General features: G+C 64.3%; 44 protein-coding genes, 1 tRNA gene and 1 other RNA gene. 38 read left to right on the top strand and 8 right to left on the bottom strand.

The features are described from left to right. The 23 genes from EYQ35_00520 to truA form a co-directional block, all read left to right on the top strand. Nucleotides 1-615 (top strand): TonB family protein (locus tag EYQ35_00520; protein ID HIF62630.1); only part of this gene is annotated, 615 nt, incomplete at its 5' end. Beyond that, on the top strand, nucleotides 612-1,904 hold the full coding sequence (gene tolB, locus EYQ35_00515; GenBank protein ID HIF62629.1) for a Tol-Pal system beta propeller repeat protein TolB: 1,293 nt from the start codon (nucleotides 612-614) through the stop codon (nucleotides 1,902-1,904). The genes EYQ35_00520 and tolB, both read left to right, overlap by 4 nt. 176 nt (nucleotides 1,905-2,080) lie before the next feature. Continuing rightward, nucleotides 2,081-2,563, top strand: a complete 483-nt coding sequence (pal, locus tag EYQ35_00510) for a peptidoglycan-associated lipoprotein Pal (GenBank protein HIF62628.1) — start codon at nucleotides 2,081-2,083, stop codon at nucleotides 2,561-2,563. 2 nt (nucleotides 2,564-2,565) lie between these two features. Continuing rightward, the gene (locus tag EYQ35_00505; protein ID HIF62627.1) at nucleotides 2,566-3,633 is read left to right on the top strand and encodes a tetratricopeptide repeat protein; all 1,068 of its coding nucleotides are present in this window, start codon (nucleotides 2,566-2,568) and stop codon (nucleotides 3,631-3,633) included. Between the two features lie 15 nt (nucleotides 3,634-3,648). Then, entirely contained in the window at nucleotides 3,649-4,578 is a 930-nt protein-coding gene (locus EYQ35_00500) for a bifunctional riboflavin kinase/FAD synthetase (GenBank protein HIF62626.1), read from the top strand. Between the two features lie 33 nt (nucleotides 4,579-4,611). Next, on the top strand, nucleotides 4,612-5,559 hold the full coding sequence (locus tag EYQ35_00495; GenBank protein HIF62625.1) for an RluA family pseudouridine synthase: 948 nt from the start codon (nucleotides 4,612-4,614) through the stop codon (nucleotides 5,557-5,559). 270 nt (nucleotides 5,560-5,829) lie between these two features. Continuing rightward, nucleotides 5,830-7,311, top strand: a complete 1,482-nt coding sequence (gene rho, locus EYQ35_00490) for a transcription termination factor Rho (protein ID HIF62624.1) — start codon at nucleotides 5,830-5,832, stop codon at nucleotides 7,309-7,311. Between the two features lie 115 nt (nucleotides 7,312-7,426). Next, on the top strand, nucleotides 7,427-8,365 hold the full coding sequence (gene rpsB / locus EYQ35_00485; GenBank protein HIF62623.1) for a 30S ribosomal protein S2: 939 nt from the start codon (nucleotides 7,427-7,429) through the stop codon (nucleotides 8,363-8,365). Then, nucleotides 8,362-9,285: an elongation factor Ts gene (locus EYQ35_00480; protein HIF62622.1), complete on the top strand. Its 924-nt coding sequence runs from the start codon at nucleotides 8,362-8,364 to the stop codon at nucleotides 9,283-9,285. Before rpsB ends, EYQ35_00480 begins: the two co-directional genes overlap by 4 nt. Nucleotides 9,286-9,312: 27 nt before the next feature. Beyond that, nucleotides 9,313-10,044, top strand: a complete 732-nt coding sequence (locus EYQ35_00475; GenBank protein ID HIF62621.1) for a UMP kinase — start codon at nucleotides 9,313-9,315, stop codon at nucleotides 10,042-10,044. Beyond that, on the top strand, nucleotides 10,041-10,598 hold the full coding sequence (locus EYQ35_00470; GenBank protein HIF62620.1) for a ribosome recycling factor: 558 nt from the start codon (nucleotides 10,041-10,043) through the stop codon (nucleotides 10,596-10,598). Before EYQ35_00475 ends, EYQ35_00470 begins: the two co-directional genes overlap by 4 nt. A gap of 5 nt (nucleotides 10,599-10,603) precedes the next feature. Then, nucleotides 10,604-11,353, top strand: a complete 750-nt coding sequence (locus EYQ35_00465; protein ID HIF62619.1) for an isoprenyl transferase — start codon at nucleotides 10,604-10,606, stop codon at nucleotides 11,351-11,353. Continuing rightward, the gene (locus EYQ35_00460; GenBank protein HIF62618.1) at nucleotides 11,277-12,176 is read left to right on the top strand and encodes a phosphatidate cytidylyltransferase; all 900 of its coding nucleotides are present in this window, start codon (nucleotides 11,277-11,279) and stop codon (nucleotides 12,174-12,176) included. The genes EYQ35_00465 and EYQ35_00460 overlap by 77 nt, the downstream gene beginning before the upstream one ends. 21 nt (nucleotides 12,177-12,197) lie before the next feature. Next, nucleotides 12,198-13,268 (top strand): RIP metalloprotease RseP, encoded by a 1,071-nt coding sequence (gene rseP, locus EYQ35_00455; GenBank protein ID HIF62617.1) that lies wholly within the window; start codon nucleotides 12,198-12,200, stop codon nucleotides 13,266-13,268. Next, nucleotides 13,265-14,026 carry a tRNA (adenosine(37)-N6)-threonylcarbamoyltransferase complex dimerization subunit type 1 TsaB gene (tsaB, locus tag EYQ35_00450; GenBank protein ID HIF62616.1) on the top strand — a complete coding sequence of 254 codons (762 nt, stop codon included), beginning with the start codon at nucleotides 13,265-13,267 and terminating at the stop codon, nucleotides 14,024-14,026. The genes rseP and tsaB overlap by 4 nt, the downstream gene beginning before the upstream one ends. Before the next feature lie 59 nt (nucleotides 14,027-14,085). Continuing rightward, nucleotides 14,086-14,337, top strand: coding sequence for a DUF465 domain-containing protein (locus EYQ35_00445; GenBank protein HIF62615.1), 252 nt, complete (start codon nucleotides 14,086-14,088; stop codon nucleotides 14,335-14,337). A 233-nt stretch (nucleotides 14,338-14,570) separates the two neighbouring features. Then, on the top strand, nucleotides 14,571-16,262 hold the full coding sequence (gene ilvD / locus EYQ35_00440) for a dihydroxy-acid dehydratase (protein HIF62614.1): 1,692 nt from the start codon (nucleotides 14,571-14,573) through the stop codon (nucleotides 16,260-16,262). Between the two features lie 17 nt (nucleotides 16,263-16,279). After that, nucleotides 16,280-16,828 carry an acetolactate synthase small subunit gene (ilvN, locus tag EYQ35_00435; GenBank protein ID HIF62613.1) on the top strand — a complete coding sequence of 183 codons (549 nt, stop codon included), beginning with the start codon at nucleotides 16,280-16,282 and terminating at the stop codon, nucleotides 16,826-16,828. Further along, nucleotides 16,825-17,841 carry a ketol-acid reductoisomerase gene (gene ilvC, locus EYQ35_00430; protein ID HIF62612.1) on the top strand — a complete coding sequence of 339 codons (1,017 nt, stop codon included), beginning with the start codon at nucleotides 16,825-16,827 and terminating at the stop codon, nucleotides 17,839-17,841. Before ilvN ends, ilvC begins: the two co-directional genes overlap by 4 nt. A gap of 24 nt (nucleotides 17,842-17,865) precedes the next feature. Then, complete coding sequence (locus EYQ35_00425) at nucleotides 17,866-18,558, top strand: phosphatidylserine decarboxylase family protein (protein HIF62611.1); 693 nt, start codon at nucleotides 17,866-17,868, stop codon at nucleotides 18,556-18,558. Beyond that, on the top strand, nucleotides 18,555-19,406 hold the full coding sequence (pssA, locus tag EYQ35_00420; GenBank protein ID HIF62610.1) for a CDP-diacylglycerol--serine O-phosphatidyltransferase: 852 nt from the start codon (nucleotides 18,555-18,557) through the stop codon (nucleotides 19,404-19,406). The genes EYQ35_00425 and pssA overlap by 4 nt, the downstream gene beginning before the upstream one ends. Before the next feature lie 302 nt (nucleotides 19,407-19,708). Beyond that, nucleotides 19,709-21,259: a 2-isopropylmalate synthase gene (locus EYQ35_00415; GenBank protein ID HIF62609.1), complete on the top strand. Its 1,551-nt coding sequence runs from the start codon at nucleotides 19,709-19,711 to the stop codon at nucleotides 21,257-21,259. Further along, a complete protein-coding gene (gene truA / locus EYQ35_00410) occupies nucleotides 21,256-22,074 on the top strand; it encodes a tRNA pseudouridine(38-40) synthase TruA (GenBank protein HIF62608.1) in 819 nt (272 codons plus the stop codon). Before EYQ35_00415 ends, truA begins: the two co-directional genes overlap by 4 nt. Nucleotides 22,075-22,077: 3 nt before the next feature. Here truA and EYQ35_00405 read toward each other — a convergent pair whose 3' ends face one another. Next, entirely contained in the window at nucleotides 22,078-23,319 is a 1,242-nt protein-coding gene (locus EYQ35_00405; protein ID HIF62607.1) for a replication-associated recombination protein A, read from the bottom strand. A gap of 29 nt (nucleotides 23,320-23,348) precedes the next feature. Here EYQ35_00405 and EYQ35_00400 point away from each other — a divergent pair, with 29 nt between their 5' ends. Further along, the gene (locus EYQ35_00400; GenBank protein ID HIF62606.1) at nucleotides 23,349-24,227 is read left to right on the top strand and encodes an NAD(+)/NADH kinase; all 879 of its coding nucleotides are present in this window, start codon (nucleotides 23,349-23,351) and stop codon (nucleotides 24,225-24,227) included. A gap of 7 nt (nucleotides 24,228-24,234) precedes the next feature. Here the strand turns inward: EYQ35_00400 and EYQ35_00395 are convergent, their stop codons facing one another. Together EYQ35_00395 and EYQ35_00390 are read right to left on the bottom strand one after the other, a co-directional pair. Continuing rightward, nucleotides 24,235-25,239, bottom strand: a complete 1,005-nt coding sequence (locus EYQ35_00395; GenBank protein HIF62605.1) for a flippase-like domain-containing protein — start codon at nucleotides 25,237-25,239, stop codon at nucleotides 24,235-24,237. Beyond that, nucleotides 25,236-25,859, bottom strand: a complete 624-nt coding sequence (locus tag EYQ35_00390) for a 2,3-diphosphoglycerate-dependent phosphoglycerate mutase (protein ID HIF62604.1) — start codon at nucleotides 25,857-25,859, stop codon at nucleotides 25,236-25,238. The genes EYQ35_00395 and EYQ35_00390 overlap by 4 nt, the downstream gene beginning before the upstream one ends. A gap of 165 nt (nucleotides 25,860-26,024) precedes the next feature. On the opposite strand from EYQ35_00390, the gene EYQ35_00385 reads away from it, so the two are divergent. Then, nucleotides 26,025-26,097: transfer RNA gene (locus EYQ35_00385), tRNA-Ala, on the top strand. A 168-nt stretch (nucleotides 26,098-26,265) separates the two neighbouring features. Further along, complete coding sequence (locus EYQ35_00380; GenBank protein ID HIF62603.1) at nucleotides 26,266-30,180, top strand: hypothetical protein; 3,915 nt, start codon at nucleotides 26,266-26,268, stop codon at nucleotides 30,178-30,180. 3 nt (nucleotides 30,181-30,183) lie between these two features. On the opposite strand, the gene EYQ35_00375 is transcribed toward EYQ35_00380, so the two are convergent. Further along, nucleotides 30,184-30,621, bottom strand: a complete 438-nt coding sequence (locus EYQ35_00375) for a hypothetical protein (GenBank protein HIF62602.1) — start codon at nucleotides 30,619-30,621, stop codon at nucleotides 30,184-30,186. A gap of 132 nt (nucleotides 30,622-30,753) precedes the next feature. Between EYQ35_00375 and mtnA the strand changes: the two genes are divergently transcribed. Further along, complete coding sequence (gene mtnA / locus EYQ35_00370; protein HIF62601.1) at nucleotides 30,754-31,839, top strand: S-methyl-5-thioribose-1-phosphate isomerase; 1,086 nt, start codon at nucleotides 30,754-30,756, stop codon at nucleotides 31,837-31,839. Here mtnA and EYQ35_00365 read toward each other — a convergent pair. Beyond that, complete coding sequence (locus EYQ35_00365) at nucleotides 31,829-32,635, bottom strand: SPOR domain-containing protein (protein ID HIF62600.1); 807 nt, start codon at nucleotides 32,633-32,635, stop codon at nucleotides 31,829-31,831. The two genes, mtnA and EYQ35_00365, sit on opposite strands and share 11 nt — an antisense overlap. A gap of 29 nt (nucleotides 32,636-32,664) precedes the next feature. After that, the gene (nagZ, locus tag EYQ35_00360; protein HIF62599.1) at nucleotides 32,665-33,747 is read right to left on the bottom strand and encodes a beta-N-acetylhexosaminidase; all 1,083 of its coding nucleotides are present in this window, start codon (nucleotides 33,745-33,747) and stop codon (nucleotides 32,665-32,667) included. Nucleotides 33,748-33,843: 96 nt separating this feature from the next. Here nagZ and EYQ35_00355 point away from each other — a divergent pair, with 96 nt between their 5' ends. From EYQ35_00355 to smpB, 5 genes are all read left to right on the top strand, one after another. Beyond that, on the top strand, nucleotides 33,844-34,476 hold the full coding sequence (locus EYQ35_00355; GenBank protein HIF62598.1) for a deoxynucleoside kinase: 633 nt from the start codon (nucleotides 33,844-33,846) through the stop codon (nucleotides 34,474-34,476). 107 nt (nucleotides 34,477-34,583) lie between these two features. Further along, nucleotides 34,584-35,486 (top strand): 3-methyl-2-oxobutanoate hydroxymethyltransferase, encoded by a 903-nt coding sequence (gene panB, locus EYQ35_00350; protein ID HIF62597.1) that lies wholly within the window; start codon nucleotides 34,584-34,586, stop codon nucleotides 35,484-35,486. A gap of 53 nt (nucleotides 35,487-35,539) precedes the next feature. Further along, complete coding sequence (locus tag EYQ35_00345; protein ID HIF62596.1) at nucleotides 35,540-36,436, top strand: pantoate--beta-alanine ligase; 897 nt, start codon at nucleotides 35,540-35,542, stop codon at nucleotides 36,434-36,436. After that, complete coding sequence (locus EYQ35_00340) at nucleotides 36,429-36,812, top strand: aspartate 1-decarboxylase (protein HIF62595.1); 384 nt, start codon at nucleotides 36,429-36,431, stop codon at nucleotides 36,810-36,812. Before EYQ35_00345 ends, EYQ35_00340 begins: the two co-directional genes overlap by 8 nt. 388 nt (nucleotides 36,813-37,200) lie before the next feature. After that, on the top strand, nucleotides 37,201-37,674 hold the full coding sequence (gene smpB / locus EYQ35_00335; protein ID HIF62594.1) for an SsrA-binding protein SmpB: 474 nt from the start codon (nucleotides 37,201-37,203) through the stop codon (nucleotides 37,672-37,674). A gap of 31 nt (nucleotides 37,675-37,705) precedes the next feature. Here the strand turns inward: smpB and EYQ35_00330 are convergent, their stop codons facing one another. Together EYQ35_00330 and EYQ35_00325 are read right to left on the bottom strand one after the other, a co-directional pair. Beyond that, the gene (locus EYQ35_00330) at nucleotides 37,706-39,262 is read right to left on the bottom strand and encodes a malonyl-CoA synthase (protein HIF62593.1); all 1,557 of its coding nucleotides are present in this window, start codon (nucleotides 39,260-39,262) and stop codon (nucleotides 37,706-37,708) included. 52 nt (nucleotides 39,263-39,314) lie between these two features. Continuing rightward, on the bottom strand, nucleotides 39,315-39,914 hold the full coding sequence (locus EYQ35_00325; protein HIF62592.1) for a hypothetical protein: 600 nt from the start codon (nucleotides 39,912-39,914) through the stop codon (nucleotides 39,315-39,317). A gap of 180 nt (nucleotides 39,915-40,094) precedes the next feature. Between EYQ35_00325 and EYQ35_00320 the strand changes: the two genes are divergently transcribed. The 6 genes from EYQ35_00320 to ssrA all read left to right on the top strand — a co-directional run bounded on the left by EYQ35_00320 (nucleotide 40,095) and on the right by ssrA (nucleotide 45,590). Further along, nucleotides 40,095-41,579, top strand: a complete 1,485-nt coding sequence (locus EYQ35_00320) for an aldehyde dehydrogenase (protein HIF62591.1) — start codon at nucleotides 40,095-40,097, stop codon at nucleotides 41,577-41,579. 33 nt (nucleotides 41,580-41,612) lie between these two features. Continuing rightward, nucleotides 41,613-42,707, top strand: a complete 1,095-nt coding sequence (locus EYQ35_00315; GenBank protein ID HIF62590.1) for an alcohol dehydrogenase — start codon at nucleotides 41,613-41,615, stop codon at nucleotides 42,705-42,707. Between the two features lie 28 nt (nucleotides 42,708-42,735). Next, nucleotides 42,736-43,587, top strand: coding sequence for a hotdog fold thioesterase (locus EYQ35_00310; protein HIF62589.1), 852 nt, complete (start codon nucleotides 42,736-42,738; stop codon nucleotides 43,585-43,587). A gap of 7 nt (nucleotides 43,588-43,594) precedes the next feature. Then, complete coding sequence (locus EYQ35_00305; protein ID HIF62588.1) at nucleotides 43,595-43,927, top strand: DUF779 domain-containing protein; 333 nt, start codon at nucleotides 43,595-43,597, stop codon at nucleotides 43,925-43,927. Between the two features lie 111 nt (nucleotides 43,928-44,038). After that, the gene (locus EYQ35_00300) at nucleotides 44,039-45,136 is read left to right on the top strand and encodes an amidohydrolase (protein HIF62587.1); all 1,098 of its coding nucleotides are present in this window, start codon (nucleotides 44,039-44,041) and stop codon (nucleotides 45,134-45,136) included. A 97-nt stretch (nucleotides 45,137-45,233) separates the two neighbouring features. Then, nucleotides 45,234-45,590, top strand: a transfer-messenger RNA (tmRNA) gene (gene ssrA / locus EYQ35_00295). Nucleotides 45,591-45,775 lie beyond the last annotated feature (185 nt).

Below are 45,775 nucleotides of genomic sequence, written 5' to 3'. Positions count from 1 at the left end.
GTACCTGTGAAGAAACCTGAGCCGGTGGCGAAGAAGCCAGTACCTGTGAAGAAACCTGAGCCGGTGGCGAAGAAGCCGGTACCCGTGAAGAAGCCTGAGCCGGTGGCCAAGAAGCCAGCGCCCGTGGAGAAGGCCGCGCCCGTGGAGAAGGCCGCGCCCGTGGCAGCTGTGCTGGAGAACATCCCCGCGTCTGAGCCTGCGCCGAAAACCACGCCGCCTGCCGTACAGAGTGAAGACGGCAGCAAGCTAGCCACTTTGAGCGGGTCTGCCGGGGACGCCCCTGCCACTGGCGACTTGCTGCAGGGGGTTGAGTTTCTTCGCTACTACAACACGCTCATCGATACCCTGCGCCGCAACTGGATCTGGGCCGGAGATGCCGGTACCGGGTTGTCGGTATCGGTGAGTTTCAGCGTAAGGCCAGATGGAAGCCTGGCTGCGGTCCGACTGCTGTCTGAGTCGGGCAACGCGGGCTTCGACAGGTCGGTCGAGAACGCGGTCAGGAGCGCGGGCATGATAGAGCCTCCCCCGGATCGTTACAGGAAGGAGTTCAGCGAGGTGATCATACAGTTCAATTCAGACGACCTGGCCAACGCCGCGGGGGCTCGAAAGAGATGATCACCTGCCGGGGCAAGGCCCTGATCCTGATGGTCTGCAGTGTCTTGCTGCTTATTAACGCGCGGGCCGAGGCCCAGGTCAGGGGCGAGATTTCGCGGCCCGGGTCGGTGCTCGTGCCCGTGTCGGTACCCGGCCTGGAGTGGGGTGGTGGCGAGACCAGGCCGGCCGCGGCCGCACGCTTTAATGAGCTGCTGGCCGAAGATCTTCGCAGGTCGGGCATTTTTAACGTAGTCGATCCGCCGCGGGGCCTGGGCTTGCCGTCCAGCGATGGCTATGGAGGCTGGTCAACGGCGGGAGTGCTCGGGGTCGTGGGTGGTAGTTACACGGGTACGCCCGGGGGCATCACTGTCGAAGTCAGGTTTTTTGACGTAGCCGCGGGACGCAGCCTGGGCGGACGTCGTCTCAACGGATCGGTGGACGCGGTGTCGGCAATGGCGCACCAGGTCGCCGACGGTGTCATGGAGATCGTGACGGGTCGCGAAGGGCCCTTTCATTCCTGGATAGGTTTTGTCTCCGACCGAGAGGAACACTTCAGGGAGCTTTACGTGTACAGCTTTGACGGCGCGGTGTCGCGCTTGACGGCGCACAGGTCTATCACCATGGCGCCGGCCTGGAACCGTGACGCTACGCGAATAGCCTTTACCTCGTTCAAGAGCGGCAAGCCGGTACTCTACGGCTACGACCTCTCGAGCGGTAACGATAGTCGCCTTGCCCACCGCCACGGCGTCAACGTGGGCGCTGCCTGGGCGCCGCAGGGACTCTCGTTGCTTTTCTCGCGCGAGGTCGAGGGCAATTCCGACCTTTATCTCCTCGATCTTGGCAGCGAGCGCACGCGCAGGCTCACCCGGCACTGGGGCATCGACGTCGATCCGGCCTGGTCTCCCGACGGCCACTCGGTGGCGTTCTGCTCGTCGAGAGGGGGTACGCCACAGGTATATGTCATGAAGAAGGACGGTAGCGACATGAGGCGGGTGACCTTCGAGGGCAGCTACAACTGCTCGCCCGCCTGGTCCCCCGATGGTCGTCACCTGGCCTGGACGGGCCGCGTGGGCCGATATTTCCAGATCCTGACAATGCCCGCCGCGGGCGGTAAGCCCCGGCAGCTGACTTTTGAGGGTGAAAACGAAGATCCGTCCTGGTCGCCCGACTCACGCTTCCTCGTTTTTTCGAGCAAGCGCGCTGGCGATCGCGACCTCTACATGGTGCACGCTGCCCGTGGCATAATAACCCGACTCACGTCGGGCCCCGGAGATGATGCGGCCCCCACGTGGTCTGGCCGCCTGCAATGAGATAGTAAACACCTGGAGTGGGAACCGACGATACGGTGTTGGACTGGATACGGTTCTGAAAGGGATATTGTGCTGAAAGGAGTGAAAAAGTGGTGACGAAGATGGGTGTAACAACGAGGCGAGAAAATATGCGGGTAGCAGCTACGATGGCGGTAACGACCCTGTGCGTACTGGTCATGGCTGGCTGTTCGACCCAGGGCGAAAGCGTGTTCGGCGGATGGGGCGGCGGAACCCGCGACCAGGGGCTCGTGGCCAGCGAAGAGCTCGCGGCCGAGCCAAGCATAAACCAGTTTGAAGAGATGGGCGCCGTGGCCTCGGGTGGCCCCCTGGAAAACGTATCCTTTGAGTTTGATTCTGTGCAGTTGAGCGAAGATGCGATGGCAGTTCTCGAGCGCAACGCCGCCTGGGCTGCCACTCACCCGGGCAACAGGATCGAAGTTGAAGGGCACTGCGACGAGCGCGGCACCTCGGAGTACAACCTGGCGCTGGGCGCTCGCCGAGCGCGAGCCGTTGTTGACGGACTGGTCGCCCTCGGGGTAGATTCCGACAGGCTGTCGACTGTGAGCTACGGAGAAGAGCTCCCCCTTTGCAAGGATGCCAACCCGGATTGCTGGCGACGCAACCGGCGCGCACGACTGGTTGACCTGGGAAAAGACTGAATATGAAGAACGCCCGCTTGTTGTTGATGCCCTGCTTTCTGACAGCGACCCTGTTGGTTTCGGCCTGTGGGCCCCAGTACGGCGTCGTGTCGGGCGACCGGGGCACCCGTGAACTGCAGCGGGTACAGGTGCGGCAACGCCGCGCTATAGAAGAGCTGCGAATTGAGCAGGAGCGCCTGCGGGCCATGCTCGAAGAGCTGGGCTACCAAGCCGAGTCGTCGGCCGATCGCGTGGCGCCGGTCGTTTCGCCGGTCCCCGGCGTCGAAGGTCCCGGCCGAGTTGAGTTGCTTCCTGGCCAGGCTGTGCCGGGGCAGGAAGGTGCCGTGGTGGTAGAAGGGCCTGCTGCCGTGGCAGGAGTAGGAGCGACCGCGACGGCGGGCGCAGCAACCTCGGCGGGTAATGGTCGAGAAGGGTTGCTCGAGTGGCCCGGCCTTTCGGCTCCGGACGGATGGGTTGAGGTCGGGGCGGATAAACAGAAAGCCGGTGAAGTTCCTTTCGGCCGGATTCCCAGCCCGTCTGATGCCGAGGCAGCCGAGGCAGATACCGCGCAAGCCACAGCGCCGCCGGCAGACCGCACGGCCGGCGAAGCCCGGGCACCGGCCGCTGGCGCCTGGGGCGACGATGAAGCCGACTCCGGTGGGCCTGGTTTCGGCATGTCGGAGAGTTCCTGGGAAAAACCGAAGGTGCCGTCGTCTCTCCGAGGGAGTGACTACGGCAAGGGCGTCGAGCTGTTCGAGGCTGGCGACAACGATGGCGCGATCCAGGCATTTCGTAATTTTATCCACGACCATAGCGACTCGTCTTACCGCGATGACGCTCAGTTCATGATCGGCGAGGCCTGCCTTCGCCAGGGCCAGTACTCGCGCGCCATACTCGAGTACAACCGGGTCGTCGTGTCATACCGTTCAGGCGATCGCACGGCGGCAGCCCTGCTGCGCCTGGCCGACGCGTTTGCAGCTATCGGCGACGAGATAGACGCCAAGCTCAGCCTCCAGAAAGTCGTAAATGGCTACCCGGGATCAGGCGAGGCCAACGAGGCGTGGCGCAGGCTCAGGGGGCAGGGCAGCTGACCCTGGCTTTTCACGATGAGGGTTTTCAGGGGGCTCGAACGGGCCCGGGGATCATTTTGCCGCCCGGTCCTGACTATAGGTAATTTTGACGGCGTTCACCGCGGTCACCAGGTCATACTCGACCAGGTCAGGGCCGACGCCGACCACCACGGCACCGATGCCGTGGCACTCACGTTCTTTCCGCACCCGCTACAGGTATTGAGACCGGACAACGCACCCAGGCAGTTGATGACCCTCGGTGACCGGCTGCGTGCCCTGGCCAACTGCGGCATGGACGCCGTGGTGGTGCAGCGGTTCTCGCCCGCCTTTGCCGACATAGAGGCCGAGGTCTTCGTGCGCGACCTGCTCGTGGGAGCTCTCGACGTACACAAGCTGGTGGTGGGGCATGACATCAACTTCGGCAAGGGGCGCAGCGGTTCGGCCGAGACCCTGCTTGAGGCCGGCGAGAGCTGTGGGTTTTCGGTCGAAGTCATACAGCCGGTTGCTGTGGGGGGCGAGGTGGTTCACTCCAGCGTCGTGCGCCGGGCGGTTGCAGACGGCGACGTGGCCAGGGCGGCGGGGCTGCTCGGCAGGCCGTGGACCCTGCGCGGTCGCACAGTAAGAGGCGACGGGCGCGGCGGCGAGCTGGGCTTTGCCACGGCTAACCTTCTGCCGGCTACCGACCTTGTTCCGGCCGACGGCGTCTATGCCACCCGCGCGCTGCTCGCGGGTCAGACGCTCGATGGGGTGACCTCGGTGGGCAACAAGCCCACCTTTGACGGTTCTGCTACGGTGGTCGAATCACATCTTTTCGAACCCCAGGGCGAACTTTACGATCTGCCCATGGGGGTTCAGTTCATAGAGCGCCTGCGTGGCCAGGTGCGCTTTTCTTCGGCCGAAGAGCTCCAGCAGCAGGTCGCCCGGGACATCGAGGACGCCCGGCGAGCGCTGGCAGAGGCTGGCTGAAGCGTGCACGCAAGCGGCGATGGCCCCCGCGTATTGAAGGTTCACGAGCGGCACAACGGCGAGCGGCTTGACCGCTGGCTGGCGTCCTCCGGTCAGCTGGGCAGTCGCTCCCAGCTGCAAGCAGCCATTCGCGAAGGCCGGGTCGATGTCGATGGCCGTCGCGCCCGCGCCTCGTTGCGCCTGGCCGGCGGCGAGACGGTGACGGTGGCCCCGGGCAAGCCCGTAGATGCAGAAGGCCTGCCAACGGCCGAAGACCTGCCACTGCGTATCCTCCACGAAGACGAGTGCATGCTGGCCGTAGACAAGGCCGCGGGCATGGTCGTTCATCCCGGAGCGGGCAACAGGCAGGGCACCCTGGTCAACGCCTTGTTGCATCGTTACCCCGACGAGCGCTGGCCGGGTGACAGGGGTCGCCCGGGCATCGTGCATCGACTGGACAAGGAGACCTCGGGGGTGGTGCTGGTGGCCAGGACGGTGGAAGCCCATGAACATTTATCGGCCCAGTTCCGTGGTCGCAGCGTACGTAAGCAGTACCTGGCCCTGGTCAGGGGCGTGGTCACGTCGCCCGGGGTCATCGACGCGGCCCTCGGCCGACACCCGCGCGATCGCAAGAAGATGTCCCAGGCAGCCAGGCACTCGCGGCCGGCCAGTACTCGCTACGAGCCGCTCGAAAGCTTTGACGGGCTTACCCTGCTCAAGGTCATGCCCGAAACCGGCAGGACCCACCAGATAAGGGTGCACATGGCGGCCAGTGGCTGGCCGGTGGTCCGGGACCCCTTGTACGGGGGGCGATCGCGGGGTGACCAGGCCTCGCTTTGTTTGTCGGCCCGCACCCGCGAATTGCTTTCGGCCATGCCCAGGCAGGCGCTTCACGCTGCAAAAATAGGCTTTGCCCATCCCCTGACCGGATCTATGCTGTCGATCGAGGCGCCGCTGCCCGACGATTTTGAGTCGCTTCTACGCGGGTTGCGCGGCGGGTAGCTGCTTGAGGGCAGCCCCTCCGTGACGGAGGATTTGACTGTCGTCGGGGGATTATCTAGCCTTAAGTTGTCCACCGGCACTTTACTGTCGCAGCCCTGAAGGGGGGAGCGTCGTAATTGCAGGTCGGAATCCTTGGTTCTTCGAGGGCGCCCCTTGGCCCCCGGTATCTTTAGTAGCAGGGAATATTCAGGTAAGGGGCGGCCCGCTCCGACCAGGCACTTGGGCCAGGTCGATTGCACGTCGCCGGTTTTTCAACAAACACCGGAGTCTATGAGTCCACGAGAGAACAGCAGCAATGGAGGTTCGACCTCACGGTCGGGCAGGGGAAAACGAGGATCGGGCAGGCCGCGTGCCCAGTCGGGTCGCGGCCACAGGGCTGAGCCCCGGCAGGAAGAGGCGGACCTCAGGGAAGGCGCGAGAGCGGCGCAGGTTGAGGCTGTGCGCGAAGCGGCGGCCCAGGCCGATCCCGAGACCGACCCCTTTAACGGCGTCGACGGCGCCATCCTCAATCTCAAGAGCCTCAAAGAAAAAACGGCCAAGGAGCTGGGCGACATCGCCCGCAACATGGGCGTTGAAAGTCCGTCCATCATGCGCAAGCAGGAGCTTGTTTTTGCCATACTGGGTGCGCGCTCGGAGAAAGCCGGCAACGTGTACGGCGAGGGTGTGCTGGAAATACTTCCCGACGGTTTCGGTTTCCTGCGGGCTCCCGACGCCAACTATTTTCCTGGGCCCGATGATATCTACATATCGCCCAGCCAGGTGCGCAAGTTCGGCTTGCGCACTGGCGACGTCGTGGCCGGCCCCATTCGTTCGCCCAAGGAGGGTGAGCGCTACTTTGCCTTGCTCAAGGTTGAGGCCATCAACTTTGAAGAGCCGGAAATGGCCCGCAAGAGGGTGTTGTTCGACAACCTGACGCCGCTCTACCCCGACGAGCAGATGGTGCTGTCGCACGAATCGAAAGAGTTCATTTCGCGGGTCATCGACCTTCTCGTTCCCATAGGCAAGGGCCAGCGCGCGCTCATCGTGGCCGCGCCGCGTACCGGCAAAACCGTGATGTTGCAGAACATCGCCCACGGCATAGCCGAAAATAATCCCGACGTGATGCTCATCGTGCTGCTCATCGACGAGCGTCCCGAGGAAGTGACCGACATGCAGCGCACGGTGAAGGGAGAGGTGGTTGCCTCGACCTTTGACGAGCCGCCCACACGCCACGTCCAGGTCGCCGAGATGGTGATCGAAAAAGCGCGTCGCCTGGTCGAGCACGGCAAAGACGTCGTCATACTGCTCGATTCGTTGACCCGGCTGGCCCGTGCCTACAACGCAACGGTTCCGTCGAGCGGCAAGATCCTGTCGGGTGGTGTGGATTCAAACGCGCTCAGGGGACCCAAGAAGTTCTTTGGCGCCGCCCGCAATATCGAGGACGGGGGCAGCCTCACCATCATAGCCACCGCGCTGATCGATACCGGCAGTCGCATGGACGAGGTCATATTCGAAGAGTTCAAGGGCACCGGTAACTGCGAGATCCACCTCGACCGGCGGCTCATGGACCGCAGGGTGTTTCCGACCATAGACATCATGAAGTCGGGCACCAGGAAGGAAGACCTGCTGCACGATCGCGCGGTGATCAACAAGGTGTACGTGCTGCGCAAGCTGCTGAGCCAGCTCAATACAGTCGAAGCCATGGAGTTCCTGCTCGACAAGATGAAAGACACCAAGGACAACGAGGATTTTCTGTCCTCGATGAATTCCTGATGACGACCCTTTGCAAGGGTTGCCCTGATTTGTTAGACAGACCGATTGATTTGCCCGTAATAGCAGGCGCCCCGGCGTTATCCGGCGCAGCCTGCGGAGGACAGCTGAGTTACTGATGACCCAGGTTAGCATGAAGCAATTACTCGAGGCGGGGGTGCACTTCGGGCACCAGACCAGCCGTTGGAATCCGAAGATGAAGCCTTTCATCTTCGGCGCCCGCAATGGGATTCACATAATAGACCTGCAGCAGACCGTTGTGTTGTTCGCCGAGGCCTGCGATTTCGTTCGTAAGACCGCGGCCGAGGGTGGGTCGGTGCTGTTCGTGGGCACCAAGAAGCAGGCGCGCGCCGTCATAGAGGCCGAGGCACGCCGTTGTGGTCAACACTGGGTTAACACCCGCTGGCTGGGTGGTGCGCTGACCAACTTTGCGACCATCAGGCAGTCTATTGATCGCATGCGCAAGCTCGAAGAGATGTTGGGCGACGAAGTCCAGACCACGGGCCTGAAGAAGAAAGAGATGCTCATGATGAGCCGCGAGCTGGCGAAGCTCAAGCTCAACCTTGAGGGCATGCAGAACCTGAAGAAGCAGCCGGACGTCATGTTCGTGATCGACCCCGACTGCGAAGAAATTGCTATCGCCGAGGCCAACCGCCTGGAGATACCGGTGGTCGCGGTGGTCGACTCCAACTGCGACCCCGGGAACATCACCATGTGTATTCCGGGCAACGATGACGCCATCAGGGCGATCAGGTTGTTCTGCGGAGCGATTGCCGACGCCGTGATCGAAGGCGAGCGCGAACGGCAGGAACGTCTTGCCGCTGCCAGCGAAGGTGAGGGCGTGCCCGGTGGCGATCTCGCGGGAATGTTCTCCAGCGTGGCCGGCGAAGAAGCCACTGCGCCCGATACAGCCCCGGTAGCAGAGGCAGCCCCGGTAGCAGAGGCAGCCCCGGTAGCAGAGGCAGCTCCCGCAGCAGATGTCGCGCCCGCCGCAGATGCCGCACCCGCCGAGGAGGCTACTTCCACCACCCCGGTGCCCCAGGGAAGCAGCGAGTGAGCGTCAGTGCCACCCAGGTAAAGGACCTGCGCGAGCGCACGGGTGCCGGAATGATGGACTGCAAGCGAGCCCTGGCCGAGGTCGACGGAGACATGGAAGCGGCCATCAAGGCCCTGCGTGAGCAGGGGCTGGCCAGCGCGTCAAAGAAGGGCGGAAGGGTGGCGGCCGAGGGGCTGGTCGGACTGTTCGTGTCCGACTGTGGCAGCCGTGCGGTGGCCATGGAACTCAACTGCGAGACCGATTTCGTGGCCAAGACAGATGATTTTGCGGCACTGGTCGACGAGCTGGGGCAGGCCCTGCTCGCGGTCGAAGGCGCTGCCGAGGGCGAGGGTGCCGACGTCAACGACGTGGCCCTGGCCAACGGCTCTACCCTGGCTGCCCGTGTTACCGAAGCCGTAACGACGATGGGCGAAAAGATCTCCCTGCGGCGTTGGACGCGCATCGAATCTGCCGGCGGCAGGGTCGGGGCCTACGTGCACGCGGGTGGAAAGATCGGTGTGCTGGTCGAGATAGAGGGTGCCGGCAATTCGCAGCAGGAGCTGTGCCGTTCGGTGGCCATGCAGGTGGCCGCGGCGGCTCCGCGCTACGTGGATCGCGACTCCGTGGATCCGGACGAGATTGAGCGCGAGAAAGAAATCTTCCGCAACGAGGCCCTGGCCTCGGGTAAGCCCGAAAAAATTCTCGACCGTATAGCCGAGGGACGCATCAACAAGTACTTCCGCGAGATCTGCCTCCTGGAGCAGGAATACGTGCGCGATACCGAACTCACGATCTCGGAACTGCTCGAAAAAGAATCAAGCTCGGCTGGTGAACCCCTTGCGGTCAGTCGCTTTGTGCGTTACCAGCTTGGCGAGGGCATCGAGCGTCGGGTGGCGAACCTGGCCCAGGAAGTGGCCGAGCAGATCAGCCAGACTACCTGACCGTTCGACAGTGCCGGTGCGGTCACGATGGCGGGCGATAAACCACAATTTCCAAGAGTGCTGCTCAAACTGAGCGGAGAAGCGCTGGCCGGTGAAGCCGGCAGCGGCATCGACCCTCGTGTTCTTCTTTCGTTGGCCGCCGAGGTGCGCGACGTCTGTGAGGCTGGCTGCGAGCTGGCCATCGTGGTGGGTGGCGGCAATATCTTTCGCGGCATGAAGGCTGCCGAGATGGGCATCGACCGCGCGACGGCCGACTACATGGGCATGCTCGCGACCATACTCAACAGCCTTGCCTTGCAGGACGCGCTCGAGAAAGCCGGCGTGGCCACGCGGGTGATGTCGGCCATCGACGTTCAGCAGGTGGCCGAGCCCTACATCCGTCGCCGCGCGCAGCGCCACGTCGAGAAAGGCCGCGTGGTTATTTTTGCTGCCGGCACTGGCAACCCTTTTTTCACCACCGACACGGCCGCCAGCCTGCGGGCCATAGAGATGGGAGCGGCTGTGATCATGAAGGGCACCCGCGTTGACGGCATCTACGACGCCGACCCCGAAGAAAACAAGGACGCCAGGCGTTATGACCGCCTGTCTTACCTCGACGTTCTCAACGGCAGGCTGACCGTGATGGACTCCACGGCGGTGACCCTGTGCATGGAAAACGAGATGCCTATAATAGTCTTTGACGCGACTACTCCCGGCAATATCCTCAGGGCCGTGATGGGCGAGCAGATAGGTACGCTGGTAGGGGAGGAAACGGATTGATCGACGAAGTAATTGAAGCCCTCGAGGCCGAGCTCGAGTCCACGGTGGGCTCTTTTGTCCACGATCTCGCGCGCATTCGCACGGGACGGGCCAACGCGGCTCTGCTCGACGCCGTGATGGTTGACTACTACGGGGCCGCTACTCACCTGAACCAGTTGGCATCTATCAACGTCCCCGAGTCCCGGCTGCTGGTAGTTCAACCCTTTGACCAGGCCACGATCCCGGCCATCGAAAAGGCAATCGCCGTCGCTGATCTCGGGCTCAACCCGTCGAACGATGGCAGGCTCATCAGGCTTTCCATCCCCGAGCTCACCGAGGAGCGCAGGCGGGATCTCGTCAAGCAGGTGGGCCGCGAGGCCGAGAAGCACCGCGTGTCGCTGCGAAACCACCGGCGCGACGCTAACGACATGCTCAAGCAGCTCAACTCGGACAAGGACATAAGCGACGACGAGCTGCGCGGGGCCCAGGGCCGGGTGCAGGAACTCACCGACAAGTTCGTCAAGAAGGTCGACGAAATTGCCAAGGTGAAAGACGAAGAGGTAATGGCCGTTTGACGGTCTTGTCGCGGGTGTCGCCTGATTGGGAAGGTCGGGTGCCCCGGCACGTCGCCGTCATAATGGACGGTAACGGCCGCTGGGCAGGCGCGCGTGGTCTGAGCCGCTTGCAGGGTCACCGCAAGGGGAAGGACTCGGTTCGCGAGGTGGTCGAAACCGCGCGCGAGATCGGCGTCGAGGTGCTCACGCTGTTCGCTTTCTCTACCGAGAACTGGAGCCGCCCTCCGTCGGAGGTCAAGGCCCTGATGAAACTGCTGCGGCGTTACTGCCGTACCGAGCTCAGTCGCATGATGCGTTACGGTATCCGCCTGAAGGCGGTGGGTAACCTGCGCCGACTTCCGCCCGAGGTGCTCTCGGACCTTCGCTCGGTGGAGGCCGAGACGCGCGACAACGATCGCATGACCGTGGTGCTGGCCGTGAGCTACGGGGGCAGGCAGGACATCGTTGGCGCGGCCAGGCAACTGGCCCGGCAGGTGCGCGACGGCGAGCTGAAGCCCGAGCAGATAAACGAGTCGCGCCTGGCCGGGTCGTTGATGACCGCCGGGCTACCCGACCCCGACCTGCTCATACGCACCAGCGGCGAGCTGCGCATATCTAACTTCCTGCTGTGGCAGTGTGCCTACAGTGAACTGTACTTCACCGACGTCGCCTGGCCGGACTTCCGGCGCGACCAGTTTCTTGAGGCCATCAACTGGTACGCGCAAAGGGACCGCCGCTTCGGCCGTGCCACGGGCGAGTTGGCGGTGGAGGCCTGAACGCTTGTTGAGATCCCGCCTGTTTACGGCCGCGGTGGCCATTCCCCTGCTGGCGTGGCTGTTTTTCCTCGCGCCGGCCTGGATCTTCAACGGCGTGGTGTTGTTTTCCACCTGGGTCGCGTTGAGAGAGTTTTCGCTCATGGCCCTGTCGAGTGTGCCCGGGGCCGCCACGTTGACGACCCTCGGTGGCATGATGATCGCGGCTTCGATGGTGCTGGTGCCAGGTGGTCTGGCCGGGGGCGCTGCCCTGTCGGCCGGTATTGTGGCCTGCCTTATCCTTACCCTGGTGGCCACCCTCGCGACTGCTCGCGACATGGGCCAGAGCGTCAACAGCGCCGGCCAGGTGCTGCTGGGCGCGCTCTATGGCGGTGCCCTGCTTCCGCACTTGATCTGGCTCAGGGGCCTGCCCGGTGGCGACGGCCCCTCCTGGGTGTTCTTTGTCTTCGCGGTGGTCATGGCCGGTGACGTGGGCGGCTATTTCGGCGGCAAAATGCTGGGCACGCGAAAGCTTTGGCCCAGTGTGAGCCCGAACAAAACAGTCGAAGGCTCGCTGGTCAGTTTTGGCGGCAGCCTGGTGGCCGGTATCCTCGTCAATTCGCTGATCCTGCACAGGTTGGGTCTTTTCGAAACACTGTTCGTGGCCGGGGTCATGTCAGTGCTGGCCCAGCTCGGTGACCTGCTGGAGTCGATGATCAAAAGGGCCTACCGGACCAAGGATTCCGGCTGGATACTGCCGGGCCACGGGGGGGTACTCGATAGGACCGACAGCCTCGTTTTGCCGATAGTCTTCGTCTATTACTATGCTATCCTTGTCACTGGCTGACCGTTACGGACGCCGCCTTTTATGACACCGACTGGAATTTTAGCAGCGATCGCCGTTCTCGGGGTGGTCATCATGGTCCACGAGTGGGGCCACTTCATTGTCGCACGCAAGTGCAACACCGAGGTCCAGGTGTTTTCTTTCGGCTTCGGGCCCAAGCTGTTCTCGATACAGCGAGGGGAAACCGAGTACCGCTTTTCGCTGATACCGCTTGGTGGTTACGTGCGCATGGCGGGCGAAATCGATGAATTTGCTCCCAAGGTGGCGGGCCGGGGGTTTCCTGATAGGCCGCTCTACCAGCGGGCCATGATCGTGGTGGCCGGCCCCGCAATAAACATGGTTTTCGCCTTCCTCTTGTTCACGGTCATCATGATGACCTGGGGCAACCAGGTCACCAGCGACAAGGCCCTGGTGGGCGGGGTCGTGGCTGACTCTCCGGCCCAGGCTGCGGGCCTGGCGGCCGGTGACCTCGTGACGGCCATAGACGGGCAGTCCCTGGGCAACTGGGACGGCCTGCACGCGGCTGTAACGGCCAGCGAAGGCCGCGAAATACAGCTCTCGGTGCTTTCCGAGCAGGGCGAAGAACGCGTGCTCACGGTAACGCCCGAGTCGAGGGTGCGCAGGGACTACCTGGGCGAAGAAATCGGCACGGCCTGGGTTATAGGCGTGCACCGCGCGTCTGAGCACCAGGACGTTGGCCCGGTGGAGTCGGTGGTACTGGGCGCCCGCTACACCTGGACCTGGTCGGTGGTGATACTCGAAACACTTTCACGGCTCGGACAGGGACGGCTCTCCATGTCGGACCTCGCCGGCCCCATAGGCATAGCCCAGGAAGCGGGCCGCCGCGCCAATCGCGGTATGGAGCCGCTGCTGCACTTCATGGCCCTGCTGAGCGTTAACCTGGGCATCATCAACCTGCTACCCATACCGGGGCTCGACGGTGGTCACCTGGCCTTCTTTTCCTACGAAGCCATTCGAGGGCGTCCGTTGCCCGACAGGGCTCGCGACCTCGTGCAGCAGTTCGGTGTGCTGGTGCTGGTGGCGCTCATGGTCCTGGTCGTTTTTAACGACATTTCCCGAATAGTTGGCGGGTGAGCTCCCGCGATACAGGCCTGCTGCTCGGCATAGACAGCAGTGGCCGCGTACCGTCGATAGCCCTGCTGGCCCCCGATCGGGATCCCTGGCTTGCAACCTGCGAACCCCCTGTGCGGGGTGAGGGCCTGGCCGACTTACTGCGGCTGGGGCTCAAGGGTATCTCGGCGACGGTGGCTGATATTTCGGCGGTCGGTGTTTCTACCGGCCCTGGTTCATGGACGGGCGTTCGTATTGGCCTGGCGCTGGCAGCCGGCCTTGTCCTGCCCCATAAACTACCGGTGACGGGTATGTCGTCGCTGCGCTTGCAGTTGGCTTGTTGCGACCAGCCAGCCGAAGGCGACAGAAGCCCGGTCCTGGCAACGCTGGACGCGGGTTCGGGGAATATTTACGTGGCCGCCTGGTCGGGTGACGGTGGCGAGCAACTGCTCGATTATAAACGCTGTACGGCCGAAGAATTGCTTGTTGACATTCGGGCGCTGCCCGCCGGGCTGCGGATTGCCGGAAACGCCGCCCTGGCTGTACTCGGGGCCTGTTCGGAGGCGGGGCTGCGGGTGCCTGGACTGGCCAGCGAAGTGCTTGATCCGGCAGTTGCACTTGCCAAGGCAGCGGGGAGAGAGTTAGATTCAATCAGTAGCACGACCGGTGACCGGGTGACCCCGGGGCAGGCGCTGCCCACTTACATAGGACCTACCGGGGCCAGGCCTAACAAGAACCGCGTGGCGGCTGCATGGTCGGCGGCACCGGGGCCAGCGAGATAAGGCGCCGGGCGTGTAAGAGAGAGATAACTGACGAAACAAAACAACACAGGGAGGCTTGGATGGAAACACAAGACGAGGAGCTCATAGAGAGCCTGACACCTGGAGACGCGGATCTGAAAAGTGCTTACGAAAAGCACTTGAGTTTGAAAGCCAGGGTAGACGAGCTTGAGAGACTTGAATACCTCAGCGACTTGCAGGAATTGGAATGCGCTGAGCTGAAGAAGAAGAAACTTGCCGAGAAAGACAGGGTCATGCGCATCCTGTCCGACCACCGGCGCGAACGCGAAGTGGGTCAGAGCCAATCGGCCTGACTGCCTGAAGCGGGGCTGACCGGTCGAGGCCACTGCGCCCATCGACCGGTAGCCCCCGTCCAGACGTATTTTCCGGGGCGCAGCCACGCGGCGCTTGTCGCCCGGGTGCACGACAGCCCCACCTCCGTGCCCTTGGTGGTGCTGCCTTGGTATTCCTGACAGGTAACGACTAGTATGCCCGGCGGCGAGCGGTCGGGCCCAGGCCCCTGTGAGTTGCACCCGGAAGTAATACGATGACAAGCAACGACAAAAAGGCCCCCAACCGGCACAGTCGAGCGGTCACCGAGGGGGACAACCGCGCGCCCAACCGAGCCATGCTGCGGGCGGTGGGCTTCGGCGACGGCGATTTCAGTAAGTCCATAGTCGCTATCGCCAACGGCCAGAGCGACATAACGCCCTGCAATGCCGGGCTGGGCGACCTCTCGCTGGCCGCGGCGGGGGCGGTTCGCGAAGAAGGCGGCATGCCCCAGACCTTTGGCACCATCACCGTCAGCGACGGCATTTCCATGGGTACCGAGGGCATGAAGTGCTCGTTGGTCAGTCGCGAGGTCATCGCCGACTCGATCGAGACCGTTTGTCGGGCCCAGAGCATGGACGGCCTGCTGGCCGTGGGTGGCTGTGACAAGAACATGCCCGGCGCCATGATAGCCATGGCAAGGCTCAACCTGCCATCGGTTTTTGTCTACGGCGGCACCATCAAGGCCGGCCACTACGACGGCAAGGATCTCACCATCGTGAGCGCTTTCGAGGCGGTGGGTGAGCTGGGCGCGGGCCGAATAAGCCGCGAGGCTTTCTGCGAGATCGAGAAGCGCGCCTGTCCCGGTCGCGGCGCCTGCGGCGGCATGTACACGGCCAACACGATGAGCTCCGCCTTCGAGGCGCTGGGCATGAGCCTGCCCGGCTCCTCTACCATGGCAGCCGAGGACGACGAGAAGCGCGACAGTGCCGCCGAAAGCGGCAGGGTGCTTATGCGCCTGGTCGCCGACGACCTGAAGCCCCGCGACATACTCACCCGAGCCGCGTTTAACAACGCCATCGCCGTTGTCATGGCCGTGGGCGGTTCGACCAACGCCGTCCTGCACCTGCTCGCCATCGCCCACGCGGCCGAGGTAGAGCTGACGATGGAAGACTTCGAAGACATACGCGTGCGCGTGCCCGTGCTGGCCGACATGAAGCCGTCGGGGCCTTATGTTGCCACCGATCTGCACGACGTTGGCGGCATACCCCTGGTCATGAAGATGCTGCTCGTGCAGGGCTTGTTAGACGGAGACTGTATGACCATCACCGGTGGTACGGTGGCCGACAACCTCAAGCTCGTGGCCGACCAGCCGCCGGCGGGGCAGGAAGTCGTGCGCCCCTTCGACTCACCGGTCTACACGCAGGGCCACCTCGCTATGCTCAAGGGCAATCTTGCCCCCGAGGGCTGCGTGGCCAAGATCAGCGGGCTCAAGAATCGCGCGATAACCGGCCCAGCGCGCGTGTTCAACTCCGAAGAGGACTGCATGGACGCTATAATGGGCGACCGCATCGCCGAGGGCGACGTGCTCGTCATTCGCTACGAGGGCCCCAGCGGCGGTCCCGGCATGCGCGAAATGCTCTCGCCCACCAGCGCCATCATCGGTAAGGGGCTGGGTGACAGCGTGGGCTTTATAACCGACGGACGCTTCTCGGGCGGCACCTACGGCATGGTCGTGGGGCACGTGGCGCCCGAGGCCCAGGTCGGCGGCCCCATCGCGCTGGTCGAAGAGGGCGATACTATCACCATAGACGCCGACCGCCTGCTGCTCGAACTGGCAGTGGACGACGGCGAGCTCAAACGGCGAAAGGCCGCCTGGACGGAACCGGCGCCTAAGTACACGAGCGGCGTTCTGTGGAAGTACTCGAGGCTGGTTTCGAGTGCCGCGCGGGGCGCGGTCACAGGTTAAGGAGTGGAGGTGTGAGCATGGCAACGAAGGGAAGCTACATAATATCCATACTGGTCGAGAACGAGTTCGGCGTGTTATCGCGCGTGGCGGGCTTGTTCAGTGGCCGTGGTTACAACATATCGAGCCTGGCGGTGGCCGAAACGTTGGATCCGTCGGTGTCGCGCATTACGCTCACCACCACCGGCGACGCCGAGATCGTGGAGCAGATCAACAAGCAGCTCAACAAGCTGGTGTCGGTCATCAAGGTTGTCGACTACAGCGAGGCGGAGCACGTTGAACGCGAGCTCGCGCTGATCAAGGTGGCCGTCGATGCCCGCTCGCGCTTGGAACTGGTGGGCATAGCCGACATATTCAGGGCCCGCATCGTGGACGTCGGGCCTACCGAGTGCATGGTCGAGGTCACCGGCGACGACGAGAAGATAGCCGCCATCATGACGATGCTCGCTCCCCTTGGAATCAAGGAAGTGGCGCGCACCGGCAAGGCGGCGCTGTTCAGGGGAGGGCGCCTGCTTACCGTGGGAGCCCCTAAGGCTAAGAAAAATAAGAGTACGGAGAAAGCTGCATGAAGATTTACACCCGCGAAGAGGCCGACGCTGGCCTTTTGAAAAACAAGACCGTGGCCGTACTGGGCTACGGCAGCCAGGGGCACGCGCACGCGCTCAACCTCAAGGAGAGCGGCGTCAACGTCGTCGTGGGCCTGAGAGAAGGCAGCTCGTCGGTGGCCAAGGCCGAGGGAGCGGGCCTCGAGGTGGCCTCGATAGCTGACGCCGTTGGTCGTGCCGACGTGGTAATGATGCTGCTGCCCGATGAGCTGGCTGCCGAAGTTTATTACGAAGACGTCGAACCCAATCTCAAGCCGGGCAGCTACCTCGCCTTTGCGCACGGTTTTAACGTTCACTTCGGCAAGATAAAGCCGTTGGCCGGGACCGGCGTGTTCATGGTAGCTCCCAAGGGCCCCGGGCACCTGGTGAGAAGCATGTACGTCAAGGGTATGGGCGTGCCCTGCCTGCTGGCAGTGGCCCAGGACCCGTCGGGTGACACCGAGGCGGTGGGCCTGGCCTACGCCGACGGCATAGGCGGAACACGCGCGGCTGTTATCGGCACCTCCTTCAGGGAGGAGACCGAGACCGATCTCTTCGGCGAGCAGGCGGTGTTGTGCGGTGGACTCACCGAGCTCATCCGCGCGGGCTTTGAGACCCTGGTAGAAGCGGGTTACGCGCCCGAGATGGCCTACTTCGAGTGCGTGCACGAGGTCAAGCTCATCGTAGACCTGATCTACGAAGGCGGCATTGCCAACATGCGCTACTCGATCAGCAATACGGCTGAGTATGGCGATCTCACCCGCGGCACCCGCGTGGTGGGCGACGGCACGCGCGCCGCGATGAAGAAGATACTCGAAGAAATACAGTCGGGCGACTTCGCCGACGAGTGGATCACCGAGTACAAGTGCGGTCTGCCCCACTTCAAGGAGCTGCGCCGGGAAGGAGAGAACCACCCTGTCGAAAAGGTTGGCGAGGAGTTGAGGTCTCTCATGCCCTGGCTGACCGACGAACGCCTCGTGGACAAGTCGGTCAACTGACCGACGTCGAGCCGTCCACGGGTCGTGAAGTTTGCGAGTGAAGGATACCGGGTAGCTGGCGTACCCGCCGCTGCTGGGCTAGCGCTGCTCGGACTGTCTTTGTACTGGCCGTCCTGGCAGGCTGTGGGCTGGGTGTTCCTGTTATTGGCAACGGGCACGCTGCTTTTCTTTCGCGACCCTGAACGCACGCCCGAGGGAGACGAATCGACCCTTCTCGCACCGGCAGACGGTCGCGTGGTTTTTGTGGGCGAGGTCGAAGGAGGCCACCGGCTTGTGCCCGGGGCCACCCGCCGCGTTTCGATCTTCATGTCGCCGTTGGACGTCCACATAAATCGCAGCCCCATGCCGGGCACGGTTAGTGAAGTGGAGCACAAGGCCGGGAGTTTCAGGGCCGCTTTTCGCGAAGACGCTTCCGACGGCAACGAAAACAACACCATCGTGCTGGATGCTTCAGCGACCGGCGCCGCATCAACCGCGGCTGTCGGTTCCGGGGAAAGCGGGCTGCGCATAGCCGTGGTGCAAGTGGCCGGTTGGCTGGCGCGTCGCATCATCTGCCGCGTGAAAGAGGGAGAGACCCTGGGGCGTGGCGAGCGCTACGGCCTGATCATGTTCAGCTCGCGGGTCGACGTCTACCTTCCGCCCGGGATCGAGGTGCTGGTGAGCGCAGGACAGAGAGTCCAGGCTGGTGCCACGGCCCTGGCGAGGCTGAGCGCGTGAGCCGGCGCGAGACCGGGGGACGCGGCGACGGGCGCATGTCGCTGCTCAAGGGCCGTGGCGAACCCCGCCGGGGCGTTTACCTTTTACCCAACCTGGCCACCTCGGCCGGCCTGTTCTGCGGAATATTTTCCATAGTACAGACCATGGAGGGCCAGTACGTGAACGCGGCCCTGGCCATTGTCGTGGCTGCGGTGTTCGACGTACTCGACGGGCGCATCGCCCGCCTGACCAACACCGCGAGCCGTTTCGGCGTGGAGTACGACTCGCTTTGCGACCTCGTGTCTTTCGGCGTCGCCTCCGGCCTGCTCATCTACCGCTGGGCCTTGATGCCCTGGGGGGCCTGGGGCTGGCTGGCCATCGCGCTTTTTATAATCTGCGCGGCCATCAGGCTTGCGCGCTTCAATATCTCCACCGACGAGTCGTCGCCCGCTGCCTTTACCGGCCTGCCGGTGCCCGCCGCTGCGCTGACACTGGTCTCGGTGGTGCTGATGTACAAGTACCTCGGGCGCTCGGGTCTGCCCGACAAGCAGGTTGCCCTGTTGCTGCTCACCTACATGCTGGCCCTGCTCATGGTGAGCAACGTGGCCTACGCCAGTTTCAAGCAACTGCGCTTTGACCGCCGGCAGCCGCTGTGGCTGCTGGTGGCTACCATACTCGCGTTGCAGTTGGTGATCGCGCGCTATGAGCTCGTGATATTCCTGTTCATGACGGTTTACGTGCTCTCGGGGCCTGCCACCTGGGCGTGGAAAAAGGCCAGGGGACTTCCGCCGCCGGCCGTGGACGACGACGATGACGCAGATCGTGACGTTGGCGACGAGGACGCCGCCTGGCCGAGCGAGGGCGGCTGATGGTGCCTACGCCTGGCAGTGCTTCTGCTTGACAGTGCTGGCGCGGGGGCGCTACAGTTAGTGAGTCATGTGGAGCAGCGTAAAAAATACGTTTCTAGCCGAGCTACTGCTTAGAAGCCCGTCCGTGGGTTCGGCGGTGGTGTAGGTATACACCGCGATGACCGGGCCACGGGCGGGACGTAACGCTCGTGGCGCCAATGAAAGGGCCGTGGGCATAACCCGCGGCCCTTTTTGTTTATGGCGGGTATATAGGCTGCCGCGGCTCGATAGTATCCCGTCGATGACGAACAGGAAGCAAGACGATGGAAAAAGATAAGGACTGGGTAAGAGTATTCGACACCACGCTGAGGGACGGTGAGCAATCGCCCGGCTGCACCATGAACACCGAGGAAAAGGTGGCCATAGCGCTGCAACTCGAGGCCCTGGGGGTCGATGTCATCGAGGCCGGTTTCGCGGCCGCGTCGCCTGGCGATTTCGAGGCAGTAAAAAAAGTATCGGCGACGGTGAGAGAGCCCGTGGTGCTCAGCCTGTCCCGTCCCGCCGAGAAAGACCTGGACGATGCCCTCCGCTCTGTAGAGGGAGCCGCGCGCCCGGGGATACATATTTTTATCGCCACATCCGACCTGCACCTGGAGTACAAGCTGGGCATGAGCCGCGCAGAGGTGGTGGACGCCGCCGCCTGGGCCGTTGAGCGGGTGAAGCAGTACGTGGACCACGTGGAGTTCTCGGCCGAGGACGCTTCGCGCAGCGATCGAGACTACCTCTGCGAGGTTTTTTCGGCGGCAATAGCCGCGGGCGCCACTGTGTGCAACGTGCCCGACACCACCGGCTACGCGGTGCCCGAACGAACGCGTGAGTTGTTTACTTTCCTGGGGGCCAACACCGAGGGAGGCGGCGATGTCGTGTGGAGCGCACACTGCCACAACGACCTCGGAATGGCGGTGGCCAACACCTTGGCTGCCGTGGAGGGCGGTGCGAGGCAGGTGGAGTGCACGCTGAACGGCATAGGCGAGAGGGCGGGCAACACCTCGCTCGAAGAAGTCGTGATGGTGCTCAAGACCCGCGCCGATCACTACGGCGTCGACACCCGCGTAAACACCGAGCAGATCTACCCCTGCAGCCAACTGCTGGCGCGCACCATAGGCGTGACGATTTCTCCTACCAAGCCCATCGTGGGCGACAACGCTTTTGCCCACGAGGCCGGTATACACCAGGACGGCGTGCTCAAGAACAAGCTCACCTACGAGATCATGACACCGCAGTCGGTGGGCCGGGTGAGCACCGCCCTGGTGCTGGGCAAGCACTCGGGCCGCGCCGCGCTGGCTGATCGCCTCAAGACCCTGGGCGTGAACCTCGAGCACATCGACTTCAGCGACGTGTTCGTTCGCTTCAAGGCCCTGGCCGACAAGAAGAAGGAAGTCTACGACGAGGATCTCTACACGCTGGTCGCCGACGACTCCGAGGTGGAGGGAGCCTTCGAACTCAAGGACCTGGCGGTGTCGTCCTCGCTGGGTGGTGAGCCTTCGGCCCAGCTACGCGTGCTGGTCAACGGCGAGTTACGCTCGGCCGATTCGGGTGGAGACGGTGCTGTTGACGCTTGCTTTGCTGCGATCAAAAAGGCCACCGGCTTGTCGCCGCGCCTGGAGAGCTACCAGGTCAAGGGTATCACCGGCGGCACGGATGCCATTGGCGAAGTGACCTGCCTGGTACGCCAGGACGACCTCGTGGTGCGTGGCCACGGCTCGCACACCGACATCATCATGGCCTCCGCGCTCGCGTTTGTTGACGCGCTCAATCGCTTGCAGGCAGCGGCCAGGCGGGTGGGCACCGGGCCGAGGGAGACGGGCCCCTGAGCGACTCGGCTTCAAACGACGAAGCGCAACTATCCAACGGCGCCGACTCAAGGCGGGCGCGTTGCCTCGTGGAGTACCACGGCGGCGCGTTCGCCGGCTGGCAGGTGCAACCCGACCTGGCCACCGTGCAGGGGGCCTTGGAGCAGGCGCTGGCTACGGCCACCGGGAGACCCTGCCGGGTGGAGGGTGCCGGTCGTACCGATTCCGGCGTGCACGCCAGCGGCCAGGTGGCGGCCTTTGACGTCGCGGCAGACACCGATCTTTACCGCCTGCAGGGCAAGTTGAACGGACTCACGCCCAGGGCGATGTCGCTGCGCGACCTGCGAGATGCCCACGCCGGCTTTGACCCCAGGCGCGAGGCCACCGGACGGCTGTATCGCTACACGCTGGTGGCCGGCCGCCCCGATTCACCGCTGCAGGCCGACCGTGCCTGGCACGTGGTGCCGGGGCTGGACCTTGAGCTGCTCTCGCGGCTGGCCGCGATGTTGGAGGGTACGCATGATTTTGCCGCCTTTCGTTCCAGTGACTGCGGGTCCGAGAGCACCATGCGCCGCATCTTCAGCAGCAGTTGGAGCGAAGAGGCGGGGCTGTTCAAGTACGAGGTGCGGGGCAACGCCTTCCTGCGCAACATGGTCAGGGTGATGGTTGGCAGCATGGTCGACACCGCGTTGGGTGATATGGAGGTCGCCGAGTTCGAGCGCCTGCTCGAGCACGGAGATCGCGTACGCGCCGGCAGAACCGCTCCCTCGCGCGGGCTCGAGCTGGTGACCGTGGACTACGACGGTCAACGGATTCACCAGTTGGCCGGGCGTTGAGAGTCAGCCCTCGCTGAAGAATTTTTTACGAGCCACGCCCGCGGGCAGGTTGCCCGAGGCGTCGTCGGCCGCCTGGCCATAACCCAGGTCTTTCATCAGCTGCGTGGGCGCGTTGCGCAAGTGCCTGGGCACCGCGAGGCTACCCGTCTCGCTCACCTCGGCGGTTGCCGCCAGCATGGCGTCGTGCGAGGCCCGCGACTTGGCCGCGCGTGCAAGGTAGGCCACTCCGTGAGACAGGTTTATGGCTGCCTCGGGCAGGCCCACGAAGTGCACCGCGTCTTTGACCGCCACGGCCAGTGACAGCGCCGCCGGGTCGGCCAGGCCCACGTCTTCGCTGGCAAACACGACCATGCGACGGGCCACGAACATGGCGTCCTCGCCGGCTTCGAGCATGCGCGCGAGCCAGTACAGCGCCGCGTCGACGTCGCCGGCCCGCATGCTCTTGATAAAGGCCGAGATGACGTTGTAGTGTTCTTCGCCCGCGCGGTCGTAAGCCAGAGCTTTTTTCTGCAGGCCCTGCTCTATGAGCGCGGTTGACAGCAGGCGCGTGTCGGTGGCCAGGGCCTGGTCGGCTGCTGCCTCTATGGCTCCCAGGGCCACCCTCGCGTCGCCGCCTGCCTGCCGGCAGAGGAATTCGCGGGCGTCGTCTTCCAGCGCGAGGCCGAGCTTGCCCAGGCCCCTGTCCTCGTCGGCCAACGCCTTGTCGACCAGCAGTGATATATCCTCGGCGTCGAGTGGCCCAAGCACCACCACGCGGCAGCGTGACAGCAGCGGACCGTTGACCTCGAACGACGGGTTCTCGGTGGTGGCGCCCACCAGCACCACGTTGCCCGACTCCACGTGAGGCAGGAATGCATCCTGCTGGGCCTTGTTGAAGCGGTGTATCTCGTCAACGAACAGCAGCGTGCCGCGGCCCTCGAGTTCGCGGCGTTGGCGGGCGCGTTCGAACAGCAGGCGCAGGTCTTTGACCCCGCTCAACACGGCCGACAGGGTCTCAAGCTCCACGTCGTCGCGGGCCGTCAGCAACCCCGACACGGTGGTCTTGCCGCTGCCCGGTGGCCCCCACAATATGCACGAGCGCGGCGGCGCGCCCCTGAGAATGCGCCCGAGGAAAGATTCCGGGCCGAGGGCTGCGGCCTGTCCCACGAGCTCGTCCACCGAGCGCGGACGCATGCGTTCGGCCAGCGGTACGCGGCCAGCGTCATCGGCCGAGGCAAAGAGCGAAGACTGCAGGGGCTTGGTCACCCCACGCAACCTGTCATAGGATAGGGGCTATGTCGTATACGGCAAAAACGCGTTACCGCAAGGTGGGTATCGTGGCTCGCCCGGGTTCCGACGAGGCCGTGGCGGCCGCCCGTCGCCTGGCCGCCTGGCTGGGCAAACGCGGGCTGGAGGTGCTGGCGCACGAATCCTGGGCCACCGGCGATCGCCTGCCGGGGCTGGACCGCCGGCGTATGCTCCGGGAGGCCGACCTCGTTGTGGTGCTGGGTGGCGACGGCAGCCTGCTGGGTACCGCGCGCCTGTCGGGCCCATCGGCGGCGGCCGTGGTGGGCATCAATCACGGCAACTTCGGATTTCTCGCCGGCTCTGACCGCGGCAGCCTCTACCGCACCATGGAGCGGGTGCTTTCGGGCCAGTGCAGTCCCGACCCGCGCAGCATGCTGTCGGTGCGCGTAAGGCGCGGAGGCCGGATCGTGCTACGCAGCCAGGCGCTAAACGACGCGGTGATCACCCGTGGCACACCCTCGCGCCTGCTCGAGCTCGAGGCCGACGTCGACGGCGACTACCTCTGCACCTGGCAGGGCGACGGACTTATCGTGGCTACGCCTACCGGCTCGACGGCCTACTCGCTGTCTTCGGGCGGGCCGATCGTACAGCCGTCGGTGGCGGCGCTGGTGCTCACTCCCATATCGCCACACACGCTGACCAGCCGGCCGCTGGTGGTACCAGACCGGTCGTTGATCGAGATCAAGGTGGCGGGCGAGGGACCAGCCCTGCTGACCATGGACGGGCAGCAGTCGGTGGACCTGGACAACGGCGACGTGGTGGAGCTGTCGCGCTCGCGCAACCGCGCGGTGATACTCGGCCTGGGCGAGGAGTCGTTCTTCTCGTTGCTCAGGCGAAAGATGAACTGGGGTATGCGCGGCCGCTGAGTCGCGCTCAGGAAGACACAGCGTCTTCGGACAGTGCGCGGCGGGTGGCCTCGCCGGCACCCGGCCCCAGCAGGGGCAGCGCCACCAGTCCCTGGGCCACCAGGGTGAGCAGTTGTATGGCGTTGAGCAGCAGCCCGTAAGCCACCGCGTCGGCCAGCGGCACCCCGAACAGCCCGAGTGCCACCACCGTGGCCACCTGGAATACGCCCACCATGCCCGGCGGATTGGGCAGGGCAGTGCCTGCACCGATGGCTACGAACACAGCCAGTGCGGCGGCAAAGGGAAGGTCGAAATCAAAGGCCAGTATCAGCACCCAGCTCGACAGCACGGGCAGCGACCACAGGGCCAGCGTCAGCAGGGCCACCAACGCCACCAGGCCGGTGTTGGGCAGCACGCTCAGTCCCTCGCGGGCCGATGACAGCGCGGCGCTCACCTTGCGCGAAGCGTTCGTGGGCAGCAGGCGGCCGAGCGCCGAGTCGATGAGTTGGTCGCCGCCCAGCCAGTAGCCCGCTACCAGCGCCACCATCAGGCCGAACAAGGCCAGGCTGCCTCGCGACGCTGCACCCGCCCAGTCGGGCAGGTCGGCCGACAGCAGCGCCAGGTGCACGAAGAACACCATGGCGGCGGCATCCATCATCTTTTCGAAAACCCAGTTGCCCACGATGGCCGGCACGCGCAGGCCCGACTTCCACGCCATGAGCAGCGGTCGCACGGGCTCGCCCAGCCTGAAGGGCAGCACGTTGATCATCATGTAAGACACCGACACTACCTTCCAGGTGGTCCAGTAGCCCAGCTCGGCCAGCACCGACAGTTCGACCTTCCAGCGCCAGGCCCTGAGCAGTTGTATGCCCAGGCTGATGAAGACTGCCACCACCAGCCAGCCGGGCCTCAGGCGCGAGAACGAAGCGGCCAGCTCATCGGGGTCAACCCGCGCTGCTACCGCCCACAGGCAAGCGGCACCGAGCCCGATGCCCACGGCCGAACGCAGCCAGATTCGTTGGCTGTTGCTCATAGCGACAGGACCTCACTCGAGAGCACCTTGCCGTCAGCGTCGATCTCGTAGACCAACGGCGTGCCGGTGGCGATGTTGAGATCGAGTACCTGCTCGCGGCTGAGTTCGTCCAGCTGCATGACAACCGAGCGCAGGCTGTTGCCGTGCGCGGCCACGAGCACACGCTCGCCCGCCTTGACGGGGGGAATTATGTTGGCGGTAAACCAGGGCAGGGTTCGCTCGGCGGTGTCCTTGAGACTTTCGCCCTCGTCGCCCGGCGGCGGCACGTCGTAGCTGCGCCGCCAGGTGTGCACCTGCTCGGCTCCGTACTTCTCGATGGTCTCGCCCTTGTCCAGGCCCTGCAGATCACCGTAGTGGCGCTCGTTGAGAGCCGCGTTGCGGGTGATGGCGAGGTCTTCCTGCCCCAGCACCGAAAGCATGATGTCCAGGGTGTCGCAGGCGCGGATGAGCTCGGAGCTGAAGGCCCGGTCGAACCGGAGGCCCGTTTGCTTGAGCGCCTGCCCTGCACGGCCCGCCTCCACGCGGCCCTGCTCGCTGAGCGGCACGTCGACCCAACCGGTGAAGCGGTTTTCGAGATTCCACTGAGACTGTCCGTGTCTTACCAGTACGAGGGTGCCCATGTTCTGCTCCAGATCGGTTTCGCTTCTCGCCGCGGTTGTCCCGCGGCGGCGATGACCGAGATTAGCAGCCCGGCGCGCGCAATCCAGCAGCCGCCTTGCGACTGAAGCCGGCCGCGGGCGACTTGTTCGCGCCGGGCAAAACTCCTAGTATCCGCACTCCTGAATGGGGCCGTAGCTCAGCTGGGAGAGCGCCTGACTGGCAGTCAGGAGGTCGGCGGTTCGATCCCGCTCGGCTCCACTTCTTCTCCCCCGTCCCCCCCCGAATGGGGGTAGCCGTGCGAGCGGCAAACAGGCAGCCGGGGCGCGGTGCCGCACGCAGCAAGTCAATTTTCCGTTGACACACGGCGGACAGGGGTTTCTACTCGGCGAGTCAGGCGTCTTTCGGGCGACGCCGAGGAGTCATACCATGGTCAAGAAACTCGTAACGGTCCTCCTGTTGGTGGGCGTGTTTTCAGTTCTGTTGCCGGTAGAGAGTTCGCGGGCAGCCGCGGTCACGCTACGCGAACCGGGATTCGGGCTTCCCCACACCTGCGCCGATACCGACGTCGAGGCCATGCGGCAGCTGGGCTACGAGGTGGCCGGCGACCGCATGGTGCAGTTCCTGCTGTTTTCCAACGTGGGACGCGGCACGCTGCACGGCGCACTCGGCCTGATGGGCATTGATATAGACGACGACATCGTCGCCCGGCGCACCGGCTATTCGCGGCTGGAGCTCAACGGGATGTTCGAGCGGCTGCCGCTCGAGGCCCAGGAGGAGCTGCTCGCCTACATGGACGGCGTCAACGCCGCCATCAACCAGATGTACAAGACCCTGGGTGACCTCAAGGCACCCATGTCGCTCAAGTTCTTCAAGCAGGGCGCGGTGGCCGGGCCGCTCAATATTTTCGGCAACGCCAAGGTGCTCACCCAGGGCGAGGGTTTCGACCCTTACTACGAGGCACCCGGTATCGGCGCCACCTACACGTCGAGCGGCAGCCAGTTCACGCCCGAGCTGGCCATGTCCTTCGCCATACTGCAGGTGCGTGATTTCGGTTTTGAGGCCTGGGATGAGATAGGCATGGCCGAAGCGCTGGCCAAGCTCGAGGCCACTTACGGTGTGGCGGTTGGAACCGAGCTGTGGGACGACCGCTACTGGGTCAACGACCCCTTGGCGCCGGTGTCGGTGCCCGATTCGCGCACGCCAGGCTATGGCGGCCCGCTGGCAAAGGCCGAGCCCGTCGGCCGGACGCCCGCCGAGAAGATGCAGATCGCACGCGCGGCCGACCAACTAGTGGCCGCCGCAACCGGCCGAACCCGCCTGCCCGGTTATCCCATGAGAGACTACACGGCCAGCCTTGAGCCACTGCGCGTGGCCATGGCCAACCGCGAGGCCACGGCTCGCAAGTGGGGCGGCTGGCCCTCACTGGGCAGCTACGCGTGGATGATAGCGCCTGACCGCTCTGAGACCGGCGTGCCCTGGATAGGTGGTTTTCCCCAGACCGGCATTCAGGTGCCCTCGCTGATGCATTACTCCGAGCTCAGGGGCGACGAGATCAACGGCCGCGGTATGTTCTTTGCGCCCGCGCCTTACGCGCTTATCGGCCAGACCGACAACGTCGCCTACACCACCACCACCGCCCACATGCAGGTGGTGTCGTTTTATATCGAGCAACTTGTCAACGGCGACTTCGACCTGTTGCGCTACGATCACCACGGCGTAGAAGAGGCCGTGTCCAAGCGCATCGAGCTGGTCTACAGCCCGTCGTCGGGCACCAACCAGATACCGGTGTTCAGGACCAACAAGGTCTGCTCGGTCAACGGCTGCACCGGCGGCAACCGGGTCGTGCAGTCGTTCTCGGGCGACGTGGCGGGCACGGTCGACTCGGCCGGCGCAAATACCCTGACCGACAACAGCGCTGTATTTGCCGACCTGACGGGCGGCTACGTGGCCATAACCGACGGCACCGGCGCCGGCCAGATGCGGGCCATCGACTCGAGTACGGCCACCACCATTACTACCACCACCGCGTGGACGACCATTCCCGACGACAGCTCGGACTACGTGGCCGTGGACGTAGGCGAGATCATAACCATGGTCGCGGCGGGTGCCTCGACCTGGCTCGAAGAGGGCACTACTGCGGTCGGCTTCAGCCGCTTCCAGGAAGCCGTGAGCGTGGATGACATGCGTTCTGCGATCCGTTTCATTCCTTCCACCCACAACTTCTACCAGGCCGACAACCAGGCGTGGAACGGCGTAGGCACCGACCACGGCCAGGGTAATATTTCTTACCACACCAGTGGTTTCATGCGCGTGCGCCAGGGTGGGCTCGACCACCGCCTGCCCATAGACGGCACGGCGGCCGATCCCTATCCCGTGCTGTCGGGCGTGGTCTCGGCGGCGGGCGTCAACAGCCTCAGTGATACCGGTGCTTTTACCGGCCAGGACCTTTCGGCCGAGGCGGTGAATTTCTCCTACGACAACCCCGATGACAAAGCCTCTGAGTACATCGTGTCCATAACGGCTGGCAACGGGCACATGCAGACCCGCCGCATAGCCTCGAACAACAACGACACGCTCACGTTGGAACACGACTGGGGGGTCGTGCCCTCGGTGGGCGATACCTGGGAGGTGTACGAGATCAGGGCCATGCCTGAAGCCATCAACCCGTCCGAGGGCTACTCGGCCAACTGGAACAACAAGGAGTCGGTGGCCAACGACGTGCTGCTGGGAGAGAACGGGCGCAACCACCGCGTGGAGCTCATACTCGAGCAGCTGTCACTGGATTCGTCGATCAACCGGGAAGACCTGCGCAGCCTTAACAAGTACGTGGCCGGTATCATCGACCCCGGTACGCCGGGCCGCTACCTGCTCGGACGGCTCGACACCGCCCTGGCGGCCCACGGCGACTGCGGCACGGTGGACGACGAGTTGCGCAGCAACAACGACTTCCCCGAGCGCGGCCGGCGCTTTACCAACCCGCTGGTCGTGGAGCCCGCCGGCACCACGCTGGCGGCCGCGGTGCAGTCCAACGCGCCCACTTACATAAAGAGCTGGGCCAACCAGCTGGTCAGTGACATCTATTCCGACGAGTACGGCGCGGCGGGCGTGGGCCTGGCCACCGGTGACGCGGCCATAGGCTGGGTGCTGCACGCCATTGACGCGGCCGAGGGCGATGTTGTTAACGCCTACGTTCCTGCTTACGGCGGCGACTACTTCAACGGCAGCGACTGGAAACAGGTGCTGCACGACAGCTTCTGCACCTACGCCGCGGCCAACCCGACGATAGGCACGAGCAACCGCTCCATGCGCAATTATGACCACCCGCTGGCGGCCCTGCCTTGCCAGGGTGGCTGCGAGACGCCCATCGAGTTTGACCCCACGCCGCGCGGCAACCGCGGCACCTGGGAGCAGATCATCGAGGTGGGCAGCGTCGTCAAGGGCGAGTTCATCTACCCCATGGGTCAGAGTTCCGAGGTGGCGGGTACAGCCGCCGGCTTTACGGGCAACAACGTCAAGCAGACTTACCACAACACCTCGCTGCAGCCGCTGTGGCGCGACTGGCGCTTTGCCCCCATGCTGCACGTCTGCGAGGCGGTCACCTTCGGCGTTGACGAAGACGGCGACACCGACAACGATGACGTGATAGACGGCTTTGAGACCTGGTACTACGACGGCGATTTGAGTAACGATGGCAGTTCGGACACCGACGGTGACGGCGCGACGCTCGCAACAGAGTACCGCTGGGGTAGCGATCCCACGCTGGCCGACACCGACGGCGACACCGTACCCGACGGGCTGGACGTGGCCCCGCAGGATCGCCTGTGTGTGAGCGGTACGCTCAAGAAGCTGTCGATCAAGGACTCCAGCAAGGCGGGTAAGGACAAGGTGGTGGCCAAGTGGAGCGTGCCGTTGAGCGTGTGCGTAGGTGGCGACTACGAGACCGCGTGTACGAGCAACTCCGACTGCGGGGTAGTGGGCACGTGCAGGCGCATACGCATGGATCCGAAGTTAGACTCGATGCGGGTCACGGCCGGCGATGACTCGGCCATATTTGACGTTGACATCCCGGTATCGACGAGCCTGTGGAAGGCGAAGGGCGGCGTTAAGTTTTCTTATAAGGACAAGGATGGTGTCAACAGCGGCCTGGCCAAGGCCAAGGTCACGATGGACACGAAAAAGAACATCGTGTCGCTGTTCGTCCTCGCTAAGAAAATTGACCTGCCCGTGGGCCCCGATGCGGCCGAGGGCGTGGTAGGGATATCGATAGGCACGCGCTGCTTCATGGAGACCTCGAGCAACTGCAAGCAGAAGCCGGGCAAGCTGAGCTGCAAGGCCGACTGACGGCTAAGCCGGGGTCGACTCGGCCGCGGCCTTGAACTCTTTGACCGAGGCGATGAGCGCTGTCGCTTCGAAGCCGCGCTTCACCGGCCCGGGTATCCAGAAGCCGATGTCTATTCCTTGTCGGCAGGTGGCCTCGGTGAGACCGGGCTCAAGCTCAACGAAGTCGTAGCTGCCCTCGATGTCGTTGACGTCGCCCTCCAGCATCGTCCATTGCAGCTGCCCGGGCGTCGTCGAGCTGTAGCTGAGCGTGTAACTCAGCGTGCGGATTATCATGTTGAGCGAGTAGCGCACTGTCCACAGCCCCTTGTCGGGGTCAGACTCGATGACGTCTGCTTTTTCCAGGCCACTGAACCAGTCGGGGTAGCGTTCGAAATCAACGACGGTTTCAAAGCAGCGCTGCAGCGTGGCCTGGACGGTCTCGGTGTGCGATTGCCTCTCCATTGAGCCAACCTATTGGGGCAATGACCGGTGGTCAACCGGGGGTTGGATGGCCATGTCCTCCCCACGGTTGACGGTAGCCGGGGTGTGTGGGCCTATGGCAGCCGGTCACGAGGCTCCCCGCTAAGCAACACGATGGCAGAAATAAGGCCCATAGCGCTGCGCAGCGGCGTGCTCGAGCTCATCGACCAGCGCCGGCTGCCGTTTGTGGAGACGGTGATCCGCTGTCGCGGCGCGCGTGAGACGGCCCGCGCTATAAACCGCATGGTTGTGCGCGGCGCGCCGGCCATAGGCGTGACCGCCGCTTTCGGCATCGCTCTTGAAGCCGCGCGGTTTCGCAAGAGCCGGCTGCTCGAAGACTACGACGCGGCCTCGTCGCTGCTCCTGGCCTCGCGGCCCACGGCGGTCAACCTGGCCTGGGCTCTGAGCAGCCTGCGCCCGCTGGCCGTGGCCGCGGCGGAGGCGGGCATGACGCCGGCGCGCTTATCGAGCAGGCTCGTCAGGCAGGCCCGGCGCATGCTCACCGACGACGTGGCGGCCAATCGCGCCATCGGCGAGCACGGCGCAAGGCTCATACGGCGGCGCGGGCCGCTGGTGACCCACTGCAACGCCGGCGCGCTGGCCACGGCCGGCTACGGCACGGCGGTCGGAGTCATACGAAGGGCCTGGGAACTGGACAATTCGCGCGAAGTTTATGCCGGCGAAACACGCCCCTACCTGCAGGGTGCTCGGCTGACGGCCTGGGAGCTTACGAAGTTGGGGATCCCGGTAACGCTCATGACCGACAGCATGGCCGGCCGCCTGTTCCAGAGCCGTGCCATAGCCGCAGTGGTGGTGGGCACCGATCGTACGGCAGCCAACGGTGACGTGGCCAACAAGGTGGGCACCTACCCCCTGGCAGTATTGGCGCGCAGGCACGGTGTGCCGTTCTTCGTGGCCGCGCCCACTTCTTCTATTGATCTTGGTTGTCCCCATGGCGACGACATTCCCATAGAGGAGCGCGACGCTTCGGAGGTCACGCACGTGGCGGGCCGTCGCGTGGCGGCCGATGGTGTCAAGGTGTTCAACCCGGCCTTCGACGTCACGCCTTCCGAACTGGTGACGGCGATAATAACCGAGCAGGGAGTTGTTCGGGGAAACTACGCCACCGGGTTGCGCCGGGTTGTATCCCGGGCCCGATCAGCAAGGGCAGCGGTCGCCAAGGCAGCCCTCAGTTCGTAGTACGGAAGGAGGGAAAACCGTGCGCCAGCAACTCGGCCTTGAGCGAGGTCGTTTCTTCGACACCGAAGAAGTGACCCACGCGTACGCGGTAGAGTGGCTCGCCGCCGGAATTTATAAGGCTTATCCAGGTATCGGGGAAACGAGGCAGCAGGCGGTTCTTCAATGACATCGCGCTCTCGACCTGCCTGAAGGCTCCCACTTGCAACGACATCGCCGGCACGGCCCCGGGCGCAGCCTCGGCGGTCTGTACGAGCGGCGGGGCCACCGGTGCAGCTGGTGCCACCGGCTTTACAGCCGCCGCGGGAGCAGCTGTATTCTTCTGTACTTCCTTGCGGATTTCATCGACGGCCAGGTTGGCGGCGTCGGCGTCGGCGTCGCCGTTGCTTTCGCTCGAGCTGGGCGCAGCCAGCCAGCCGTCGGCCGGCAGTACTTCCGCCTTGTTCGATCCCCGTTGGTAGGACGAGCCGCGTTCGTAAGAAGGTGCCGCGGGCGCGTCGATTACGGTTTCTTCGTACGGTGTCCCTTGCAGGAAGCGCTCGCGCAGGGTGGAGGCCGCCAGCTGCTGCGCATCCAGGGCGCCGGTGCTGTCGTTGGTGCTGTCGTCGGTGGCTACCGTGCCCACTCCCAGGCCGGCCAGTGCCAGCCCGGCATTACCGAACCCAAGGTCGCCGGACAACCCGGCCGGTAGATCGCCTGCCTGCCTGGCAACCGCCAGTACCAGCAACACTATTCCCAGTGTAGTTACCGCGCCAAAGGCCAGCCCGGTTGGTTTCTTCATCGAGTGTTTCACCTGCATTCCTTTTCCTTATCCCGTTGCCCGTGTCGTTACGCAAGTTGCGCAGCCAGCAGGCGATGTTCTTCGGCACCGATAGCCGAGATTGGTCCCGTTTTTTTTCGTCCCTTGAGCGCCCGCTTGCGTAGCCTGGACAGTCGCGAGCGCGAGCGGGCCAGCTGTCCTTCGTCGATTCTACGGTCGGCTATGGCGCGTGCGATTCCCTCGTGGGCTTCGTCCATCGCCCGGCCACCGTTGCACACCATGGCGAGATCGTTGCCCGCCTGCAGTGCCATGACGGCGGCTTCACCGGCACCGTACTGGTTGGCCACGGCTTTCATCTCGAGGTCATCCACGATCACCACGCCATTGTAACCCAGCTCGTCGCGCAGGTAGCCGCTGACCGCCGCCTTGCTCAGACTCGCGGGCAGCTCGGCGTCCAGGGCGCGGCAGAGCAGGTGGGCGGTCATGAGCATGGGCACGCCGCTGGCAATGGCGCGCGCAAATGGTCTCAGTTCAACGCTGCGCAGTCGGTCTATGTTGTGGCTGACGGTGGGAAGGGCGAGGTGCGAGTCGAGGTCGGTGTCGCCGTGGCCCGGAAAATGTTTACCGCAGCCGGTTACTCCCGACTCGCTCAAGCCTTGCAGCCAGGGGAGGGCAAAGTGTGACACTTCTTCAGGCGTGGTTCCGAAGGCGCGGTCCCCGATGATGGGGTTGGCCTCGTTGGTGTGGATGTCGAGCACCGGCCCGAAGTCGATGTCGAAGCCCGCCGCGCGAAGCTCTGCACCCTGGCAGGCGCCAGCGTGCTTTACCGCCCCGGGGTCGCCGTGCCGGGCCATGTTGAGAGCGGCAGGAAAGTGCGTAAAGGGATCGGGCGTGCGGTCTACGCGGCCGCCCTCGTGGTCTATGGCCAGCAGGCAGTCGGCGTCGCGCTCACGCAGCTGGGCCGTGAGCGAAAGCAAGCTTTCGAGATCGGGCATGTGGCGGGCAAAAAGTATCACCGCAAAGGGCATGATCCGCTCGAGCCGACCACTGTCGTCGTCCCCGAGGCGGGCCTCCTCGATACCTGTCACCAGGAACCCGCCGGCCTCCACTTCCGCCTTCTCCACCACCCCTGCTGCCGAACGCGGGGACATAGATTAAATCTTATCACAGCCAGCGCTTTACCCCCATTCGGGGGCGTGCTAACCGACTCAGTTGAGGGGAGTTTTCAGTTGCCGAACGAACACAGCCTGCGTTATATCGCAGTGGAGGGGCCCATAGCGGTGGGCAAGAGCTCGCTGGCCCAGGCCCTGGCCCAGAACTACGGGGCCCGCCTGGTGCGCGAGCCGCTGGAAGACAACCCCTTCCTGGCCCGTTTTTACGAGGAACCGCAGCGCTACGCCTTTACCGCCCAGCTCTCGTTTCTCATCGAACGCTACCGCCAGCAGCAGGAACTGGTGCAGATGGATCTTTTTCAACAGGCCACCGTAGCCGACTATTTGTTCGCAAAAGACCGTATTTTTGCTGAAATCACCCTTTCCGAGGACGAATTGGTCCTTTACGATCGTATTTATGGATTGCTTGATGCTCGAGTCAGGCAACCTGACCTGGTCGTGTTCCTTGACGCGGACATCGATGTCCTGCTAAGGAGACTGAGGAAGCGCGCCCGATCTTTTGAGAAAAGGCTCGGACGCGAGTACCTTGAGAAGCTGGCAGAAGCGTACAGGCGCTTCTTCCATGGATACCGGGACGCCCCGTTGTTGGTCGTCAACAGTTCGGACATCGACTTTGTCGAGAATGGCGGTGATTTCACCGACCTCGTCCGGGAGATTGACGGCATGGGACAGGGTGTCCAGCATTACGTACCGCTTGGATCCAACTAAGGACCGAGACGGGAGTTCAGAGCGTCTTCCGGCGTAGCGTCACCCGTGACCACGGGCTCGCGACTGCCGGTGGTCGATGACCTTCCGCTGGTTCGGGAGGTTTTTTTATGACCACCGGAATAGCTGACAGTAAGTTTACTGAGAAAAAAGTGACCGTGCCCGGCGTCATCGACGCCAAGGGCGAGCGTCGCTTGACCATGCTCACCGCCTACGACTTTACCTTCTCGCGCCTGGCCGACCGGGCGGGCGTGGACATGCTGCTGGTGGGAGACTCGCTGGCCATGGTGGTACAGGGCATGGACAACACCCTGGGTGTCACCATGGACGAGATGGTCTACCACGTGCGCATGGTGGCCCGCGGCCGCAAGCGTGCCCTGGTGGTGGCCGACATGCCCTTCATGTCTTACCAGGTGTCGGCCGAAGAGGCGCTGGTAAACGCCGGTCGCTTCATCAAGGAAGCCGGCGCCGAGGCCGTCAAGCTCGAGGGCGGAGTCAACATCGCCGATACAGTGGCGCGCCTGTCCAACATCGACATCCCCGTGGTGGGCCACATTGGCCTGACCCCGCAGTCGGTGCACCGCATGGGCGGACACAAGGTGCAGGGCCGCGAGAGCGGTGGCGCACCGGGGGCCCGCGAACGGATCCTGGCCGACGCCCGCGCGCTCGAAGACGCGGGAGCCTTTGCCATCGTGATAGAGGGCGTTCCCTCCGAGCTTGGTCGCGAGATCACCGAATCAGTAAACGTGCCCACCATAGGCATAGGTGCCGGCCCCTCCTGCGACGGGCAGGTGCTGGTCATGCACGACGTGCTCGGGCTCGAAGAACGCATAGCCCCACGCTTTGTGCGCCGTTACGCCGAGCTGGGAACGGTGGCCACCGAGGCCATAGGCAGCTACGTGGCCGAGGTTCGCGACGGCAGCTTTCCGGCACCCGAGCACTGCTTCTCGTCGCGTAAGCCACGCTCGGCCAACAGGCCACCTTCGCGGCGCAGGGCGCTGGGCGGTTCCTGAGCTGGAGCGGGGGCCAAGCGAAAGGCTTGGCCGGATAACGGCAGAATAACCAGTTGAAAACTGTAACCGATATAGCAGTCATGCGTGAGCTGTCGCGACAGGTTCGCGGCGCGGGGCTGCGCGTGGGCCTGGTGCCGACCATGGGTTTTCTCCACGAGGGGCACCTCGAGCTGGTGCGTCGCGCGAAGGCCGATGCCGACGTCGTGGTCGTGTCGATTTTTGTTAACCCGGCGCAGTTCAACGACCCGGGTGATTTTGAAAACTACCCCCGCAACACTTCGGCCGACGAGGCCATGCTGCAGGCCGAGGGAGTCGACATGATGTTCGTGCCCGAGGCGGAGCAGGTGTACCCGGCGGGATCGGCCAGCCGGGTGATAGTATCGGGACTGGCCGACACCCTCTGCGGTCCCGGCAGGCCCGGGCACTTTGACGGCGTGGCCACGGTGGTGAGTGCGCTGTTCAACATGGTCGAGCCCGACTTCGCGGTCTTCGGCGAGAAGGACTACCAGCAACTGCAGGTAATACGCCGCATGGCCGCCGACCTTCACTTTGGCGTCGATGTTGTTTCGGTGGCCACCTGCCGAGAGCCCGACGGCGTGGCCATGAGCACGCGCAACGAACGCCTCTCGGCCGCAGAACGGCAGCAGGCCCCCGCCATCTACCGCGGCCTGTGCCTGGCCAGCGACGCCTGGCAGACAGGCGAAGACTCGTCGCAGGCCCTGGTCGGCCTCGTGGCCTCGGAAATCGAAGCCGCCGAGGGAATGACGGCCGAGTACGTGAGCCTGGTCGATGGTGCCACGCTGCAACCCGTGCCGCGGGCCACGGCAGGCTGCGTGCTGGCCGTGGCCGCCGCGCTGGGGCCGGTACGCTTGATTGACAACGTGGTATTGCAACGCACGGCCTCGGCCGTGACTGCTGCCGACAAAGAGGAGACTCCCGCACATGCGTAAGATGCTGAGAGGCAAAATCCATCGCGCCACCGTCACCGGTGCCGACCTCGACTACGAGGGCAGCGTGACCATAGACAGCGAGCTCATGGACGCAGCCGGCCTGATCACGGGCGAAGCCGTACACGTGTGGAACGTGACCAACGGCGAGCGTTTTGAGACCTACGCCATCGAGGGCGCGGCAGGCTCACGGGTGGTCTGCATCAACGGCGCCGCGGCTCACAAGGCTTCGCGTGGCGACCTCGTAATAGTTGCCGCCTTCGGCTGGATGGAAGACTCGCAGGCCTTGAGCTGGAAGCCCAGCTGCGTGTTCGTAGACGAGGCGAACAACCCGGTCGACGAGGGACGCGAAGAAGTACCCGGCCAGGCCTTCGGCTGAGCCGGCTCGCTGGGCTGCGGGCGATACTGCGGTAGATACTGCGGTAAAAAATGAAGAGCGCTCACGCGATGCGAGCGACGCTTGCGTCCGATGGAGACGCCAGGAAACGCCGCCGCATCCCCGGGGGGCCACTTCTCTCGAACTGCCACCCCGACACCGACCCGGCGATAAAGCTGCCGTCTCGGTGGCGTAATACGCTGGGGCCATACGGCTCCAATACCTATTGAAGCGCTTCTGGCCGGGGTCGGTCAAGGGCTTTTTCGACTTCAGCGCCAGGATGTACCGTATAGGCGGGCAGGCGGTTTGCGGGGGGCCAGTCAGCCTCCCCCCCCAAGCGGGGGGTGGGGCCTGCTTCGTGCCCAGTCGGGTGGCGTGTTAAACTCCGGCGGTGGCTAAGCGATCGGGCAGCAAGGGAAGGGGGGCTCTGGCCGAGAACCGCCGCGTGCGTTACCAGTACATGGTCGAGGATACCATGGAGGCCGGTATCGTACTGGTCGGCAGCGAGGTGAAGGCCATACGCGAGGGCCGCGCCAACCTCGCCGATTCCTACGTTCGATTGCGCCGCGGCGAGGCTTACCTGCAGGGCTGCCACGTGGGGGCCTGTTCTTCGCAGGGCGAGCAGGGCCACGAGTCGGTGCACGACCGCAAGCTGCTCCTGCATCGCCGCGAAATCGACAAGCTCGAGGGCAAGGTGCGGCAGAGCGGCTACACGCTGGTCGTGACGCGCCTTTACGACAGTGGCGGGAAAATCAAGGCGGAGGTAGTGCTCGCGAAGGGCAAGAAAAAACACGACAAGCGCTCCTCGCTCAAGGATCGCGAGCGCCAGCGAGAGGCCGCGCGCGCCACCAAGCTCCGGTTCTGACGCTCCGGTTCTGACGCGAACTTTGCAGGCCTCAGCCGCGCGGCAACGCCGAGCGGTCGAGCTTGCCCATGGCGTTGCGCGGCAGTTCGGCCACGAAGCGGTAGCGGCGCGGTCTCTTATAGCGAGCAAGTTTTTCGTCGGCCACCCGAGTGAGGGCTCGTTCGAGCAGTGCCGGGTCGGCACCGGCTGCGCCCACGATCCAGGCGGCGGGCACCTCGCCGAGGTCGTCGTCGGGCAGGCCAGCCACCACCACTTCGGCAACGCCCTCCACGGTTGACAGCAGGCGCTCGACCTCGGCCGGCACAATATTGGAGCCGCCGCTGATGACCAGGTCCTTGATGCGGCCGTCGAGGTAGAGGCGCCCGCGATCATCAAAGCGTCCGATATCGCCGGTGTGAAACCATCCCTTGTTTGCGTCGTCGCTGTTGTCCGGGCTGCCGTCATTTTGCAGGTAGCCCGAAAAAACGGTCGGCCCCTGCACGCATACTTCACCCGGCCCACTGGCGGGCAAGCCCGGTCCTCCCTCGCGGTAGATCGGGTGATCGCCGGTCCCCGCGTCGTGGTCACAAAGAGCTATGAGGGTGCCGGGCAGGGGAAACCCGGCGCTGCCGGCCGCCGTGTCGCCGGGCAGGTTGCTCGATATGATGCCGGTTTCGGTCAACCCGTAGCGTTCGACCAGCTCGACGCCGAAGCGCTCGTAAAACTGCTGCCACAGCTGGGCGTCCAGCGGTGCTGAGCCACAAAGAGCCAGCCTGAGAGTCGCCAGCGAATCGTCGGGGCCGGCTTCCGCCAGCAGTCGCCGGTAGACGGTGGGAACGCCCATAAGCAGTTTCGCATCGAGCGCGGCTATCGCGTCGAGGCAGGCGCGTGCGTCAAAACGCGGCGCCAGCACGATCTCGTTGCCCGCCAGCAGGCTGCCGTACAGTCCCAGCACGAGGCCGTGAAAATGATGGGCCGGCAACAGGTGCAGCAGGCGGTCGTCTGGATTGCGTTGCCAGGCCAGGGCCAGCTGGGCGAGGTTGGCCAGGAGTTGGCCGTGTGACAACGGCACGCCCTTGGGCTGGCCAGTGGTGCCCGAGGTAAACAGCAGCAGCGCTGTGTCTGCCGGTTGTCGGCTTTCGACCGATAGTGCTGGGGCCAGGTCTTCGTGCGGGGAGAGTTCGTCTTCGCTAAGCCACCGACAGCCACTGTTGCCAGCCGCAGCGGCGTGATGCCGGGCGATGCCGGGGCTGGTAACTATCAGCGAGGGCAGGGCGCGCGGTAGCAGCTCCTCGACCTCGGCCGTCGACAGCGAGCTGTTGAGCGGCACCACCACGGCGCCGCTGGAGAGCACTGCCAGGTGCAGGGCTACCAGCTCAGGACCGCGCGAGGGGCCGAGTAGCACGCGTTGGCCGGGCTCTATGCCTTCCTGTCGCAGGCGCGACGACCACAGCGCGGTTCGCTCGAGCAGTTGCTCGCGGTTTTGTGTCCAGGCGAGGAAGGGCGTGTCGTTGTCGCCGTGGTCCAAGCCGGTCTCCTGCAAACCGGAGACAGCGGCCAGCGAGCTGTCAGCTTGCAGTGTGTCGAGGATTCGCCTTGCCAGGTTCATGTTGGTGGTCGCTCGGGAACGCCCTGGCGGCTCTGTCCCAGGTATGTCGGCGTTACTGGTCCTGCCGCCAACGCGACACGAAGCGTTCCTGCACTATGGTCTCGGGGCACTTGGCAGCCGCCAGGGCGGGATCGCCTGCGCGAAGTTCTGTGAGCCGGGCCACGGCGTCCTTGCCCACGGCTATGCCGTGTCGCGCCAGGTAGCAGCCGGCAACCAGCCAGGCCCGCCCGTTGCCGCTGGTGCAGTGCAGCAGCGTGGGGCTGTCGCGGCCGTCAATCTCGTTGTCGATGGCGTCGATGATCATCTCCATCTCGTCGGCCGGGGGCGCGGTGCCTTCTTCTATGGAGAAGCGCTCTATCTCGATGACGTCTCCCAACTCTTCGCCCATTTCTTCGAGCGCGTCTTCGTAGGCGGGGATGTGCGGCACCTCGCCGTCACCGTTTACCTCGTCTTCTTCGGTGAGGTTGATCACCGAGCGCAGGCCGGCCGCGAGCAGCGCGGCCAGTATCTCGCGGGTAGATTCCTCGTCGCTCCCAGCCGGGTAGGGGCCGGCCAGCAAACGGCCGGGGACTACCCACCAGGCCCCACTGTAAGGGGCCGGTGTGCTGGAGGGCGGGGTGTTGGAAGGAGGTGCGTCTGGGGAAGGGGGCATAATAGAAGCTCCGGTTTACAGCCGGGGGACACCCCGGCCGTCTTGACCACCAACTTAAATGTCTCACAAGGAGGCCGTCCGCGTCAAGGTCTACTGTGAATAAGCTTGATTGAGGGTTGCCGCGAGCATATTGAGCATTCATTACTTTTCTACGTCGCCCCCCGGCGGCAGGAGGATCTGATGGAGCAATACGGGCTTTTTATTGACGGAGAATATCGAGACGCGAAGGCTGGCGGGACCATAAAGAGCATCAACCCGGCGACCGAGCAGCCCTGGGCCGAGGTGGCCAGCGCCGGCGAAGCCGACGTAGACGACGCCGTTGAGGCCGCCCGCAAGGCCCACGCGTCCGGCGTGTGGCGAAACAAGAGCTACGAGGAGAGAGCCGACATCCTGGCGGCGGTGGCCGAGGTCATCAACGGGCAGGGCGAGGCCCTGGCGGCAGCCGAGGCCCAGGACGGTGGCGGCACCATACGCAAGGCCAGTTTTGCCGACGTGCCGGGAGCCGCCGGCACCTTTCAGTATTTCTCCGGGCTATGCCGCGGCTACAAAGACGAAGAAGAGTTCGCGGAGACGGTGCCGGTAGCGAGCCGCAACATCGTGCGTCGAGAACCCATCGGCGTGTGCGCCGGTATCGTGCCGTGGAACTTCCCCATACTGATGGCGTCGTGGAAGATAGCGCCAGCGCTGGCCGCTGGTAACACGGTCATCATCAAGCCGGCGTCGGTAACACCGGTGACCGCGCTCATACTGGGGCAGATCTGCAAGGACGCGGGCGTGCCCGACGGCGTGGTCAACGTCGTAAGTGGCCCCGGCGGCGTGGCCGGCGAGCGCCTGGCCTCTCACCCCGACGTGGGTAAGGTGGCGTTCACCGGCTCTACCGAGGTCGGCCGTCGTATCATGCAGCTGGCGTCGGGCACCATAAAGAAGGTGACCCTCGAGCTGGGCGGCAAGTCGCCCAACATCGTTCTCGACGATGCTGATCTCGACACCGCCGCGCTGGGTGCCTGCTACGGCACGTTCTTTCACCAGGGCCAGGTCTGCGAGTCGGGCACGCGGGTGCTGGTTTCGGAAAATAATCACGACGAACTCGTCGACAAGATGGTAAGCGCCTGCGATCGCATACAGGTAGGCGACCCAATGGACATGATGTCCACCATGGGCCCCATGGTGAGCAGTAACCAGCTCGACACCGTGGAGCGGTACGTGGGACTCGGCCGCGAGGCAGGGGCCGAGTGCGTGCTGGGCGGCGATCGCCCCGACATGGAGAGCGGCTACTACTACAACCCCACTATCTTTACGGGCGTGGACAACGGCATGCGCATCGCCCAGGAAGAAATCTTCGGCCCCGTGGTGTCGGTGATACGTTATTCCGACGACGAAGAGGCAGTGCGTATCGCCAACGACTCGATGTACGGGCTTGGTGGGGCCGTGTGGTCGAGCGATACCGAGCGCGCTTTGTCGGTGGCCCGGCGACTCGAAACCGGCACCGTGTGGATCAACGACTACCACATGATCAACGTCCGTTTTCCCTTTGGAGGCTACAAGCAAAGTGGCGTGGGCCGCGAGCTGGGCCCCTGGGGTATGTCGGCGTTCCAGGAAACCAAGCACATCCACGTGGGCGAGGACACGCCAGACAAGATCTACTTCAGCGCCCTGTTTAACTGACAGTAAGCGGGGAGACTTGCCGGTGGGGATGGGATGGCTATAAAGAAAACAACGGCAATGGTGCAGACCGGTCCGCGGGCGCTGGAGGCACGTGAGTTTCCGCTGCCCGACATCAGCGACAACGACGCGCTGTTGAGGGTCGAGGCCTGCGGCATCTGCGGCAGTGACCACGAGCAGTTTAACGGTGTGTTGCCCGTGCCTTACCCCATCATCCCGGGCCACGAACCGCTGGGCATAATCGAGGCCATAGGCGATGGCGCCGCCCGCAGGTGGGGCGTCGACGTGGGCGACCGCGTGGCGGTGGAGACCATGCTCGGCTGCCAGTCCTGCCGTGACTGTTACTCGGGCAGCTACCACCTGTGCTCCACGCGGCAGATCTATTCGTACATACCTGTCGATCAGCCGCCGGGTTTGTGGGGTGCGTACTCGCAGTACATGTACATTGCGCCCAACGCGGTGGTGCACAAGGTCGACCCCGGCCTGCCGCCGGAGATCGCCGTCATGTTCAACCCGCTGGGCGCGGGCTTTCGCTGGGCGGTAGAAATGCCGCAGACCCGTCCGGGCGACACCGTACTGATCCTGGGTCCCGGCCAGCGCGGACTCGCGTCGGTGATCGCCTGCCGGCAGGTGGGAGCGGGCGACATAATAGTGACCGGCCTCGGAGCCGACGAAAACAAACTAGAACTGGCTCGCGAGTTCGGGGCGACCCACACCATCAACTCCGAAGAAGAGAACACCGCGCAGCGCGTGCGCGAAATCACCAACGGCCGCGGTGCCGACGTGGTGGTGGAGGTGACCTCTTACGCCACCGAGCCGGTGGCCGCCAGCCTCGACTACGCCCGGCAGGGCGGCACCATAGTGCTGGCCGGAGTGAAGGGCATGAAAGAAGTACCAGGTTTTGTGTCCGACAAGGCAGTGCTCAAGGAGCTCACGATCAAGGGAGCCATGGGTGTCACCTGGTCGGCCTATGACTCGGCCATACGATTGATAGAATCGGGCAGCGTGCCGATCGAGAAGATGCACACCCACAATTTCGCACTCGAGGACGCCGAGCTGGCCATACGCACGCTGGCGCGCGAGATACCGGGCGAAGAGTCAGTGCACTCCTGCCTGCTGCCGTGCGCGTAGAGGGGATGTAGGGGGGGTGCGGTAAACAATGGACCACGTCGAACAATGGCTGGCCGACTCGGCCTTCAACAAATCGCTGGGCGTAGTCGCCGCCGAGTTGTCAGACGAGCGGGTCGTGCTCGAACTGCCCTTTGACGAGGGCAATACCAACCCCGGCAACGTGCTGCACGGAGGGGTGGCCGCGTCGATGATAGCGTTGTCGGCGCAAGCCATGGCGCGCACAGCGCTCGGTGAAGACTCTGGCCCCTGGCACACCTCGGCCGTGCAGGTCACGTGGCTGGCGGCGGCAAGGGAAGAGGGGATAACCGCCACCGCGCGCTTGCTCAGGAAGGGCAAGGAACTCGCGTTCGTCGATGTGGCGGTCTCCAGTGAGTCCGGCAGGGACATAGCCCGCGGCCTGGTGAGTGTGCGCGGACGCATGGGCGCTGCCGGGGTCGAGCTGCCCGCGGCCGTGGGCGACAACGGAGCTGCAGACCCGGGGCCCATGGGCCCGTTCATAAGCCAGATTCCCTTCGCCGCCAGGCTGGGCATGAACGTCGAACACATGGTCGACAGCTGCTCGCGTATCGTAATGCCTCTTGCCCAGGGCAACCTCGACGCCGGCGGCGGTGTAGCCGAGGGCGCGGTGCTGGCGCTGCTCGATACCACCGGCGCGATGGCCGCCTGGGCCACCACCGGCCCGGGCCCCCACAAGGCATCGACCCCCTGCATGCAGGCCCGCGTGCTGGCCCCCTTGCCGGCCGCCGACCTCGTGGGCTACGGCAGCCTGTCGCACAGTGACGGCGAGATCTTTTTTACCCACGCCGAGGTTGCCTCTGTCGCCGACGGACGGGTGGTGGCAGTGGCCGACGTCAACTACCGCATAGTAGTGGGCGCATAGTAGTGGGCTGATAAGTGGTCTGGCAGTGAGCGAGGTAAAAGCCACCGACGAGGCAGAGGCCGTCCTGCGCGCAGTGCGCAGCAGGCACGACGGGGTGCTCACCATCACTGTTGATGGGGGCTGCTGCGAGGGCAGCGCACCGCACCTGTACGAGGACTACCTGCTTCCCTTCGGGGCCGGCGAAATAGGCCGCGTGGCCGACATACCGGTCTTCCTGCCGCGCGAATGGCAGAAGCTTTATGCCGATGCGAAGCTGCTCATCGACGTCGTGGATGATCCGGCCAGCGATGCGATGTCACTTGAGACCAGGCTGGGCAAGCGACTGGTCATAAGAGAGTAGCGGGCCGCCCCGACCCGTTTGCAACGGCGGTGGACGGCGGGCTCACTGTGCACTTGGCGGTCCCGACGGGGGCCCATCGGGAGGATTACCGTGACCACCAGCGCCGAAAATATAATTGCCATTTCCGCGGACTCGCACATCTGCGAGCCACCGGAGGCTTTTGACGACATCGACCCGGTCTTCCGCGACCGCAAGCCCACCCTGGTACAGCACGAGACCCTGGGCGCGGCCTTCGTCGTGGAGGGACTCCCCATGCCGGTGCCCATGAGCATGATCAACGCCGCCGGCCGCACGGCCGAGGAACTGGCCGACATAAACCGGAAGTGGGACGATCTTAATCACGGCGGCTGGGAGGTCGGCCCGCGCCTGGAGGCCCAGGACCAGGACGGCGTGTCGGCCGAGGTGCTGTATCCCTCGGTGGGCATGATCATCTGCCTGCACCCTGACGCGGACTTCCGCAAGGCCTGCTTCGACGCCTACAACCGCTGGCTGGCGGGTTTCTGCGAGGGCGCTCCCGACAGGCTCATCGGCATAGGCCAGGCGGCGGTGCGCACTATAGACGAGGGCATCGAGGAGCTGCAGCAGATAAAGGACTTCGGCTTTCGCGGTGTCATGCTGGCCGGTGACCCGGTAGGCGACGACGACTACGACCAGCCCAGCTGGGACCCGTTCTGGCAGGCCTGCGTCGACCTCGACCTGCCCGTCAGCTTTCACATTCTCACGAGCAAGGCCGACGATCTCGCCAACATGCGCGAGGGCAGGGGGCCTAACATCAACGGCTTCATGTCTATCATCCGCGGCTGCCAGGACATCATGGGCATGATGGTGTTCGGCGGCGTGTTCGAGCGCCATCCACGCCTGAAGGTCGTGTGCGTGGAGGCCGACGCCGGCTGGGTGCCCCACTATCTCTACCGCATGGACCACGCCTACAACCGCCACCGCTTCTGGCTCAAGCCCGGTGGCATTACCAAGGTGCCCAGCGAGTACTTTCGCGAGAACATCTACGTCACCTTTCAGGACGACGCGGTGGTGGGGCACATGGCCGACATGTGCAACATAGAGCGCATCATGTGGGCAAACGATTTTCCCCACTCCGACTCCACCTGGCCCAGGTCTGATCGGGCAATCGCTGCCGTGGGCGAGGGCCTGACCGATGCCCAGCTGGCCCGCGTGGTGCACGACAACTGCGCCGAGCTCTACAAGCTCTAGCGTCAACTCGACAGGGGGCCTTGCCAAGTGGCCCGTACGGTCCTATATTTACTGGGTTGGCCGGTTTTTCCGGCCGGCAGATTCACTAGACGATCCTGGGGGCGAACTGGGTTCGACGGGAGTGATGAAGCTCTGGTTGCATGTCGAGGTCTGTACCCTCGTTAAAAAGGCAGGCTGCAGATTTAACTGCGGACGATTACGAATACGCTCTCGCGGCCTAAGTTGCCGTGAGCGTCCCCGGCCGAAATTTCCCGCGGTCGGTCGGGGGCGGGTATTAGCGGGATAGGCAAGGGGGTCGGCCGCAGACCTCCCCAGCCGAACCTGTGGAGTGGCTGGGACGGTGACACGGCGTGCGTGTCGGGATCACCGTCTGAGATAAAAAACACGCGCTAAGCATGTAGACGCTGGTGTGGAGTGCTTTCGGACGGGGGTTCGATTCCCCCCGCCTCCACGATCTCTGGTCGCCGCGGTGACGATTCAAGGCGAGGATTGTCTCTCGCCAGCAATCACCGTGCTCCTGATCTAAGTGACACGGCCTCTGGCAACACAGCCCCATTCAAACGCGCGGCTGGGGTTCGGGTAAACACCGGGAGTGAATGGCTGGGGGCTTCAAAATGGCCATATCTGGTGCTGTGGTGT

The sequence above is a fragment of the Candidatus Binatota bacterium genome (assembly GCA_012960245.1).
Lineage (GTDB): Bacteria > Desulfobacterota > Binatia > UBA1149 > UBA1149 > UBA1149.
This window is presented reverse-complemented; position numbering and strand designations above follow the sequence as displayed.

What these genes read in the sequence shown, in the direction of transcription:
- EYQ35_00315 (HIF62590.1), top strand. Translation starts at nt 41,613, where the DNA reads ATGGCTATAAAGAAAACAACGGCAATGGTGCAGACCGGTCCGCGGGCG.
- EYQ35_00325 (HIF62592.1), bottom strand. Translation starts at nt 39,914, where the DNA reads ATGCCCCCTTCCCCAGACGCACCTCCTTCCAACACCCCGCCCTCCAGC.
- rseP (HIF62617.1), top strand. Translation starts at nt 12,198, where the DNA reads ATGACACCGACTGGAATTTTAGCAGCGATCGCCGTTCTCGGGGTGGTC.
- panB (HIF62597.1), top strand. Translation starts at nt 34,584, where the DNA reads ATGACCACCGGAATAGCTGACAGTAAGTTTACTGAGAAAAAAGTGACC.
- EYQ35_00320 (HIF62591.1), top strand. Translation starts at nt 40,095, where the DNA reads ATGGAGCAATACGGGCTTTTTATTGACGGAGAATATCGAGACGCGAAG.
- EYQ35_00445 (HIF62615.1), top strand. Translation starts at nt 14,086, where the DNA reads ATGGAAACACAAGACGAGGAGCTCATAGAGAGCCTGACACCTGGAGAC.
- EYQ35_00310 (HIF62589.1), top strand. Translation starts at nt 42,736, where the DNA reads ATGGACCACGTCGAACAATGGCTGGCCGACTCGGCCTTCAACAAATCG.
- EYQ35_00380 (HIF62603.1), top strand. Translation starts at nt 26,266, where the DNA reads ATGGTCAAGAAACTCGTAACGGTCCTCCTGTTGGTGGGCGTGTTTTCA.
- EYQ35_00400 (HIF62606.1), top strand. Translation starts at nt 23,349, where the DNA reads ATGTCGTATACGGCAAAAACGCGTTACCGCAAGGTGGGTATCGTGGCT.
- EYQ35_00390 (HIF62604.1), bottom strand. Translation starts at nt 25,859, where the DNA reads ATGGGCACCCTCGTACTGGTAAGACACGGACAGTCTCAGTGGAATCTC.
- rho (HIF62624.1), top strand. Translation starts at nt 5,830, where the DNA reads ATGAGTCCACGAGAGAACAGCAGCAATGGAGGTTCGACCTCACGGTCG.
- tolB (HIF62629.1), top strand. Translation starts at nt 612, where the DNA reads ATGATCACCTGCCGGGGCAAGGCCCTGATCCTGATGGTCTGCAGTGTC.
- EYQ35_00395 (HIF62605.1), bottom strand. Translation starts at nt 25,239, where the DNA reads ATGAGCAACAGCCAACGAATCTGGCTGCGTTCGGCCGTGGGCATCGGG.
- EYQ35_00505 (HIF62627.1), top strand. Translation starts at nt 2,566, where the DNA reads ATGAAGAACGCCCGCTTGTTGTTGATGCCCTGCTTTCTGACAGCGACC.
- pal (HIF62628.1), top strand. Translation starts at nt 2,081, where the DNA reads ATGGCTGGCTGTTCGACCCAGGGCGAAAGCGTGTTCGGCGGATGGGGC.
- ilvC (HIF62612.1), top strand. Translation starts at nt 16,825, where the DNA reads ATGAAGATTTACACCCGCGAAGAGGCCGACGCTGGCCTTTTGAAAAAC.
- ilvN (HIF62613.1), top strand. Translation starts at nt 16,280, where the DNA reads ATGGCAACGAAGGGAAGCTACATAATATCCATACTGGTCGAGAACGAG.
- ilvD (HIF62614.1), top strand. Translation starts at nt 14,571, where the DNA reads ATGACAAGCAACGACAAAAAGGCCCCCAACCGGCACAGTCGAGCGGTC.
- nagZ (HIF62599.1), bottom strand. Translation starts at nt 33,747, where the DNA reads ATGTCCCCGCGTTCGGCAGCAGGGGTGGTGGAGAAGGCGGAAGTGGAG.
- mtnA (HIF62601.1), top strand. Translation starts at nt 30,754, where the DNA reads ATGGCAGAAATAAGGCCCATAGCGCTGCGCAGCGGCGTGCTCGAGCTC.
- EYQ35_00330 (HIF62593.1), bottom strand. Translation starts at nt 39,262, where the DNA reads ATGAACCTGGCAAGGCGAATCCTCGACACACTGCAAGCTGACAGCTCG.
- EYQ35_00415 (HIF62609.1), top strand. Translation starts at nt 19,709, where the DNA reads ATGGAAAAAGATAAGGACTGGGTAAGAGTATTCGACACCACGCTGAGG.
- EYQ35_00340 (HIF62595.1), top strand. Translation starts at nt 36,429, where the DNA reads ATGCGTAAGATGCTGAGAGGCAAAATCCATCGCGCCACCGTCACCGGT.
- rpsB (HIF62623.1), top strand. Translation starts at nt 7,427, where the DNA reads ATGACCCAGGTTAGCATGAAGCAATTACTCGAGGCGGGGGTGCACTTC.
- EYQ35_00500 (HIF62626.1), top strand. Translation starts at nt 3,649, where the DNA reads ATGAGGGTTTTCAGGGGGCTCGAACGGGCCCGGGGATCATTTTGCCGC.
- EYQ35_00375 (HIF62602.1), bottom strand. Translation starts at nt 30,621, where the DNA reads ATGGAGAGGCAATCGCACACCGAGACCGTCCAGGCCACGCTGCAGCGC.
- EYQ35_00475 (HIF62621.1), top strand. Translation starts at nt 9,313, where the DNA reads ATGGCGGGCGATAAACCACAATTTCCAAGAGTGCTGCTCAAACTGAGC.
- EYQ35_00365 (HIF62600.1), bottom strand. Translation starts at nt 32,635, where the DNA reads ATGCAGGTGAAACACTCGATGAAGAAACCAACCGGGCTGGCCTTTGGC.